This is a genomic window from Pseudomonas sp. Arb-4-2C, assembly GCF_055755015.1.
Genome location: NZ_CM146899.1, coordinates 3,454,850 through 3,510,810, shown reverse-complemented (window position 1 = coordinate 3,510,810; position 55,961 = coordinate 3,454,850). Strand labels below are relative to the sequence as shown.

54 protein-coding genes and 1 pseudogene (1 of these 55 cut by a window edge) are annotated in these 55,961 nt (G+C 61.2%); 25 read left to right on the top strand and 30 right to left on the bottom strand.

Features of this window, described 5'->3' with window-relative positions:
* Positions 1-995 precede the first annotated feature (995 nt).
* Both AC0J41_RS15655 and AC0J41_RS15650 read left to right on the top strand, forming a co-directional pair.
* On the top strand, positions 996-2,069 hold the full coding sequence (locus AC0J41_RS15655; RefSeq protein WP_473012958.1) for a diguanylate cyclase: 1,074 nt from the start codon (positions 996-998) through the stop codon (positions 2,067-2,069).
* A gap of 210 nt (positions 2,070-2,279) precedes the next feature.
* On the top strand, positions 2,280-3,515 hold the full coding sequence (locus AC0J41_RS15650; RefSeq protein ID WP_473012957.1) for a M20/M25/M40 family metallo-hydrolase: 1,236 nt from the start codon (positions 2,280-2,282) through the stop codon (positions 3,513-3,515).
* Between the two features lie 199 nt (positions 3,516-3,714).
* On the opposite strand, the gene AC0J41_RS15645 is transcribed toward AC0J41_RS15650, so the two are convergent.
* The 12 genes from AC0J41_RS15645 to AC0J41_RS15590 form a co-directional block, all read right to left on the bottom strand.
* Positions 3,715-3,891, bottom strand: coding sequence for a hypothetical protein (locus AC0J41_RS15645; protein ID WP_473012956.1), 177 nt, complete (start codon positions 3,889-3,891; stop codon positions 3,715-3,717).
* Complete coding sequence (locus tag AC0J41_RS15640) at positions 3,888-4,568, bottom strand: transposase (protein WP_473012955.1); 681 nt, start codon at positions 4,566-4,568, stop codon at positions 3,888-3,890. The genes AC0J41_RS15645 and AC0J41_RS15640 overlap by 4 nt, the downstream gene beginning before the upstream one ends.
* Positions 4,565-5,338, bottom strand: a complete 774-nt coding sequence (locus AC0J41_RS15635) for a hypothetical protein (RefSeq protein ID WP_473012954.1) — start codon at positions 5,336-5,338, stop codon at positions 4,565-4,567. The genes AC0J41_RS15640 and AC0J41_RS15635 overlap by 4 nt, the downstream gene beginning before the upstream one ends.
* 149 nt (positions 5,339-5,487) lie before the next feature.
* Positions 5,488-5,667: a hypothetical protein gene (locus tag AC0J41_RS15630; RefSeq protein ID WP_025111252.1), complete on the bottom strand. Its 180-nt coding sequence runs from the start codon at positions 5,665-5,667 to the stop codon at positions 5,488-5,490.
* 282 nt (positions 5,668-5,949) lie between these two features.
* Positions 5,950-6,819, bottom strand: a complete 870-nt coding sequence (locus AC0J41_RS15625) for an isocitrate lyase/PEP mutase family protein (protein ID WP_025111253.1) — start codon at positions 6,817-6,819, stop codon at positions 5,950-5,952.
* 121 nt (positions 6,820-6,940) lie between these two features.
* On the bottom strand, positions 6,941-7,975 hold the full coding sequence (gene astA, locus AC0J41_RS15620) for an arginine N-succinyltransferase (RefSeq protein ID WP_025111254.1): 1,035 nt from the start codon (positions 7,973-7,975) through the stop codon (positions 6,941-6,943).
* Between the two features lie 61 nt (positions 7,976-8,036).
* Positions 8,037-9,053 carry an arginine N-succinyltransferase gene (locus AC0J41_RS15615; protein WP_473012953.1) on the bottom strand — a complete coding sequence of 339 codons (1,017 nt, stop codon included), beginning with the start codon at positions 9,051-9,053 and terminating at the stop codon, positions 8,037-8,039.
* Between the two features lie 119 nt (positions 9,054-9,172).
* Positions 9,173-10,522 carry an APC family permease gene (locus AC0J41_RS15610; RefSeq protein ID WP_025111256.1) on the bottom strand — a complete coding sequence of 450 codons (1,350 nt, stop codon included), beginning with the start codon at positions 10,520-10,522 and terminating at the stop codon, positions 9,173-9,175.
* Positions 10,523-10,610: 88 nt separating this feature from the next.
* Entirely contained in the window at positions 10,611-11,363 is a 753-nt protein-coding gene (locus AC0J41_RS15605) for an N-formylglutamate amidohydrolase (RefSeq protein ID WP_473012952.1), read from the bottom strand.
* Positions 11,347-12,678 carry a type I glutamate--ammonia ligase gene (locus tag AC0J41_RS15600; protein ID WP_473012951.1) on the bottom strand — a complete coding sequence of 444 codons (1,332 nt, stop codon included), beginning with the start codon at positions 12,676-12,678 and terminating at the stop codon, positions 11,347-11,349. Before AC0J41_RS15600 ends, AC0J41_RS15605 begins: the two co-directional genes overlap by 17 nt.
* A complete protein-coding gene (locus AC0J41_RS15595) occupies positions 12,675-13,319 on the bottom strand; it encodes a cysteine hydrolase family protein (protein WP_025111259.1) in 645 nt (214 codons plus the stop codon). The genes AC0J41_RS15600 and AC0J41_RS15595 overlap by 4 nt, the downstream gene beginning before the upstream one ends.
* A 2-nt stretch (positions 13,320-13,321) precedes the next feature.
* Complete coding sequence (locus AC0J41_RS15590; RefSeq protein WP_473012950.1) at positions 13,322-14,176, bottom strand: MurR/RpiR family transcriptional regulator; 855 nt, start codon at positions 14,174-14,176, stop codon at positions 13,322-13,324.
* A gap of 310 nt (positions 14,177-14,486) precedes the next feature.
* Between AC0J41_RS15590 and AC0J41_RS15585 the strand changes: the two genes are divergently transcribed.
* Positions 14,487-15,077, top strand: coding sequence for a histidine phosphatase family protein (locus AC0J41_RS15585; RefSeq protein ID WP_473016011.1), 591 nt, complete (start codon positions 14,487-14,489; stop codon positions 15,075-15,077).
* Positions 15,077-15,832: a precorrin-6A synthase (deacetylating) gene (gene cobF / locus AC0J41_RS15580; protein ID WP_473012949.1), complete on the top strand. Its 756-nt coding sequence runs from the start codon at positions 15,077-15,079 to the stop codon at positions 15,830-15,832. Before AC0J41_RS15585 ends, cobF begins: the two co-directional genes overlap by 1 nt.
* A gap of 106 nt (positions 15,833-15,938) precedes the next feature.
* Here cobF and ftrA read toward each other — a convergent pair whose 3' ends face one another.
* Positions 15,939-16,913 carry a transcriptional regulator FtrA gene (gene ftrA, locus AC0J41_RS15575; RefSeq protein WP_473012948.1) on the bottom strand — a complete coding sequence of 325 codons (975 nt, stop codon included), beginning with the start codon at positions 16,911-16,913 and terminating at the stop codon, positions 15,939-15,941.
* Between the two features lie 101 nt (positions 16,914-17,014).
* On the opposite strand from ftrA, the gene AC0J41_RS15570 reads away from it, so the two are divergent.
* The 4 genes and pseudogenes from AC0J41_RS15570 to AC0J41_RS15555 all read left to right on the top strand — a co-directional run bounded on the left by AC0J41_RS15570 (position 17,015) and on the right by AC0J41_RS15555 (position 20,656).
* Positions 17,015-17,443 (top strand): rhodanese-like domain-containing protein, encoded by a 429-nt coding sequence (locus AC0J41_RS15570; RefSeq protein ID WP_473012947.1) that lies wholly within the window; start codon positions 17,015-17,017, stop codon positions 17,441-17,443.
* Positions 17,444-17,688: 245 nt separating this feature from the next.
* A complete protein-coding gene (locus tag AC0J41_RS15565; RefSeq protein WP_025111265.1) occupies positions 17,689-18,468 on the top strand; it encodes an ABC transporter substrate-binding protein in 780 nt (259 codons plus the stop codon).
* Positions 18,469-18,665: 197 nt separating this feature from the next.
* Complete coding sequence (locus AC0J41_RS15560; RefSeq protein WP_473012946.1) at positions 18,666-19,778, top strand: succinylglutamate desuccinylase/aspartoacylase family protein; 1,113 nt, start codon at positions 18,666-18,668, stop codon at positions 19,776-19,778.
* Between the two features lie 160 nt (positions 19,779-19,938).
* Positions 19,939-20,656 (top strand): annotated as a pseudogene (locus AC0J41_RS15555) (alpha/beta hydrolase).
* Between the two features lie 3 nt (positions 20,657-20,659).
* On the opposite strand, the gene AC0J41_RS15550 reads toward AC0J41_RS15555, so the two are convergent.
* The gene (locus tag AC0J41_RS15550) at positions 20,660-21,226 is read right to left on the bottom strand and encodes a DcrB/PsbP domain-containing protein (protein WP_025111268.1); all 567 of its coding nucleotides are present in this window, start codon (positions 21,224-21,226) and stop codon (positions 20,660-20,662) included.
* Between the two features lie 75 nt (positions 21,227-21,301).
* Positions 21,302-22,096 carry a hypothetical protein gene (locus tag AC0J41_RS15545; RefSeq protein WP_473012945.1) on the bottom strand — a complete coding sequence of 265 codons (795 nt, stop codon included), beginning with the start codon at positions 22,094-22,096 and terminating at the stop codon, positions 21,302-21,304.
* 147 nt (positions 22,097-22,243) lie between these two features.
* Here AC0J41_RS15545 and AC0J41_RS15540 point away from each other — a divergent pair, with 147 nt between their 5' ends.
* Together AC0J41_RS15540 and AC0J41_RS15535 are read left to right on the top strand one after the other, a co-directional pair.
* Positions 22,244-22,777: a chalcone isomerase family protein gene (locus tag AC0J41_RS15540; protein WP_473012944.1), complete on the top strand. Its 534-nt coding sequence runs from the start codon at positions 22,244-22,246 to the stop codon at positions 22,775-22,777.
* Between the two features lie 79 nt (positions 22,778-22,856).
* On the top strand, positions 22,857-24,176 hold the full coding sequence (locus AC0J41_RS15535; protein WP_473012943.1) for an Nramp family divalent metal transporter: 1,320 nt from the start codon (positions 22,857-22,859) through the stop codon (positions 24,174-24,176).
* A 225-nt stretch (positions 24,177-24,401) separates the two neighbouring features.
* Here AC0J41_RS15535 and AC0J41_RS15530 read toward each other — a convergent pair whose 3' ends face one another.
* Genes AC0J41_RS15530 through AC0J41_RS15520 form a run of 3 tightly spaced genes read right to left on the bottom strand, consistent with a single transcriptional unit; the run spans position 24,402 to position 26,983 of the window.
* On the bottom strand, positions 24,402-25,583 hold the full coding sequence (locus tag AC0J41_RS15530; protein WP_473012942.1) for an acetyl-CoA C-acetyltransferase: 1,182 nt from the start codon (positions 25,581-25,583) through the stop codon (positions 24,402-24,404).
* Between the two features lie 11 nt (positions 25,584-25,594).
* Positions 25,595-26,260 (bottom strand): CoA transferase subunit B, encoded by a 666-nt coding sequence (locus AC0J41_RS15525; RefSeq protein ID WP_025111273.1) that lies wholly within the window; start codon positions 26,258-26,260, stop codon positions 25,595-25,597.
* 24 nt (positions 26,261-26,284) lie between these two features.
* The gene (locus AC0J41_RS15520; protein ID WP_016983257.1) at positions 26,285-26,983 is read right to left on the bottom strand and encodes a CoA transferase subunit A; all 699 of its coding nucleotides are present in this window, start codon (positions 26,981-26,983) and stop codon (positions 26,285-26,287) included.
* 150 nt (positions 26,984-27,133) lie between these two features.
* Here AC0J41_RS15520 and AC0J41_RS15515 point away from each other — a divergent pair, with 150 nt between their 5' ends.
* Positions 27,134-28,009, top strand: a complete 876-nt coding sequence (locus AC0J41_RS15515) for a LysR substrate-binding domain-containing protein (protein WP_473012941.1) — start codon at positions 27,134-27,136, stop codon at positions 28,007-28,009.
* 49 nt (positions 28,010-28,058) lie between these two features.
* Here AC0J41_RS15515 and AC0J41_RS15510 read toward each other — a convergent pair whose 3' ends face one another.
* A complete protein-coding gene (locus AC0J41_RS15510; protein ID WP_473012940.1) occupies positions 28,059-28,892 on the bottom strand; it encodes an NAD-dependent protein deacetylase in 834 nt (277 codons plus the stop codon).
* A 152-nt stretch (positions 28,893-29,044) separates the two neighbouring features.
* Here AC0J41_RS15510 and AC0J41_RS15505 point away from each other — a divergent pair, with 152 nt between their 5' ends.
* On the top strand, positions 29,045-30,535 hold the full coding sequence (locus AC0J41_RS15505; protein WP_473012939.1) for a phospholipase effector Tle1 domain-containing protein: 1,491 nt from the start codon (positions 29,045-29,047) through the stop codon (positions 30,533-30,535).
* A 51-nt stretch (positions 30,536-30,586) separates the two neighbouring features.
* Here AC0J41_RS15505 and AC0J41_RS15500 read toward each other — a convergent pair whose 3' ends face one another.
* Both AC0J41_RS15500 and AC0J41_RS15495 read right to left on the bottom strand, forming a co-directional pair.
* Positions 30,587-31,633: a class I SAM-dependent methyltransferase gene (locus AC0J41_RS15500; RefSeq protein ID WP_473016010.1), complete on the bottom strand. Its 1,047-nt coding sequence runs from the start codon at positions 31,631-31,633 to the stop codon at positions 30,587-30,589.
* A 339-nt stretch (positions 31,634-31,972) separates the two neighbouring features.
* A complete protein-coding gene (locus AC0J41_RS15495; RefSeq protein ID WP_473012938.1) occupies positions 31,973-32,434 on the bottom strand; it encodes a GNAT family N-acetyltransferase in 462 nt (153 codons plus the stop codon).
* A 228-nt stretch (positions 32,435-32,662) separates the two neighbouring features.
* On the opposite strand from AC0J41_RS15495, the gene AC0J41_RS15490 reads away from it, so the two are divergent.
* Both AC0J41_RS15490 and AC0J41_RS15485 read left to right on the top strand, forming a co-directional pair.
* Positions 32,663-32,935: a DUF4242 domain-containing protein gene (locus AC0J41_RS15490; protein WP_025111280.1), complete on the top strand. Its 273-nt coding sequence runs from the start codon at positions 32,663-32,665 to the stop codon at positions 32,933-32,935.
* A gap of 30 nt (positions 32,936-32,965) precedes the next feature.
* Positions 32,966-33,778 (top strand): class I SAM-dependent methyltransferase, encoded by an 813-nt coding sequence (locus tag AC0J41_RS15485; RefSeq protein ID WP_473012937.1) that lies wholly within the window; start codon positions 32,966-32,968, stop codon positions 33,776-33,778.
* A 139-nt stretch (positions 33,779-33,917) separates the two neighbouring features.
* Here the strand turns inward: AC0J41_RS15485 and pcsA are convergent, their stop codons facing one another.
* Positions 33,918-34,640, bottom strand: a complete 723-nt coding sequence (gene pcsA, locus AC0J41_RS15480; protein WP_473012936.1) for a phosphatidylcholine synthase — start codon at positions 34,638-34,640, stop codon at positions 33,918-33,920.
* 260 nt (positions 34,641-34,900) lie between these two features.
* Here pcsA and AC0J41_RS15475 point away from each other — a divergent pair, with 260 nt between their 5' ends.
* A complete protein-coding gene (locus AC0J41_RS15475; RefSeq protein ID WP_473012935.1) occupies positions 34,901-35,668 on the top strand; it encodes a tellurite resistance TerB family protein in 768 nt (255 codons plus the stop codon).
* A 127-nt stretch (positions 35,669-35,795) separates the two neighbouring features.
* Positions 35,796-38,396 carry a DNA ligase D gene (gene ligD, locus AC0J41_RS15470; protein WP_473012934.1) on the top strand — a complete coding sequence of 867 codons (2,601 nt, stop codon included), beginning with the start codon at positions 35,796-35,798 and terminating at the stop codon, positions 38,394-38,396.
* Here ligD and AC0J41_RS15465 read toward each other — a convergent pair whose 3' ends face one another.
* The gene (locus tag AC0J41_RS15465; RefSeq protein ID WP_473012933.1) at positions 38,397-38,819 is read right to left on the bottom strand and encodes a hypothetical protein; all 423 of its coding nucleotides are present in this window, start codon (positions 38,817-38,819) and stop codon (positions 38,397-38,399) included.
* A 68-nt stretch (positions 38,820-38,887) separates the two neighbouring features.
* A complete protein-coding gene (locus tag AC0J41_RS15460) occupies positions 38,888-39,202 on the bottom strand; it encodes a DUF2388 domain-containing protein (protein WP_025111286.1) in 315 nt (104 codons plus the stop codon).
* A 189-nt stretch (positions 39,203-39,391) separates the two neighbouring features.
* Between AC0J41_RS15460 and AC0J41_RS15455 the strand changes: the two genes are divergently transcribed.
* Positions 39,392-41,005 carry a methyl-accepting chemotaxis protein gene (locus AC0J41_RS15455; RefSeq protein WP_473012932.1) on the top strand — a complete coding sequence of 538 codons (1,614 nt, stop codon included), beginning with the start codon at positions 39,392-39,394 and terminating at the stop codon, positions 41,003-41,005.
* 482 nt (positions 41,006-41,487) lie between these two features.
* Complete coding sequence (gene mqo / locus AC0J41_RS15450) at positions 41,488-43,134, top strand: malate dehydrogenase (quinone) (RefSeq protein WP_025111288.1); 1,647 nt, start codon at positions 41,488-41,490, stop codon at positions 43,132-43,134.
* Between the two features lie 68 nt (positions 43,135-43,202).
* Here mqo and AC0J41_RS15445 read toward each other — a convergent pair whose 3' ends face one another.
* Entirely contained in the window at positions 43,203-43,634 is a 432-nt protein-coding gene (locus tag AC0J41_RS15445) for a nuclear transport factor 2 family protein (protein WP_473012931.1), read from the bottom strand.
* Between the two features lie 352 nt (positions 43,635-43,986).
* Positions 43,987-44,463: a hypothetical protein gene (locus tag AC0J41_RS15440; RefSeq protein ID WP_473012930.1), complete on the bottom strand. Its 477-nt coding sequence runs from the start codon at positions 44,461-44,463 to the stop codon at positions 43,987-43,989.
* Between the two features lie 346 nt (positions 44,464-44,809).
* Here AC0J41_RS15440 and AC0J41_RS15435 point away from each other — a divergent pair, with 346 nt between their 5' ends.
* Positions 44,810-46,021 (top strand): helix-turn-helix domain-containing protein, encoded by a 1,212-nt coding sequence (locus AC0J41_RS15435; protein ID WP_473012929.1) that lies wholly within the window; start codon positions 44,810-44,812, stop codon positions 46,019-46,021.
* Between the two features lie 41 nt (positions 46,022-46,062).
* The gene (locus tag AC0J41_RS15430; protein ID WP_473012928.1) at positions 46,063-46,695 is read left to right on the top strand and encodes a Vgb family protein; all 633 of its coding nucleotides are present in this window, start codon (positions 46,063-46,065) and stop codon (positions 46,693-46,695) included.
* Positions 46,696-46,825: 130 nt separating this feature from the next.
* Here AC0J41_RS15430 and AC0J41_RS15425 read toward each other — a convergent pair whose 3' ends face one another.
* Positions 46,826-47,692, bottom strand: coding sequence for a CAP domain-containing protein (locus tag AC0J41_RS15425; RefSeq protein WP_473012927.1), 867 nt, complete (start codon positions 47,690-47,692; stop codon positions 46,826-46,828).
* A 274-nt stretch (positions 47,693-47,966) separates the two neighbouring features.
* The gene (locus AC0J41_RS15420; RefSeq protein ID WP_473012926.1) at positions 47,967-48,740 is read right to left on the bottom strand and encodes an alpha/beta hydrolase; all 774 of its coding nucleotides are present in this window, start codon (positions 48,738-48,740) and stop codon (positions 47,967-47,969) included.
* Between the two features lie 112 nt (positions 48,741-48,852).
* On the opposite strand from AC0J41_RS15420, the gene AC0J41_RS15415 reads away from it, so the two are divergent.
* Entirely contained in the window at positions 48,853-49,797 is a 945-nt protein-coding gene (locus tag AC0J41_RS15415) for an aldo/keto reductase (protein WP_025111296.1), read from the top strand.
* 4 nt (positions 49,798-49,801) lie between these two features.
* Here AC0J41_RS15415 and AC0J41_RS15410 read toward each other — a convergent pair whose 3' ends face one another.
* The gene (locus AC0J41_RS15410; RefSeq protein WP_473012925.1) at positions 49,802-50,695 is read right to left on the bottom strand and encodes a LysR family transcriptional regulator; all 894 of its coding nucleotides are present in this window, start codon (positions 50,693-50,695) and stop codon (positions 49,802-49,804) included.
* 97 nt (positions 50,696-50,792) lie between these two features.
* Here AC0J41_RS15410 and AC0J41_RS15405 point away from each other — a divergent pair, with 97 nt between their 5' ends.
* From AC0J41_RS15405 to AC0J41_RS15390, 4 genes are all read left to right on the top strand, one after another.
* A complete protein-coding gene (locus tag AC0J41_RS15405; protein WP_473012924.1) occupies positions 50,793-51,269 on the top strand; it encodes a (R)-mandelonitrile lyase in 477 nt (158 codons plus the stop codon).
* Between the two features lie 119 nt (positions 51,270-51,388).
* The gene (locus AC0J41_RS15400; RefSeq protein ID WP_473012923.1) at positions 51,389-51,922 is read left to right on the top strand and encodes a sigma-70 family RNA polymerase sigma factor; all 534 of its coding nucleotides are present in this window, start codon (positions 51,389-51,391) and stop codon (positions 51,920-51,922) included.
* On the top strand, positions 51,919-52,884 hold the full coding sequence (locus AC0J41_RS15395) for a FecR domain-containing protein (protein WP_473012922.1): 966 nt from the start codon (positions 51,919-51,921) through the stop codon (positions 52,882-52,884). The genes AC0J41_RS15400 and AC0J41_RS15395 overlap by 4 nt, the downstream gene beginning before the upstream one ends.
* Positions 52,885-53,019: 135 nt before the next feature.
* Positions 53,020-55,434, top strand: a complete 2,415-nt coding sequence (locus AC0J41_RS15390) for a TonB-dependent siderophore receptor (RefSeq protein ID WP_473012921.1) — start codon at positions 53,020-53,022, stop codon at positions 55,432-55,434.
* 49 nt (positions 55,435-55,483) lie between these two features.
* Here the strand turns inward: AC0J41_RS15390 and paoC are convergent, their stop codons facing one another.
* Positions 55,484-55,961, bottom strand: partial view of an aldehyde oxidoreductase molybdenum-binding subunit PaoC gene (gene paoC / locus AC0J41_RS15385; RefSeq protein WP_473012920.1) — the 3' end only. 1,721 nt of this gene lie beyond the right edge of the window; 478 of the gene's 2,199 nt are visible here — the last part of the coding sequence; its start codon lies off the right edge, out of view — the gene reads right to left on this strand; its stop codon occupies positions 55,484-55,486.

Sequence of the window (55,961 nt, the reverse complement as noted above, 5' to 3'; positions counted from 1 at the left end):
GAGCAAGCCCCCTCCCACAGGAGTCTGTATTCCAGGCAGTTGCTGCACTTTGCTCCGAGGCACCAAGGCATACAGACGACCCCTGACACACCACAATCCCCATGTGGGAGTGGGCTTGCTCACGAAAGCGGCGGGCCATTCAACAATGATGCTGGCTGCCCCACCGCCTTCGGGAGCAAGCCCCCTCCCACAGGAGTCTGTATTCCAGGCAGTTGCTGCACTTTGCTCCGAGGCACCAAGACATACAGACGACCCCTGACACACCACAATCCCCATGTGGGAGTGGGCTTGCTCACGAAAGCGGCGGGCCATTCAACAATGATGCTGGCTGACCCACCGCCTTCGGGAGCAAGCCCCCTCCCACAGGGAACTGTATTCCAGGCAGTTGCTGCACTTTGCTCCGAGGCAGCGAAACACAGTCGCCCCTGACACACCACAATCCCCATGTGGGAGTGGGCTTGCTCACGAAAGCGGCGGGCCATTCACCGATGATGTTGGCTGCCCCACCGCCTTCGGGAGCAAGCCCCCTCCCACAGGAATCTGTATTCCAGGCAGTTGCTGCGCTTTGCTCCGAGGCAACGAAACACAGTCGCCCCTGACACACCACAAATCCCCTGTGGGAGTGGGCTTGCTCACGAAAGCGGCGGGCCATTCACCGATGATGTTGTCTGACCCACCGCCTTCGGGAGCAAGCCCCCTCCCACAGGAATCTGTATTCCAGGCAGTTGCTGCGCTTTGCTCCGAGGCAGCGAAACACAGTCGCCCCCTGACACACCACAATCCCCATGTGGGAGTGGGCTTGCTCACGAAAGCGGCGGGCCATTCACCGATGATGTTGTCTGACCCACCGCCTTCGGGAGCAAGCCCCCTCCCACAGTGCGATTTATCGGGGTTGCGGTGGCTGGCCGGTGATGGCTATTTAACGGCTGCCTGTTAGACTTCCAGCACACGCGTCTGACGGTGTGCGCAGGTTCCGTTGAGTGGTCGAGGCCCTTATGCGAAACAAGGGGGGAAAGGGACTTTCATTGGCCAGGAGGCTTTATACATCGCGAACCCTCGGGCTGGTGCTGGGGCTTTTGTGCGTGAGCGCGGCGATGTACCCGCTCGACCCGCCGCAGTGGGTTTGGGCACTGATGCTGTTCAATGGCCTGATCTGGCCGCACCTGGCGTTCCAATGGGCGCGTCGCTCCAGCGTTCCCTACCACGCCGAACACCGCAATCTGTTGGTCGACGCGTTTATGGGCGGCTTCTGGGTCGCCGCCATGCATTTCAATCCGCTGCCCAGTGCCACCACCATTTCGATGATGGCGATGAACAACGTCGCCATCGGCGGACTGCGTTTTCTCGCCGCAGGCCTGGCGGCGCAGATCCTCGGCATCGGCGTCGGCCTGGTGGTTTTCGCCCCGGCGTTCATCCCGCAAACCTCACCCTTGCAACTGTATGCGTGCCTGCCATTGCTGATGCTGTACCCGTTGGCGCTGGGCTGGATCTGCTTTCGCCAGGCCTACACGCTGGGGCTGCACAAGCGTGAATTGCTGGCCCTGAGCCGCACCGACAGCCTCACCGGGTTGCTCAATCATGGCGCCTGGAAAGATCAACTGGAAATCGAATTTCAACGCTGCCGCCGGCAGCATCAGGGCGCGGCGATTGCGTTGATCGACATCGATCATTTCAAGTCGATCAACGACACCTACGGTCACGTGGCAGGCGACATTGTGCTGCGACAGCTGAGCAAGATCCTCAAGCAGAACCTGCGCGCCGCCGACGTGGCCGGACGTTACGGCGGTGACGAATTCTGCGTGATCCTGCCGGACTTGCCGCTGTTCAATGCCGCGCAGGCCATGGAGGCCTTGCGCGAGCGTTTCGCCACGCTGGGTTACGAGCAGAATCCGGCACTCAAGGTCAGCCTGAGCATTGGTCTGGCGGCCTATGATCCGCTCCATGGCGATGCGACCCGGTGGCTCAACGATGCTGATCAGGCGTTGTACGAGGCCAAGGCCACCGGACGCAATCGGGTGATCTGCAACAGTGATAATCGGCCGAAGCGTGAATTGCTCGATTCGGTCTGACTGCCCACCACAATTCCCTTTGTAGGCGTGAGCCTGCTCGCGATTGCAATCTATCAGTAACCCGGGTGTTGACCGATATAACGCTATCGCGAGCAGGCTCACTCCTACAGGTGTTCGGTGTCCGCCGCAGAGATGTCGCATCCGGTATAGAGCCTTGCGTCGATGTCAGGTACGGTTTAATCCCCCCCGACGCGAAACAAGGATCGATTCATGACGTTCTCATTTTCCCGCTCCCTGCTGGCCGCCAGCCTCGGCCTGTCCCTCGCCTTCAGCGCTGCCAGCGCCCTCGCCGAACCGCACAAGCAAGTACTGGCCGACGCCGAACAGTATCAGCCCGAAGCCCTGAAGCTGCTGGAACGCTTGGTCAATATCGACTCCGGTTCCGGTTACGAACCCGGCCTGAAACAAGTCAGTGAGATCGCCATCGACGAGTTGAAAAAACTCGGCGCGACCATCGAGTTGGTGCCCAATACCCCGGAAAAATCCAACCACGTATTGGCCACCTTCAAGGGCACCGGCAAGGCGAAAATCCTCCTGATGGCGCACATGGACACGGTGTTCAAGGAAGGCTCCGCCGCCGAGCGCCCGTTCCGCATCAAGGACGGCCGCGCCTACGGGCCAGGGGTGATGGACGACAAGGGCGGCATCGTCGCCGGGATCTACGCGCTGAAGATTCTGAAAAACCTCGACTTCAAGGACTACGCGCAAATCACTTTCCTGCTCGACGCCAGCGAAGAAACCGGCTCGGACGTCGCCACCGACCTGATCAAGAAAACCGCCAAGGATCACGACGTGACCCTCAACCTTGAACCGGGTCGTCCGGCCGATGGCCTGGTGGTGTGGCGCAAGGGCAGCGCGACGGCGCTGGTCGAGGTCAAAGGTAAAGCGGCACATGCCGGAGTCGCGCCGGAACTGGGGCGTAACGCGGCGATGGAAGCTGCACACCAGATTCTGCAACTGGGCAAACTCGGCGATGAGGCGAAGAAAACCACGATCAATTTCACCGTGTTCCAGGCCGGTGATCGCACCAACGTGATTCCCGACCACGCCACGGCCAAGGCTGACGTGCGTGCGGCAGTGCCGGAAGAGTTCGACCGGATCGAGAAAGACCTCGCCCGCGTCTCGCAGGACAAGCTGATCGCGGAAACCGAAGTGACCACCAGCCTCAAACGCGGTTTGCCGCCGATGCCGCAGACGGCAGAGTCGGATCGCTTGATGGCAATGGCGCAGGGGATTTATGGCGAGATCGGCCGTAAGTTGACCGAGGAGGGCAGCGGTGGCGCGGCGGATGCCAGCCTGTCAGCCGGAGTCGGCACGCCGACGCTGGATGGGTTCGGAATTGTCGGCGGCAATATTCACACGCCGGAGGAATACGCCGAAGTGGCGAGCGTGGCGCCGCGGATTTATCTGTTGTCGAGAATGATCATGGAGCTGGCCAAGCGCTGACAGGCAGTGGAAACCCGTCCGGTCTGGCGATGTTGCGACTGCCGCCTTCGCGAGCAAGCCCGCTCCCACAGTGGATCTTCAGTGAACACAACAAACGTGTTCGACACAGTTCCAATGTAGGAGTGAGCCTGCTCGCGATGGCGTCAGTCCGGCCGACGCATCACTGTTTGACACTCATGGTGCGCCAGGCCGGCAACAATCAGGCGGGTTGCGCGTTGTTCCAGAATTGTTTGATTTCGTGAATGTTGCCCACGTTGTAACGCGGCATGAAGCTGGCGCACGGAGACGCAGCCGTGGTCTTCACGGGAGTGGTGATGACGTTGGTGCCAGCATGCAGCAGTGGGGTTTGGTTCCAGTTATCGAGTGGCTTGTTCATACAGATTTCCTTTCTGATTGAGTGGGCAGAGAAGTCTGCTCACGTTGTAGCCGGGACAGCAGGCTTTCAAACAGCGCTGTCTCCTGCCGGGCGATACCGGGATAAGTCGGTATCAGGTTGTCGTCGAAGCACCAGGCTTCTTCGGTTTTGTTCTCCTGCCGAGGATGAATAAGCAAGCTCAGCGAGGCGGACATCGTTTCAGGTGGAAGCTGCTTGTGTACTTCGCTTAGTGGAAGCATGTGCAGCACCTCACCCGGAATAAGTTTAAGGACTCGTTCTTCGCCAAACTTCGGTTTTACGCCTGCCTGAAGTGGCGTTTGCTGGAGAATCTCTCGCGAAACGGTGGTGTAACCGTCACCGCTGTATCCCACGCAATAGAGCTCGAAGTCATGACTGTGGTTGAGGTCGTAGATGAAGGTTTCCCGCTCATCCCGTGACGTGGCAGGCGACCAGAAACCCAGGCGCACGGTGAACAGATCGTTGGAGTGCAGAACAAATGCATAAGCGCCGTAGAGTCTGTTTTTGGTACTGAAACCGTCCTGCTGGATCGTCGTATAAAGGTAGTCACTCAACAACGTACGGTTGCTGGCCAGTTGACGCAGGTCGTCAATGATCTTCGCGCTGTCCAGCTGCAGATCGTAGGTCGCCATACGCTCGACAAAAGTATTCAGTTTCATGCGTCTTCACACTGGTCGAGTAAATGGTTCAGGCGGCTGTTTTGCAGGTTTCTCAACAGCGGTGCGCAATTCAACGCAGCCTGCGGATCGGTTCTGCTGATCACCTGAAAAGCCTTCCAGGCGACAGCGGGGTGGTAGTGATAAATCAATTCTTCAGCCACTTTGCAGGCGCCGGGGTCCTGGGCGGCTTCAAGCAGCTCAAGACTCGCCAGAAAGCGTGCAGCGCTGTCGTCATGCGGGAACCAGGCGATTTTGCGCAATGACGCGGGGTCAAACACACCGATGTCGGCAGTTTTTTCAGGCAGATTGATACTGCCAATGAAAGCCGGGTGCCCGTCGCCATTGGGGTTGCTGTCGAACAGGACCTTCGCGCCGTCCACGAACAGCGGATTATTGCCATCCACGATGACCCGCTCTGCAAGCGTCAGGCACTCACCTTCGAGCTGGTAAAGTTGAATGGGAAATGACTCCCCGTTGATTGCAAACAAAATGCTTTTGCCGGGGACGGAATAAAGTTGTTCCGGGGGCGTCGCCTTATCTGGAGTTTTCAGGCTGATGTTTCCATCGTTGTTGCAATATAAAGTCAGTGTTCCGGTGTGGATATTTGTCGCTTTCAGGATCGCAGCGCGATGAAGCGAGTCTTGAGTGTCGGCTGTTGGGTTGATTAACTGTTTTGCCAGATTATGTATTTCGGCCCCCATGTTTGTTGTCTTGATGCGGGCGATCAATTGTGCAGGCGCCAAGTCTGGGTTGAGCAGGTTTTTTATCATGGGGGATCACTTTTATAGGCTGTCAAATAAACTGCAGAGAGTTACTTGAGCAGGCGCAAACATCTGGCTTTTTGGTTATGGGTAAATAGACGTCAATGGCTGAGTATTCTGCTCATTGACGTCTACGGCGACGCTATACGCCAAGCGGGTTAGCCTTGGACAGGCAGCTCGCGGATTTTCTTGATTTCGTGAATGTTGCCCACATTGAAACGCAGTCCGTCCCAGCCCGGGCAGTTGGCTGCGTGGGTGGATTTGGTCGGAGTATTGATAACTTTTGCTTCTGCGCGTAACAGGGGTGCATTTTCCCAGTTTTGAGTAACGGCGTTCATAAATATCCTTATTTGTTGGTTGTGCTTGATATAGGTTGGTTCTTTAATTTTGCTTTTTGGGTGTTAAACATTTTGCCTGTTTAACGGTTTGCGATTATAGGGAGGCGATATTTAATATCAACGCAGGAGTTGTTATTAAATATTGGTAGTTATTCTAAGGTGTGTATTGCCTGGCGGGCGCCGACGGCGATTGACCGAAGTATTCTGGTAGCCTGGCCGGTGACATTGCGTCTACCGGCCCTTTTGGAAGTTACCAGAGGGAGAGAGAACTCCGTACAGGAGTTACTCTTTCACACTCATATATTCCTTCGCCCAGAGAATGTACTCCTCAGGCTGGGTATAGGTATGCGTCAGCTCGGTGGCGCTCAGGTCCGAGGCCTGAGTGAAGATCTGCCGCTGTTCGCGCAGGCTGTCGTAGGTGGCCTTGATCGCGGCGAAATACGCGCCATGGCCGTCGATGGTCACGCGTACGCCGAGTTCTGCCAGACGCTTGTCGTCACGCAGGGCCGGGTTACCGTAGGTGACCAGCATCAGCGGGACGGTCAGGTGCTCGGCAATCTGTTCCAGCTGATCGAAGTCCTGTACTCCGACCATGCAGATGCCGTCGGCGCCAGCGGCCTGGTACTGCCGGGTACGGCTGATGATTTCCTGGTTCGGCAGGATGCCGGCGTTGGTGCGGGCAATGATCGCCATTTCCGAATCGACACGAGCTTCCAGCGCTGCACGGATCTTGCCGACGCCTTCGGCAACCGAGATCAGGTCGGTGGACTTGCGCCCGAATTGTGCCGGCAGCAGGGTGTCTTCGATGGTCAGGGCGGCGACGCCGGCGCGTTCCAGTTCAACGATGGTGCGCATCACGTTGAGGGCGTTGCCGTAGCCGTGGTCGGCGTCGGCGATCACCGGCAATTGGGCGACGCGGCCGATACGGGTGGCCTGTTCGGCGAACTCGCTGAGGGTGATCAGGGCGAAGTCGGGGGCGCCCAGCACCTGCAGCGAGGCCACGGAGCCGCCGAGGATCCCCACTTCAAAACCGAGGTCTGCGGCAATGCGCGCGGACATCGGGTCGAACACCGAGGCGGTGTGATAGCAGGTGTCGGAGGCCAGCAATTGACGGAAGTTACGGCGCAAATCTTGATGGGAAAGCCTGGTCATACGAGTTCCACCAATACAAAGGAATGGAACGGCTTGAGCAAAGGTGTCAACGCCGAAGAATGAAAAGGCTATCACGCGGATGGGTCAAGGTTCATGACGAATTTGCGAGGGAGGAGGGGATTCAGGCCGCGACCGCCTGTTGCTGTTGTCGGGGCAGCAGCACCGCGCGCACCGAATTGCCCGGTTGCAGCTGCAGACGCTTGGCGGTGAGGCGGTCGACCACCAGGGTATTGCCGACCTGACGGCCCGGAGCCACGGTGATGCGGCAGTTTTCCAGGCGTCGGTTGTGGATCAGCCACAGCGGCGCCTGATCGTCGGGTGTGCCGAGGGTCAACGTCAGTGCGAGGCTGTCGCGCACAGTACGGATGTTCGGAATCTCGGCTTCGATCACCGGGCCGCCGTCGAAGATGTCGATGTAGCCCTTATGCACAAAACCTTCTTCGCGCAGGATCTTCAGCGCCGGTTCGGTGTTGGGGTGCGGTTGGCCGATGACCGCTTGCGCCTGTTCGGTGAGCAGGCAGGTGTACAGCGGCTGGCGCGGCATCAGTTCGGCGATGAACGATTTGTTGCCCAGGCCCGACAAGTGGTCGGCGTGGCTGAAGTCCATCTTGAAAAAGTGCCGGCCCAGGCTGTCCCAGAACGGTGAACAGCCGAGTTCATCGGCATTGCCGCGCAATTCGGCGATCATTTTCTCGCCAAACAGCTGCGGGAACTCAGCCACGAACAACAGGCGTCCGAGCGACAGCAACCGGCCATTACTGCCATGACGGTGCTCCGGATGCAGGAACAGCGAACACAGCTCCGATTGGCCAGTCAGTTCGTTATTGAGGAACAGTGTGGGAATCTGCCGCGAAATGCCGAGATCCGGCGCCGAACTCACGGTCAACCCGACGCGGTAGTTGTACCACGGCTCACGCAGGCCCACCGCCCCGGTCAGGGCGCTGACGCCAACCACGCGCAAGTCGTCGTCTTCGAGCACGAACAGATAATCGGCGTCGGCCCGTTCCACCTGCGCGGCGAACGCCCGCTGGGCCCAGCGCACCCGGTGGGCGAGGCGGTCTTCATTGGCCGGCAGGGTGGTGAACCCGGGGCCGGCCTGTCGAACCAGGGTCATCAGCGCTGGCAGGTCGCTGACTTTGACCGGACGGACGATCATGCGGTAACTCCTTGTACGCGCCTGTTCGGGCACTGTCGTTGGGTGTGCAGCCGGGCGTGGTTCACAGGGCGATCAGCCTGATCGTGCGGCCATCGGTGACATTCAGCGCCGCACACAGATCCGGCGTCAGGGACAGCGGTTGATCGGGCTGGCAATCCAGTTCGGCGACGATGGCCCGGAAGTCGTGCAGTGCGTCGTTACTCAAGAGGTAGCGGCCGCGGGCGTCGATTCGCGGCTGCTGGCGCACGCTGGCGGTCTGACTGTGGGCAATCGAACGGATGTTCGCGGTGCGCGCATACAGGGTCGGGCCGGCGTCGAACAGATCGATGTAGCTGTTGGTTTCAAAGCCTTCACGCTCAAGGATGTCGAAGGCTTCCTGGCCGTCCGGGTGAATCCGGCCGATGCACGCCTGGGCAGCCGGGGGCAGCATCGGCACGTAAATCGGGTATTGCGGCATCAGTTCGGCGAGAAACGAGCGGCTTTGCAGGCCACACAGGCGCTCGGCCTCGACATAGGGCAGATCAAAGAAATGCTTGCCCAGGGCGTCCCAGAACGGCGAGTGGCCGTTTTCGTCGCTGTAGCCGACGATTTCGGTGATCACCGCATCGGAGAAACGTTGGGCATGGGCGGCGATGAACAGCAGGCGCGCCCGCGACAGCAATTCGGAAAAGGCGCTGCGCACCAGCGCGTTATCGATGTGAAAGCCGCGAAGCAGAGTGTGGTCGTTGAGGTCGTGACACAGCGACAGCGCCGGCACGCCGTGCTCGATGTTCAACTCCCGCGAGGCACTGGTGAAGTGCCGGTTGCGCAGGCTGTAGAACGGCTCGTTGAAACCGGCAGTGGCGAGGATCTCCGAGCAGCCGACCAGCCGCCGAGTGTCGAGGTCTTCCAGCACGAAGAAGTAGTTCTCCGGGCCTTGCGCCTGAACGTCGCTGTCGAACGAGGCGCAGGAACCGGCGATTTTTTCGCGCAGGCGCTCGCTGTCGTCCGGCAGCGACGTGACGCCGACCAGACTGTCGCGGGCCAGTTGCTGCAATTGCGGCAGGTCGGTTGGCTCGACTGGGCGTAAGACCAGCATGGATGCACTCCTGTATCAAAGGGTTCGGTGATCCCCACCGAACCTGACTATCACTGTCGGTTGCCACGCTTTAAAGCGGCGGTCGCCTGATTTGTTGTCAGACGCCGCCCTTTTTCTTGTCAGCCATTGCTCGGGTCAGGCAGCGCGGTGCTGGCGCCGAGCTTGTTCAGGAAGAAAAGGTACACCAGGCCCAAAGCGATCCAGATCAGCCCGAGCTTCTGCGCATCGACGCCCATGTTGTACATGATGGCGGCGACGATGATGAAACCGATCACCGGGCAGATCAGATGGCGTACGACCTGACCCGACTTCTGCCGACGCCAGTAGTAGTTGATTACCGTCAGGTGCAGCAGCATGAAACCGCTAAGGGCACCGAAGTTGACCAGCGAGGTCAGGGTGTCGACCGAATTGATGAACAGGTAGCAGATCACCAGCGACAGCACCGCCACCAGATAAATGCTCAGGTACGGGGTGTTGTGTTTCGGGTGCACCTTGGCCAGCACTTTCGGCAACTTGCCGTCGCGGGCCATGCCGAACAGCAGGCGCGACACGGCGGCTTGCGAGGTGATCGCCACCGCGACGCCCCAGGCCAGTGCGGTCGCCACGCCGGTCAGCGTCGCCAGCCAGCTGCCGGCAGCGATTTCGGCAATTTCATAGAACGCGGTGTCGGCGGACTTGAAACCCATGCCGGCAGCCAGATCGGTGGCGATCCAGGTCTGTACGACGAAAATCGCGCCCATCACCACCAAGGTGATCAGCGCCGCTTTGCCGACGCTTTTGCCCGGGTCGCCTTTGATTTCTTCGGCGAGGGTCGAGATCGCATCGAAGCCGAGGAACGACAGCACTGCAATCGACACCGCTTGCATCAGCAGGGCGAAGTTGAAGGTTTCCGCGTGATACAACGGCGCCAGGGTCAGCTCGCCGTTGCCACCACCGTTGTGCAGGGCGTTCCAGGCGTAGAACAGGAAAATCCCCAGCACCACCAGCTGTGCCAGCAGGAAGATGATGTTCATCCGTGCGGTGAAAGTGATGCCGCGCAGGTTGACGAAGGTGGCGCTGACCAGGAACGCCAGGATGAAGCCGACTTTCGGAATGTCCGGGTACAGATGGTTCAGGGCCATCGCCGCATAGACGTACAGCAGCGGTGGAATCAGCAGATAGTCGAGCAGCATCAGCCAGCCGGCGATGAAGCCGACGTGTTGATTGAGGCCGCGTTGCGCGTAGGAATATACCGAACCTGCAATCGGAAACGCCCGCGCCATGCTGCCGTAGCTCAGCGCGGTGAACAGCATTGCCACCATGCCGATGATGTAGGCCAGCGGCACCATCCCGGGCGCCTCGGCATTGACGTAGCCATACACGCCGAAGGGGGCGATGGGGATCATGAAGATCATCCCGTACACCACCAGGTCGGTCAGTGTCAGGCTACGTTTCAACTCCTGTTTGTAGCCGAACTCTTCTATTTCCATGAAGCGCAACTCCTTGTCAGCCTATCCAGCGTTTTTAGTTGTTATATCGGTCCATCGTTTACAGCATCAGCGGTTTTTACAGCATTCGTTACAGCCACGGCGCCAGGCGCTCGGCCCACAGTGACACGGCTTCGGGGCCGCGCAGCAGGTCGTTGCGCACCTCGATCAGCACCGACTCCAGCCCTCGTGCATCGCCGTGCACCGGTACCGTCATGTCGCCCAACGGATCAATCCGGTACGGCTGGTTGCCCGCAACTTTCAGCGGGTGCTGGCCGAGGCCGTCGATCAGCCGTTGCGCATAGGCGCTGGCCTGACCGAACAGCACACCGACTTCCAGCGGGCGCGGTTGGCCGTAATACACCGGGGTGAAACTGTGAATTCCTACCACCCGCACCGGCTGGCCCTGCGCGACGCGCTCGTCGATCAGGGTCTGCAGACGGGCGTGAAACGGTTTGAACAGCTGCTGGCGCCGGTATTCGCGAGTGGCTTCATCCAGATCGCGGTTGCCGGGCACCTGATAGATCTCGCTCTGCGCCGGAATGCTGTCAGGGGCATGCCGGGGCCGATTGAGGTCGATCAGCAGCCGTGAATAGTTGGCGCTCAACAACGTCGCGCCGAGTTTTTCCGACAGCGCTTCTGCCAGTTGCAGTGCACCGATGTCCCAGGCGATGTGCTCGCAGGCGGCTGCATCGTCCAGGCCCAGATTGCTCAGGGCTTCGGGGATGTAGCGGCTGGCGTGCTCACACACCAGGATCAACGGATGCGAAGAATCTTCGCGGCTCAGGTTGTAGACCGGGCGGGTGTACAACCCCAGCTCGGCGGATTCAGTACAGGCGTGCATAGTGCTCACACAGGTCAGCGGGCGAGAGCTGTTCCGTCAGCGCCAGTTCCTCGGTTTTAAGGGCGTGGTAGGTGTCGAGCAACGGCTTGGGCAGCCATTGGTTGAAGGCTGCACTGTCACGCAGGCAATCCAGCGCCTGGGCCAGTGAGGCGGGCAGGGCAACGATGCCCCGGGCCTTGCGTTGCTCGTCGTTGAGTGAATCGGGAATCTCATCAGTGATCGCGTTCAGTGCCAGACGCTGTTCGATGCCCAGCCGTCCGGCAATCAGCAGCGCGGCCATCGCCAGGTGCGGCGAGGCGGTGGCGTCCATGGCGCGAAATTCCAGGTTGTACTGCGCCGCCACGGATTTGCCGCTCAGGCTCACGGTCGGGCAGATGCGCAACGCCGCCTCACGGTTCTGCTGCCCCAGGCACGCGTAGGACGCGCTCCAGTGATGCGGTTGCAAACGCTCGTACGACACCGGCGTCGGCGCGGTGAACGCACACAGCGCTGGCAGGTAATGCAGGATCCCGGCAGCCCAATGCTGGCCGAGGGTCGACAAACCGTTGCTGGTGCCGGCGTCGTACAGCATCGGCAGACCTTGCAGATCGAGCAGGCTGACGTGCAGGTGCACGCCGTTGCACACCGCGTCGGCCTTGGTTTTCGGTGCGAAACTGACGTCGACGCCCATTTGCCGGGCGATTTCGCGGGTGATCTCGCGCACATTCACCGCGCGGTCCGCCGCTGCCACACCGCGAGTCGGGCGGCAGGTGATTTCGTATTGATGTTTGCCGTATTCGGGCAGGAACATTTCCGGTTCAACGCCGCCGGCGCGCAGGGCACTGAGCAGCCAGCCGCCGAATTCGGCGCCCTGACGCTGGGCTTCGAGGGAGAACGCCTGGTGTTCAGCGAAACCGGCATGCAGGTTGAATTCGTGTTCGAACGCCGCGTTGACCTGCAAGCCGAGTTCGTCGCGATAGCGCTCGATTTCATCGCGCAACAATGTGCGTGGGCAGGCGCTCCATGGGCGTCCATCGGTCTCGCGGATGTCGCCATGGATGAAGTCCAGCGCCGGCGCCGCGGCGTCTGGCCCATTGCCGACGGTGACGCGACTGGCCAGGTCCGGAATCAGCCGCAAGTCGCCATAAGCGCCCCACGGGTTGGCCTGGGCGATGATGTCCTGCGGCGTCAGTGCGCTGTTGGCCGGCACCCAGCCGCAACCGGCGGCTTGATAGTGCTCCAGCTCGTCAGTGGGGAACGAACGGCCACGGGTAATGCCGATCAGGTCGGTGGTGACGATGGTGGTCATCGGCAACGGCGTCAGGCGCTCGCTCATGGTCGCAGCTCCTGCAACCGGCCGAGCACGGTTTGCGTGTCGGTGATCCAGCAGTAACCCTTGATCGCATTCAGGCAGGCGTCATGCCGCGCCGGGGTGTAGGTGGCGCAGGCGTCTTCGACCAGCGTCACCAGATAACCACGGTCGGCGGCGTCGCGCACCGCCATGTCGACGCACTGGTCGGTAACGATGCCGGCGATGATCAGGTGACGGGTCTCGAGGTTGCGCAGCACGTAATCGATGTTGGTCGAGTTGAACACCCCGGACGAGGTTTTCGGCAACACGATCTCGTTTTCCACCGGGGTCAGGTCGTCGATGATTCGCGCCTGCTCACTGCCCTTGGGCAGGTGCATGTCCGACAGCTTGTGGTCCAGCGAGCGGTCGCGGCCGTCGGCGGTCAGGCTTTCGATAATGGTGTGCAGCACGTTCTGCCGCGCTTCGCGAAAGGCACTGAGCAACCGGCGCTGGTTGGGCACCACCTGCATGTGGGTGCGGGTCAGGAAATATTCGGCGTCCGGCCCGTTCAGGTGCGGGTCGTACTGCGGTTCGAGCCAGGCACGCTGCATGTCCACCAGCAACAATGCGGTGTGATCGGTGACAAACGGCAAGTCCCGCGGCGAGCGGTGGGGAAGGCTGAACATCCTTATTTATCCTCCAGCAGGTGGGTGTTGAACTCGTTGCGCATCGCGTCGATGCCTTCCAGGCGATCGGCCAGATCGGGGCTACGCAGGGTCAGGCTGGCAATCAGCGCCTCGACCTGGGCCAGCGCCGGCACCATGGTGTCGAACGGCGAGGCCGATTCGACCGGGGCGCTGATGATCAGGTCGGCGAGTTCGCGCAGCGGTGATGCATAGATGTCGGTGAACAACACCACCCGGGCATTGCGGCTTTTTGCGGCGCTGGCCACGCGCAGAGCCTGGGTCTGGTAGCGGCGATAGTCGAACAACAGCACCACGTCCTGGCGTTGCAGGTCGAACAAGCGGTCAGGCAGTTGCGCGTTGTCTTCCAGGGCAAAGCAGCCGGAGCGCAGCAGACGCAAGTGATTGAGCAGGTAGTTGGCCATCAGGCTGCTGAAACGCCCGCCGAAGCAGTAAATCTGGTGCCGCGTATCGAGCAGCCAGTCGAGCAGAATGCGCACGTCTTCAGGCTGGGTCAGGGCCTGGGTTTCCACCAGCAACCGCTGGCTGTCGGCCAGATAATGGCCCCAGGCATCGTCCTTGTTCAGGTGCGAGCGCGGTTGCAACAGGGTGCTTGGCGAACGCAGGCGGTGGTCCATGTCGCTGAGCAAGGCGTCCTGAAATTCGGCATAACCGCCGAATCCGAGCTTCTTCACCAGTCGCACAATGGTCGGATCGCTGACGCCGGCGTGTTCGGCCAGACGCGCCATCGGACCGAGGCCGTTGCGTGGATACTGGTCGAGCAGGGCGCGAATCACTTTGCGCTCCGACGGCGTCAGCTCCAGGCCGGGATCGGTGATCAAGTCTCTAAGAGGGGGCATCCGGGCTCCTGCTGGATGAAGGGGTGTTGAATTCGTTTCACAATCCGTTAAAACAGTATTTATGTAACTCAGGTTACATGTCTAGTGAATTTTTAGCGGTAGCGATTCAGCGTTTAAATAACGTGAGAGGCCTGTGTCACAAGGGCTACACCGATGTCGTCGACACTTGTAGTCCATTGCCCATTGATGTGTAAGACATTGCCGTTTTTGCACGCGTATCAGGTTGAACGCCAAGGTTGCGAGATCCCCCGAGCCGCCCGGTTTGCGGCACAATTGCCGCAAGACCGGCGGTTTGCCGCCCATTCAACTGATGTTCAGCGAGTGCAACCCTGTGCAATCCACCCGTTTAACTTTGATTTGCCACGCTCGAACCGTCGCACAGAAATTGTCGCGTTTTCCTACGAACGAGCCTGTTGAAAATCAGCCATTGGCGCTCGGTGCGCTGGCAAAACAGTTCGGTAGCACCACGCGTTTGCTGTGCGGGCCGGAATTGCGCACGCGGCAGACCGCCGAGGGGTTCGGTGCAACGCCGCAAGTGGACGATGCGCTGCGTGATTGCGACTGGGGGCGCTGGCACGGGCAAGCGATCAAGGATCTGCAACTGAGTGAGGCCGAAGCCTTGCAAGCGTGGATCAGCGATCCGCAGGCAGCACCCCACGGTGGTGAGTCGGTGATGCAATTGGGCGAACGCGTGGCGGCGTGGCTGATCAGCCTGCAAGGTGCGCCGGGGCATGTCGTCGCCATCACTCATCCGTTCGTGGTGCGCGCCGCATTAATGCAGGTGGTGCAAGGCGCAGCGTTTAACGCGATTGATGTTGAACCGCTGTCAGTGGTCCAACTGCGATTCAACGGGATCTGGCGGCTACGCTTACCCGGTATCGAACTTGCGGGAGCACAGTGATGAAACGACTGCTGGTCATCGGCATCGGCGCCGGCAACCCCGACTACATCACCCTGCAGGCGGTGAAGGCGCTCAACCGGGTGGACGTGTTCTTTTTGATGGATAAAGGCCAGAGCAAAAACAAACTGATCGAGCTGCGCCGGGACATTTGTGAACGCTACATCACCGATCCGGCTTATCGATTCGTCGAAGCGCAAAGCCCGGAACGTGAACGCGGCGACGTGGACTACACCCGTGCGGTCGATGATCTGAACCGCGCCAAACAGCAAACCTTCGAGCGGTTGATCAATGAAGAATTGGCTGACGAGCAGTGCGGCGGTTTCCTCGTGTGGGGTGACCCGGCGCTGTACGACAGCACGATTCGCATTCTGCAGGCGATTCTGGCGTCAGGCCGCTGTGTTTTCGAGTTTGAAGTGATCCCAGGCATTAGCAGCGTTCAGGCTCTGGCCGCGCAACACAAGGTGCCGCTGAACACCATTGGCCGGCCGATCGAAATCACCACCGGCCGGCGCCTGGCGGCGGGGCAAGTGAGTGACACCGACAGTCTGGTGGTGATGCTCGATGCCGAGGACGCTTACCACAGCGTGGCGGATCAGCAGACCGAGATTTACTGGGGCGCTTACCTCGGCACGCCGGATGAGATTCTGATCAGCGGTAAGCTCAAGGATGTGGCGGATCTGATCGAGCGTATGCGCCAGGCGGCGCGGGCTAAGCATGGGTGGATCATGGATACCTATCTGTTGCGCAAGCCTTAGATTGTTGTTGTCTGGGCTGGCCCCTTCGCGAGCAGGCTCGCTCCCACAGGGGGCGCGTTTCAAATGTGGGAGCGAGCCTGCTCGCGAAAGCGGTCTATCAGTCACCTCAGGAAACCGCTTTGACCCCACGCCCAAACCGCTCCCGATACACCGATGGCGGCACCCCGACCACACTGCGAAATGCCACGCGAAAACTTTCCACCGAGCGGTAACCACAGCGCTGGGCGATCTGCTCGGTGTTGTGCGCGGTGCTCTCCAGCAGCTCCCGCGCCCGCGCCAGGCGTTCGTGCTGCAACCAGGCCTTGGGCGATTGCCCGCTGGCTTCGCTGAACCGCCGCAGAAACGTGCGCTCGCTCATCGCCGCTTCGCTGGCCAGATCGCGCACTTCCAGTGGTTGGTGCAGGCGCTCGCGGGCCCACTGCATCACCCGCGACAGGTCATTGCGCGGTGTCGGGCTGACGGGCGTGGGGATGAACTGCGCCTGGCCGCCGGTGCGTTGCGGCGACATCACCAGCCGCCGCGCGACCGAATTGGCGACCTGAGTGCCGAAGTCCCGCGCCACCAGATGCAGGCACGCATCGATCCCGGCGGCGCTGCCCGCCGAGGTGATCAACTGGCCGGCGTCGACGTAGAGCACCTCCGGATCGACCGTAATCGCCGGAAAGCGCCGCGCCAGCTCATCGCTGTAGCGCCAGTGGGTGGTTGCGCTGTGGCCGTCGAGCAAGCCGCTGGCAGCCAGCACAAACACCCCGGAGCAGATCGATAGCAGCCGCGCACCCTGGGCGTGGGCCTGGCGCAAGGCTTCAAGCAGAGCCGATGGCACCGGGGCCTCGCGGTCACGCCAACCGGGAATGATGATGGTGCGCGCCTGCGCCAGCAGGTCCAGGCCACCATCGGCCAGTACGTGGATCCCGCCCATGGCGCGCATCGGCCCTTGGTCGACGGCAACGATGCGGTGCTCGTACCACGGGAAGTCGAACTCCGGCCGAGTCAGGCCGAAGATCTCCACGGCAATCCCGAACTCGAAGGTACAGAGGCCGTCGTAGGCCAGAATTGCGACCAATCCAGGTGATTCAGGCATTTGGCGGAAAATTCCCGGTGAGTGTCTTGCGCGCCACTGTAGCGTCAAGTGCCGGCCCGATAAAGTCTGTTCACCCCCAACAGATATAGGAGCCACACAGCATGAGCAGCCTGGTTCGCGAAATTCCTGCCGCGCCGTCGGCGATCGCCTTGATGCACTTCAGTAACCGTCTGACCTTTGAAACCGATTGTTCCGACGTCTTCAGCAGCCAGGAGGCGGGGGAGGTCGATTTTGTGCTGGTCGATGTGCGCGGTCCGCAGGCGTACGAGCGCGGTCATGTGCCGGGCGCCATCAATATTCCGACCCGCTCGCTGACAGCCGAAGGCCTGGCGGACTACGCGACAAGCACACTGTTCGTGGTCTATTGCGCCGGCCCGCATTGCAACGGCGCCAACAAGGCCGCGGTGAAACTGGCAGCGTTGGGTTACCCGGTCAAGGAGATGATCGGCGGTGTGACCGGATGGCTGGACGAGGGCTTCAGCCTGAGTGTCGAACAGATCGCCAGAGCGCCGATTGGGTGCGAATGCTGACGCAATTTTCAGTCATTTCCTGAGCGAAATCAGAGTTTGTCCTACAGCCTTTGCACCATGTCGGCGCACCGTTGATCCCGGTCAACGCCTGCGCCGATTTTCTGTAAGTATTTGTCGCTTAAAAACAATTTGCCCTGTGCGCGCCGCCATAGACTGCCGGCCACTTCGGTTTTTGCCGCTAAATGGCCATGACCGAACGCCAATCGAAAGCTGCCAATAAAAGCCTCCGCACACAGGAGTAATAAATGAAGAAGCTAGTGATGTTCGGTGCCCTGGCACTGTCGATGTTGTCCCTGACTGCTGTGGCCGAAGACGCCAAGCCGATCCGCCTCGGGATTGAAGCCGCTTACCCGCCATTCTCGATGAAAACCGCTGACGGCAAACTTGGCGGGTTCGACGTCGACATCGGTGATGCGCTGTGCAAGCAGATGGACGTCAAATGCGTGTGGGTCGAGCAGGAATTCGATGGCCTGATCCCGGCACTGAAAGTGAAGAAGATCGACGCGATCCTGTCCTCGATGACCATCACTGACGACCGCAAGAAGAACGTCGATTTCACCATCAAGTACTATCACACCCCGGCGCGCTTCGTAATGAAGGAAGGCTCCGGTGTCAAAGACCCGTTGACCGAGCTCAAGGGCAAGAAAGTCGGCGTGCTGCGCGCCAGCACCCACGACCGCTACGCCACCGATATGGCCAAGGACGCCGGGTTTGAAGTGGTGCGTTATGGCTCGCAACAGGAAGCCAACCTGGACATGAAATCCGGTCGTCTGGACGCGATGCTGGCCGACTCGGTCAACCTGAGCGACGGCTTCCTGAAAACCGACGCAGGCAAAGGCTTCGAATTCGTCGGCCCGACCTACGAAGACGCCAAGTATTTCGGCGGCGGCGCCGGCATTGCAGTGCGCAAGGGCGATACCGCGCTGGCCGAGAAATTCAACAAGGCCATCACCGAAATCCGCGCCAATGGCGAGTACAAGAAAGTCCAGGACAAGTACTTCGACTTTGATGTGTACGGTCATTAATACGCCGTAGAAAAAAGTGGCCCCGTGCAAGCGGTGGCCACTTTTTTTGTGCCCTGATTCAAATGAGAGCCTTGTAGGAGTGAGCCTGCTCGCGATAGCGGTTTAACATTCAGCCGCTTAGTGCCTGACGCACCGCTATCGCGAGCAGGCTCACTCCTACAAGGGTCTGCGTGATCCAGCCATTCAGGAGTTTTCTCATGCAACGCATCGACCATGTTCTGCCCTGGAGCCACCTGGGCAGCGAACGCTCCCTCAGCGTATTTCGTTACGGCGCGGGCAGCCGCAAGGTGTACATCCAGGCCAGCCTGCACGCCGACGAGCTGCCGGGCATGCGCACTGCGTGGGAACTCAAACAACGCCTTGCCGAACTGGAACAGCAAGGCCGCCTGCTAGGGGTGATCGAGCTGGTGCCGGTGGCCAACCCGATCGGCCTCGATCAGCACCTGCAAGGCAGCCACATGGGCCGCTTCGAACTGGCCAGCGGCAAGAATTTCAACCGCGCATTCGTCGAACTCAGCGCACCGGTCGCAGCGCGGATCGGCACGCGGCTGGGCAGCGATGCCGAGGCCAACATTGCGCTGGTCCGCCAGACCATGGGCCAGGTGCTCGATGAGCTGCCAGCGCCGGCTTCGCAACTTGAAGCGCTGCACCGATTGCTGCTGCGCCACGCCTGTGATGCCGATATCACCCTCGATCTGCATTGCGATTTCGATGCGGCGATCCACCTCTACGCGCTGCCGCAACACTGGCCGCGTTGGCAATCGCTGGCGGCTCGACTGAAGGCCGGGGTGGCGCTGCTGTGCGAAGACTCTGGCGGCAGCTCGTTCGACGAGTCGTGCTCGTCGCCGTGGTTGCGACTGGCGCAAGCGTTCCCGCACGCAGCGATTCCCCCGGCCAACCTTGCCACCACTCTGGAACTGGGCAGCATGGGCGACACCCGGGTCGATCAGGCCCAGGCCAACTGCGCAGCGATTCTCGGCTTTCTCGCCGAACAGGGATTCATCAGCGGCGAATGGCCGGCGGCGCCGCAAGAGTGTTGTGAAGGCATGCCATTCGAAGGCACCCAATACCTGTTCGCCCCACACCATGGCGTGGTCAGCTTCCTGCGCAATGCCGGTGAATGGGTCGAGAAGGGTGATGCGCTGTTCGAAGTGGTGGACCCACTGAATGACCGCCTCAGCACCGTGTGCGCCGGCACCAGCGGGGTGTTGTTTGCGATTGATCGCGGACGGTATACCCAGCCGGGGATCTGGCAGGCCAAAGTGGCGGGGCGCGAGCCGATTCGGATGGGCAAGCTGATCAACGACTGATAGATCTGCAGCGAGCCCCTTCGCTCGCACTTTGAAATGCGTTCTCCTGTGGGAGCGAGCCTGCTCGCGAAGGGGCCATCGGCAACACCTTCAACATTTGGATCCTGACTGCAGAATGTTAGGCTGCCCCCGAACCCGACACCTCGTGAAGGAAGGCTTTATGTTGAAGGCGTTTGCCCTGTTAACCCCTGCTGGCGTCCAGCGCCGCCCATGCGCAAACCACGCTGCAGAGCGACCTGCCACTGAAGTACATCGAACAGGTTCACCCCGACGCGGACACCCGGCCGCTGGTGATTTTCCTGCACGGTTACGGCAGTAACGAAGCCGATCTGATCGGCATGAAGTTTCAGCTCCCGGCGTAGTACAACTACCTGTCGGTGCAGGCGCCGCTGGCATTGGGCGAAGGGCGTTTCCAGTGGTTTCGCAAGAAAGGCGAAGGCGCCTACAACGGTGAGACCGATGATTTGCAGGCCAGCGGCCAGAAGCTGCGGGAATTTGTCGCGCAGGCGGCGAAGAAGTATCACGCCAGCCCGGACAAGGTGTACCTGATCGGCTTCAGCCAGGGCGCGATGATGACGTACGAGGTGGGCTTGCGTCCGCCCGTGGCGGTCGGCGGCATCGCGGCGTTGAGCGGACGGTTGTTGCCGGTGTTGAAAACCGAGCTTGCGGCCGAGCAGCAACCGTTGCCGCTGCACATCTTCATCGGCCACGGCACCGCCGATGATCGGGTGCCGTACCGTGACGGCACCGAGGCCAATGCGCTGCTGCAAAAACTCGCCTACACCCCCGAGTTTCACGCCTATCCCGGCGTCGGCCACAGCATCAGTGCGGCCGAACTGCGGGACTTGAACGCCTGGCTGCAGCGGCTCAATCCTTGAGGATCACTTGTCCTTGAGGATGGCCTTCACCAACGCATCGTGACCGCTCTTGTCGCTGGCGCGGGAAATCACCTGGACCAGCGCCATGCGCTTGCCGGATGCGGCGAGCAGGGTGGTGTTGAGGGTCTGACCGCCACCCTGAGTGGCGGTGCTGTCGACCTGCCGCACACCGAGACCGCTGCTTTTCTGGGTCAGACTCTTTTCGCTGAGCTTGTTGAAGTCCGGCAAAGCCTTGCGCTGGTCATCGATGAAACTCGCCAGGCTGCCGTCGAGAAATTCATTGTCGTTGTCCTTGACGCTGGCGCCACCGGCGATCTGGTTTTGCGCCGCGATGACCACGGTCTTGGTCGCCTGATTGGTGTACATCGTGCCACTGGCACCGGTCGGGCCGGCGGGCAGCGGGTCGGCGGTGAAGCCTTTGGGCAGGACGAAAGTGAACTTGCCGTCGAGCATCGACACGCTGTTGGTCGGGGCTTTTTCCTTGGCCTTGGCCGCTTGGGCATTGATGGCGCCGAGGCCGGCGACCGCCGCCAGCAACAGGACGACGGCTTTCTTGCTGAGCAATGACATGTGAATCTCCGAGGGATGGTCGCGCCAGGTCGGCGATGATCCCACGGAGCATGCATGGCATTCCAGCGCGGTTTGTCAGGCGTTTGCGTCAGCCTCGGGGTTGCGCTTCTTCTCCGGGGCCGGTCGGGCCAGCAGTTTGCGGGTGACGCCGAGCATCGCCACCGACACCGCGACACCGGCGATGAAGCCGCCGAGGCCGAGGGTTGGCAGGGTCAGCGCTGACACCAGGCAAAACGCCGAAAACGAGTACATGCCGATCGCCGTCGCCCGCAGCAATGCAGCGGTAAACGCCGGGCCACGGGTCTGTTGCGAGAATACCGCCATCACGCTGCCGAGCACCGGGAACACCGCGAGCAAGCCGCTCCAGCGTTCGCCCACGGTGCTGGCGAGGATCGTTACCAGCAGCGTCAGCGCCGCCCCGGCGAGCATCCGCCAGATCAGTTTGTCCGACTTCGGTGCCGGGCCGTTCAGCACCGGTTGCACGTGGGGGAACAGGTACGGCGCCGCCAGCAGGGCCGTCGCCGCTGCCGCAACCGAAAACGTCAGCGACGGTGGAATCAGCGACAACACCAACGCCAGCAGCGTCCACACCGACAGGGAAACCGTCAGCGCCCACGGCCAGTTCGCTCGCTGCGCGACCTGCGCATAGGTGATGCAGAACGCGATCATGGCAAACATCGCCGACAGCGCTGCCACCGCCGATTGCGCGGCAAACTGCGGCCCCTGTTCAATGGCGAGGAAAAACAGAATCGGCCCGACCACCACCGGCAACCCCGACAACCACCCGGCCACGCTCGGTCCCCAACGCTTGCCGGCGAGGGAAATCAGCAGCAGAAAACCGGGGATCAGCAGCAGTTTGAGAATCAGCACGCGGGAGGCTCCGTCGGGTGAGAGAGGGCCACGTTAGCATTGCCACTCGCCGATTGCTGCATTGCTCTACAAAAATTGTATACAACATGCCGGGGTCGATCGCCGGCTATGCTCTGAGTATCAGGATTTACCGGAGTCGATGCCGCAATGAACAGAACGAAGGTGTTGCGTGGTTGCTGTGGCATCGGTTTGTGGGCCTTGTTGCTGACCCCGACCTGGGCCAATTGGCAGGACGCCGTGCCGGGCGCGCAGGTCATTGGCAGCGGAGATTTCAGTGTGTTCGGTTTCGACGTGTACAACGCCCGGATGTGGAGCGCTGCGCGGCCGTTGTCGACCGAGCAGCCGTTTGCCCTTGAGCTGATCTATCGGCGGCATGTCTCGCGCGATGATCTGGTGCAAGCCAGCGTCGATGAAATCAAACGCCTGGGCGGTGCAAATGTCAGCCCGGCGCAACTGGTCGTGTGGCAAGCGCAGATGCAACAGTCGTTTGTCGACGTGCAGGCCGGTACCCGGATTACTGGCGTCTACCTGCCGGGGCAGGGCGCACGGTTTTTTGTCGGGCAGCAGTTGCAGCATGAAATCGATGATCCGCAGTTTGCCCGGGCGTTTTTCAACATCTGGCTCGATCCGCGCACGCGCAATCCCGAGTTGCGCGAGCAACTGTTGGGCATGAATCGATAACGTTCAGCGGATTGCAGCCTTCAAGGCGTCGGCTGAAACGTCTAAGCTGCACCTTTCGAACTTGTTTCTGGATGTGTGCGTGAAATTCAGCTTGCCCAAAATCGCCACCGCGCCGTTCTGCCCGCCCGAAGTCGCCGGCAGTGTGGAAGTCGATCCCCGCGCTTCGTTTTTCAAACGCGCATTGCGCTTTGCCGGTCCCGGACTGCTGGTGTCGATCGGCTACATGGACCCGGGCAACTGGGCGACCGCCATTGAAGCCGGTTCGCGCTTTGGTTACAGCCTGCTGTTTGTGGTGTTGCTGGCGAGCCTGGCGGGCATGGTCGTGCAGTGCCTGTGCTCGCGTCTGGGTATCGCCACCGGACGCGATCTGGCGCAGCTGTCCCGCGAGCGCTACAGCACGCCAACCGCGCGCCTGCAATGGGTGCTGGCGGAAATCTCGATCATCGCCACCGACCTGGCCGAAGTGCTCGGTTGCGCACTGGCGTTTCACTTGTTGCTCGGCTGCTCACTGACCTTCGGCATTGCCCTGACCGCCTTCGACACGTTGCTGGTACTGGCCTTGCAAAACCGTGGCTTCCGCCGACTGGAAGCGATCATGCTGGTGCTGGTGGCGACCATCGGCGTGTGTTTCTTCGTCGAACTGGTACTGATCAAACCCTACTGGCCGGACGTATTCGCCGGGTTCAAGCCGTCGCTCTCGGCGCTCAGCGATGCCGCACCGTTGTACCTGGCGATTGGCATTCTCGGGGCGACGGTGATGCCGCATAACCTCTACCTGCATACCTCGATCGTGCAGACCCGGATGATCGGCACGGACCTGGCGAGCAAGCAGGACGCGGTGAACCTGGCGCGCATCGACACCATCGGTTCGCTGGCACTGGCGCTGCTGGTCAACGCGGCGATTCTGATTCTGGCGGCTGCGGCGTTCCATCAGTCCGGGCATACCGACGTGGTCGACATTCAGGACGCCTATCACCTGCTCGACCCGCTGGTGGGCGGTGCGCTGGCGAGTGTGCTGTTCGGGGTGGCGTTATTGGCCTCGGGGCAGAGCTCGACCTTCACCGGGACCATCGCCGGGCAGGTGATCATGGAAGGCTATCTGAACCTGCGGATTCCCTGCTGGCAGCGGCGCTTGATCACTCGCGGGCTGGCGCTGATTCCGGCGTTCATCGGCGTGTGGCTGATGGGTGACAACGCGGTGGGCAAGCTGCTGGTGTTGAGCCAGGTGGTGTTGAGTCTGCAATTGCCGTTTGCGCTGTACCCGTTGATCCGCATGACCAGTGACCAACAGCTGATGGGGCCGTTTGTGAACCGGCTGCCGACCCGGGTGCTGGCGTGGGGCTTGTTCGCGGTGATCAGTGGGGCGAATGCCTGGTTGATTCTGCAGATGGCGGTGTGACTGAGTGTTTTGTGGCGTATGAACCGGCCCCTTCGCGAGCAAGCCCGCTCCCACTTTGGAATGTATTCCCCTGTAGGAGTGAGCCTGCTCGCGATGGCATCAGAACATTCACTGCAGATTTCAATGGACAAAAAAAGACCCGGTGCAACGCAAGTCGCACCGGGTTTTTTGTTGCCAGCGAGCAGCGGATGTCGTGGATCCACCGCCCGCCGTTGAACTCGATGTTTAAGCGCGTTCCAGCGCCAGCGCTACACCTTGACCGCCGCCGATGCACAAGGTCGCCAGACCTTTTTTTGCATCACGTTTGATCATCTCGTGCAGCAGGGTCACCAGCACCCGGCAACCCGACGCACCGATCGGGTGACCGAGGGCGATGGCGCCGCCGTTGACGTTGACCTTGTCCAGATCCCATTGCAGATCCTTGGCTACCGCCAGCGATTGCGCGGCGAAAGCTTCGTTGGCTTCGATCAGGTCCAGTTGGCCGATGCTCCAGCCGGCCTTGTCCAGGCAACGGCGGGTGGCCGACACCGGGCCGATGCCCATGATCGCCGGGTCCACGCCCGCGTTCGCGTAGGCAGCGATTTTCGCCAGCACCGGCAAGCCCAATGCTTTGGCTTTTTCCGCGCTCATCAGGATCACCGCAGCGGCGCCGTCGTTCAGCGACGAAGCGTTGCCGGCGGTGACGCTGCCGTCCTTTTTGAACGCTGGACGCAGTTTCGCCAGCGATTGGGCGGTGGTGTCGCCACGCGGCTGTTCGTCGACCTTGAAGGCCACTGGATCGCCTTTGCGCTGCGGGATCAGGATCGGAGTGATCTCATCAACGAAGCGCCCGGCTTCGATCGCGGCGGCAGCTTTTTGCTGCGACGCGGCAGCGAAGGCGTCCTGCTGCTCGCGGCTGATGTCGTACTTGTCGACCAGATTTTCCGCGGTGATACCCATGTGGTAGTCGTTGAACGCATCCCACAGGCCATCGCTGATCATGGTGTCGACGATTTGCGCATGGCCCATGCGCAGACCGGTGCGAGCGCCGGGCATGACATAGTTGGACAGGCTCATGTTCTCCTGACCACCGGCGATGATCACCTCGGCGTCGCCGCAGCGGATCGCTTGCGCGCCCAGATGCAGGGCCTTGAGGCCCGAACCGCAGACCTTGTTCAGGGTCATCGCCGGGACGGCGTGGGGCAGGCCAGCCTTGATCGCGGCTTGACGTGCCGGGTTCTGGCCGGCGCCGGCAGTCAGCACCTGGCCCATGATCACTTCATCGACCTGCGCACCGTCCAGACCGGTCTGCTCAAGCAGTTGGCGGATCACCGCGGCGCCCAGGTCAACGGCGGAAACGCTGGCCAGCGAACCCTGGAAACTGCCAATCGCGGTACGCGTGGCGGCAACAATTACGACGTCTTGCATTTTCGAATTCCTCACTGGGCAGCGAACTGCATTTCCGGTACGTGATCCGGGACGATCAGTTTACCAGCGGTTTTGGCGACGATTTCCTCGACGCTGACGCCAGGTGCGCGTTCCTTGAGGACAAAAGCGCCATTTTCGATTTCCAGATAGGCGAGGTCGGTCAGCACGCGCTTGATGCACCCGGCGCCGGTCAGCGGCAGGCTGCACTTGGACAGCAGTTTGGACTCACCGTCCTTGGAGGCGTGAGTCATGATCACGATGATGTTGTCGGCGCCAGCCACCAAGTCCATGGCGCCGCCCATGCCCTTGACCAGTTTGCCGGGAATCATCCACGAGGCGATGTTGCCTTCGACGTCCACTTCGAATGCACCCAGTACGGTCAGGTCGACATGGCCACCACGGATCATCGCGAAGGATTCGGCGGAGTTAAAGATCGACGCGCCGATCCGCGCGGTCACGGTCTGTTTGCCGGCGTTGATCATGTCGGCATCAATGGTTTCTTCGGTTGGAAACGGGCCCATGCCGAGCAGACCGTTTTCCGATTGCAGCATGACTTCCATGCCTTCGGGGATGTAGTTGGCGACCAGGGTCGGAATGCCGATGCCGAGGTTCACGTAGTAGCCGTCCTGCATTTCGCGTGCGACGCGCTGAGCCATTTGTTCGCGGGAAAGTGCCATGTTTTTATTCTCCGTCAGCCTGAATTATTTGCGGATGGTGCGCTGTTCGATGCGTTTTTCGAACGTGCCGCAAATGACCCGGTCGACGTAGATGCCCGGGGTGTGGATCTGCGACGGATCCAGCTCGCCGGGTTCGACGATTTCTTCGACTTCGACCACAGTGATCTTGCCTGCGGTGGCAGCCAGCGGGTTGAAGTTCTGCGCGGTGTGGCGGTAGATGACGTTACCGAAATGGTCGGCTTTCCAGCCTTTGACGATGGCGAAATCGCCGGTGATGGATTCTTCCATCAGGTATTTGCGCCCTTTGAACTCACGCACTTCCTTGCCTTCGGCAACCGGGGTGCCGACGCCGGTGGCGGTGAAGAAAGCCGGAATGCCGGCGCCGCCTGCGCGCATTTTCTCGGCGAGGGTGCCTTGCGGGGTCAGGATGACTTCGATGTCGCCCTTGAGCAGTTGTTCTTCGAACAGTTTGTTTTCGCCGACGTAGGAGGCGATGACCTTGCTGATCTGGCGGTCGGTCAGCAGCACGCCGAGGCCGAAACCGTCGACGCCGCAGTTGTTGGAGACGACGGTGAGGTCGCGGGTGCCTTTGCGCTTGATTTCGGCGATCAGGTTTTCCGGGATGCCGCACAGGCCAAAGCCGCCGGCGATCACGGTCATGCCGTCTTCAAGGCCCGCCAGGGCTTCCTCATAGGAACTCACGCGCTTGTCGAAACCTGCCATATGCACCTCTTTTATTGTTTGTCGGGCGGCTGGCTAGCCGAATGACTGGAGTGTCTCGCTGGAGGATATATTTGTTAAGTTGATTTTTAAGGTCGATTGATTGATAAAGCTCAATAATTGATTGAATCCTGATACGGAAGCATAGCGTTCATGACCGTCAAACAGATCCGCGCCTTTCTCGCCGTAGCCCAGAGCCTGAGTTTCGCCGTGGCCTGCGAGCGCCTGCACCTGTCGCAATCGGCCTTGAGCCTGACCATCAAGGCGCTGGAGGAGGGCCTGGGCGGGCGACTGTTCAGTCGCAATACGCGGAACGTGGCGCTGACCGCCGAAGGCGAATCGCTGCTGCCGCTGGCCCGACGTCTGATCGCCGACTGGGACAACGCCGAAGATGAAATGCGCCAGCGCTTCAGCCTGCAACGCGGGCGGGTAACGCTGGCGGCGATGCCGTCGTTCGCCGGCAACCTGCTGCCGCCGATCCTCAAGACGTTTCGCGCGCGGTATCCGAACGTCAACGTCACGGTCAACGACGTGATCAACGAGCAAGTGCTGGAAATGGTCCGCGACCGACAAGTGGAACTGGGCGTGGCGTTCGAGCCGATGCAGAGCACTTCGCTGACGTTCACCCCGCTGTACATGGACCGTTTTGTCGCGGTGGTGCCGCAGGATTCAGCGCTGGCCGGGCTTAGCGATATCGACTGGCAGACCTTGCTGCAGGAACCGTTCATTACCCTGCAACGGCCGTCGACGGTGCGGGTGATGCTTGAAGAACACTTGCAGGCCCGGGGCATGAAACTGCCGGTGGAGTTTGAAAGCCATCAACTGGCAACAGTCGGGCGTATGGTCGCCAGCGGGCTGGGGGTCAGCGCGGTGCCGGCCTTGTGCGCCGAGCAGATGCTGGAATTGGGCGCCTGTTGCCTGACCTTGAATGACTCGGTGGAGCGGGCGATTGGTGTGTTGACCGAACCGGGCAATGACCTGTCGGCAGCGGCGCAGGCACTGTTCGACATTCTCAAGGCTGAACACTGAACTTGAAACCTCTACCCCTGTAGGCGCTGCCCGCAGAGGATTGGTGCGTTCAGGTGGTCAAGTGTTGCGCCAGCAACGGCAGCAGTTGCTCGCATGACGCCTCGATCTTCAAATCGAGCAAATCATCCGCGCGGGTCTTGCCCAGATTGATCGCCAGCAACGGCTTGCCGCGATCGGCGATTACCCGGCACAGACGGAACGCCGAATACGCCATCAGCGACGAGCCCACCACCAGCAAGCCCTCGGCATTTTCCGCTGCGGCCATGGCCCGTGCCGCCGTCGGCTGTGCCACGTTCTCGCCGAAGAACACCACGTCCGGCTTCATCCGTTCGCCTTCGCAATAGGGGCACTGCGGGGTCTGAAAGCGTGCCTCGAACGCCGGGTCGAGCAGCGTATCGCCATCCGGCGCCTGTACCGCATCGACGCCGGCCAGATACGGATTCTGCTCGACCATGCGTTGCTGAATGTCATCACGCGCGCTGCGCTGACCACAGTCCAGGCACAGCACCCGGTGCAGACTGCCGTGCAGTTCGATCACATCCTGACTGCCGGCCTGATCGTGCAGGGTGTCGACGTTCTGCGTGATCAAGGCGCTGATCCGCCCCTGACGCTGCAACTCGGCCAGCGCCGTATGCGCCGCGTTGGGTTGCGCCTGACGCACCCGTGGCCAGCCAAGCATGGCCCGCGCCCAGTAACGGCGACGGGACTCGGGCGCAGCGAGAAACTCCTGGTACATCATCGGCTGCCGGCCACGCCGTACACCTTCGCTGTCGCGGTAATCCGGGATGCCCGAGGGCGTGCTGATGCCGGCGCCGGTCAGCACTACAAAGCCGCCATCAGCCATGGCCTGGTACAGGGTGTCGAGATACGAGTAGTCGTTCATGCCATCTCCGATCCTGTGTCCTGTGTGTAGAGCGCCCGCCAGCTTCTAAACTTTGTCAGTCTAACGCCGATATGCAAAGCGCAAGAATACAGCGTGATTGGCCTGTTGATCGCGCGCGTGCACCATTTCATTTATCGATCATGGACGGTTCAGTGCCTTATAAATATATTTCATCGATAGCACGCTTTTTTAGTGTCTGGTGCATGTTGTGCTGCTTGAGCGGTTGTAGCGGATTTTTTTCCGGAAACCGTGAAGTTCCCATCAGTCAGCTATCAATGAATGAGTTAACTCACTTTTTTGTCACGAGTGACTTCGGCTTTTCGATTCCATTTCTGAATGATCGAAAGCCCGGAACCATCGTATTTGTGATGAATTTCGACGGTACCAATAATGATCGGGAGCAGGTTCCTCCTGGTGAGACGAAGACTGTTGTAGCTCAGTTGTTCGACAGGATAGAAGGCAACCAGGTTGACAAACCGCCCAGATATCCTGGATCGATGGTTCGAAAGGCGTACCTTCGTGGGCCAGGCTGTGCCGACAGCTATTGGTGCCTGCTCGATCAGGCGTTTGGACGTAGTTCTAGTGCCACAGCCGATGACGCTTTCGCGCAATTGAAACGATTTATCGCAGAAAACCCACAGGCAACAGAGGTCAAGGTGCTGGTGATCGGTTTCAGTCGAGGAGCCGCTACAGCCCGACACTTTTTGAACAAGGTTTACCAGGCGTCCACTCAGAGCACATTGGGTACCTCAGCCCCTGTGTGGTCGTCGGCGATCCTTATCGAAACTGTAGCCACCGGGCAACATGGCATTCTGGAGCTGACGTTGCCTCCGAATGTGGAGTTTGCCTTGAACCTAGTGGCAAAAAATGAAACCCGTGCCCTTTTTCCTCCCGTCATTGATGCTGACCCTGACTACGAAAGGTATACCAACGGCCTTAAGGTCTATGGGATCAAAAAGCGAATTTTCACAGTTCGCCTGCCAGGTGCACATTCTGATCTTGGAGACTCCTACGATTCCGGTGCCGGGCCTCATGTGTCAAAGGTCGCAATCAACATTATCGAGAAGATGGGGCTCAAGACACCGTGTTCAGGCTTCTGTCCCGATGACCTCGTTGATATCAGTGTTTTGAAGCCATTTGACGGTTGTTCAGGAGCCGGTGGACAACTTAACAAGCGGATGGTCAGTGACGGGTTGCATGATTCCCGCGGCAAGCTGGATTTGTTGATGGGCGCACCATCGCCTTATTCCAAAGGATTTCATCGCGAAGATGATGCTGTGCAAGCTGCGCCAATGACAGACGAATTGGCGGACCGTCTTTTTTGGCACATTAATGACCAAGTCAACGCAAGGTCTTCTGATGTGGCGACGATTATCGAGTTTACCCAGCGAAATAATTTTGTATTTACACGTAGTTCAGGCTCGACGGACTGGAAGCAGATCGAGAGTGATGGGCAGAGCAAAGGGCGGTTGGGTTATTCGCTTGGCGTTCCAGCGTTGCTTTTTAAAGCTGGTAAATTGCCGCTTCCAGAGGCCGTTCTTGAAACGCTGAAAACTGAGAAGGGAGACGTCATCCTCGAAGCCGCATTGTTCAAATGCAAGTTCCATTGGTTCATCAACGGCTACATCCCCGGCGACCAATAGCCCGGGTTCGTTGTTCCCGGGCAAACAACTTGCCCGGGATTGACTCAGCTCTTACTTGCGCGCCTCCAAGATCAGATTGAACGGCGTTTGCGTCGCCCGGCGGAACTGTTTGAATCCGGCCTCGTTGAACACTTTGCGCAAACGCATTTCACCGGCCTGTGCACCGAGACCGAGGCCGACTTCCTGCGACAGCGAGTTCGGCGTGCAGATAAAGGTCGAGGCTGCGTAAAACAGTCGTCCGACCGGGTTGATGTTGTCGTCCAGCGTATCGTTGGCAAACGGCTCGACCAACAGCACCGTGCCGTCGTCCTTCAACGACTCGTAGGCATGCCGGGCGGCGCCGACCGGGTCGCCCATGTCGTGCAGGCAGTCGAAATAGCAGATCAGGTCATAGTCGCCGCCGGGGTAGCTTTTGGCGGTGTTCTGGAAGAATTTCGCCCGGCTGCTGACCCCGCCTTCTTCGGCGCGCTGAGTGGCGACGGTGATCGACGGCGCGTGGTAATCGAAGCCGACGAAGCGCGAGTTGGGAAACGCCTGGGCCATGATCACCGTCGAGGCGCCGTGGCCGCAGCCGATGTCGGCGACTTTGGCGCCGTCTTCGAGTTTGGCTACCACGCCGTCCAGCGCCGGCAGCCATTCAGCGATCAAGTGACCTTTGTAACCGGGACGAAAGAAGCGTTCGGTACCGGTGAACATGCAGGGGTGATGATCGCCCCAGGGCAGGGCGCCGTTGCCGCGCATGGCCTTGACCAGTTTGTCCTTGTCGTGGAAAAACGACGCCACCACGCCGAGCCCGCCGGCCACGTACACCGGCGAGTCCTCGACGGCCAGCGCCAACGCCTGTTCCTCCGGCAGGCGAAACTGGCCATCGTGATGTTCCATGTAGCCGGACGCGGCATGCGCGCTGAGCCATTCGTGCACCAGTCGTGGGTTGCAGGTGGTTTTTTCGGCAAGGGCCTGCGGGGTGATTAGCTGACTGTCGGCCATCGCCCGGTACAGCCCGAGTTCTTCGCCAACGATGACGTTTGCCAGCATCGCGGCACCGCCCATGTCGTTGACCAGTTTGCCCATGAATGCGTTGAGCCTTGATTCGTCCATCATGAGTGCTCCTGATACAGGATCACCGTCCGGTGGCAAAACGTTGTCGAGGCATGGGCCGCAGGGCAGTGGTCACAGAAGTGGGCAGGGCACAGCTGACGTCGTCCTGCATTCCCCCTCGACTGGGTAATAAGTCAGTCTAGTCGGGCTGGGGCGAGATGCAGGCTTTGTGAACACCGCAAACCCAATGTGGGAGCGGGCTTGCTCGCGAAAGCGGTGTGTCAGCCCCCGATGGATTGACTGATCCACCGCCTTCGCGAGCAAGCCCGCTCCCACAGGGGATATGTGGTGCTCCGTCCCGCTGTGCATCGGCAGGCGCTGGCCGCACACATCAATGGCTCACAGGTCGCGGACCATGAGCCATTGGTCGTTGTCCCAAGCGCGGAAGCGCTCCAGCAACGTCCACCCACGCTTGGCGTAGTAATCCTGTTTGTTCTGCGTGTGCAGATAGAACCGCGCGAAGCCACGCTGCTTCGCAGCCTGACTGATACCTTCGATCAAACGTTCCGCCAGGCCCTGGCCCCGCGCCTGCGGGCTGACAAACACGCACGCCAGCCACGGGCCGAGATCCGGGCGCAGGGCCAGATCCGCCCGGGCCAGTGCCGCGCCGCCGAGCAGTCGGTCGCCATCCAGCGCAATCAGGCACGGCCAGTCGCCGTTGCTCTGGCCTGCGGCGAACTCGCGTTGCCATTCGGTCAAGGGTTGCTGAGCATATTCGTAGGCGAACTGGCAGTGGATCCACTCGGCGTAGGTGTCGCTGTGCTGCAGGTGATCGACGAGCCATTCGAGGCGCAAGGACATGTCGGGAATCCATTCTCGGAAGACGGGAAGGCATAAGAGCCGATTGCCCCGTGCAATGGCAATCCCGAGAGTGTTTCGAGGGCTTTACAAAATCCCGCCATTCATCGGCCCGGCCCTTGTTTTACCGGCTCTTCGGACGATTGGAGGGGACGCCGACGACCCTCGGCGCGATAGTGGGAAACAGGGCCACTGCCGGCCCTGTCACCGATAAAAAGACGCGAGGTTGCCATGCCGAAATTCGTGATTGAACGCGAGATTCCAGGGGCCGGGACGCTGTCGGAGCAAGAACTCAAAGCCGTGTCGCAAACCTCCTGCCAGGTGTTGCGCGAACTCGGGCCGCAAGTGCAGTGGTTGCACAGCTATGTCACCGCCGACAAGATCTATTGCGTGTACATCGCGCCTGATGAGGAGCAAGTGCGCGAGCACGCCAGGCTTGGCGGTTTCCCGGCCAACAGTGTGGCGCGGGTTATGACGGTCATCGACCCGACCACGGCTGAATGAGGTCAACCCGACTGTAGCGGAGCGTGATTGATGAGCACCCCCATTGATCTGACGGGCCTCAAGGAGCGCCAGAAAGTTGCCTGGGCCAGCGGCGACTACGCGGTGATCGGCACCACCCTGCAAATCGTCGGCGAACACCTTGCCGAAGCTTGCGACCTGCGCTGCGACGAAGAGGTGCTGGATGTCGCGGCCGGCAATGGCAACGCCACCTTGGCGGCGGCGCGGCGTGGTTGTCTGGTGACGTCCACCGACTATGTGGCGGCGCTGCTGGAACGTGGCCAGGACCGGGCACGGGCCGAGCACCTGGACGTGACCTTTCAGGTTGCCGATGCCGAAGCGTTGCCGTTTGCCGATGAGAGTTACGACGCGGTGCTCTCGACTTTCGGCGTGATGTTTGCCCCGGATCAGGCCGCCGCAGCGGCGGAACTGGCGCGGGTCTGTCGGCGGGGCGGGCGGATTGGCCTGGCGAACTGGACGCCGGAGGGTTTCGTCGGGCAGATGTTCAAGGTGCTCGGTCGCCACGTGCCGCCGCCCGCCGTGGCTTTGCCGCCATCTAACTGGGGCACCGAAGCCTGGTTGCACAGCCACTTTGGCGACCGTGAGTTCCTGCTGCAGATCACGCGCCGTACCTTCAACTTTCGCTATCGCTCGGCGGCGCACTTCATCGACATTTTCCGCCACTGGTACGGGCCAGTGCACAAGGCGTTCGCGGCGTTGCCACCGGAAAGCGGGCAAGCGCTGGAGAATGATCTGGCGGATCTGCTCAACCGCTCGAACCGGGCGGGGGAAGGCTCGCTGGTGGTGCCGAGCGAGTATCTGGAGGTGGTCATCACCAGACGCTGAATGTTCAGAACAATGACAAACCCCTGTGGGAGCGGGCTTGCTCGCGAAAGCGTCTGTTCAGTCAGTAGTTCTTTCCAATGACCCAGCGCATTCGCGAGCAAGCCCGCTCCTGCAGGGGATGGTGTCTGGCTGGACTGGCCTATTTCACCTGCGGCCGATCAAACCATTCCAGCGCCGTGCGCCAGATACAGATGCCCAGAAAGTACGCCGACATCAGCAGCCACAGGCCCATTACCAGCGAATTGATCACCGGGTGGTTGAGCACCAGTGACAGGCTGCACAGCAGCCAGATCGCCGTCACGGCGATGTTGATCGGCATGAACCGGCGTACCCGGAACGGGTGGAGGAATTTCATTCGGGTGACGGTCAGCAGCGCCAGACCGATCACCGTCAACAAGGTGATCCAAGGCCCCGGGCCGATGATGTAAAGGCACAGGGCAACCACGTTCCACGCGGCGGGGAAGCCGACGAAGTAGTTGTCCTTGCTCTTCATGTTGACGTTGCAGAAACAGAACAGCGACGACACCAGAATCAGCGACACGGTCAGCAGCAAGGTGTAGTCGGGCAGGGGAATATAACGGTAGATGAACAGCGCCGGGATGAACACGTAGGTCAGGTAGTCGATCACCAGATCGAGGATCGATCCGTCGAAACTCGGCAGCACCGATTGCACATTGACCTTGCGTGCCAGCGCCCCGTCGAGACCGTCGACGATCAACGCCACGCCCAGCCACATCAGGCAGTGGGTCGGCTGGTTTTCCAGCAGCGCGAGGGTTGCCAGAAATGCAGTGACCACGCCGGTCGCGGTAAAACCATGGGCGCCCCATGCTTTGAGCCTGGCGATGTGTACGGTCGATATCACGGGGGCGTTCTCCAGATAAATGAAGCAAGCCGGTTATCACCCTCGGGCAAAGGGTGCCGGCAAACCGGGTCGGGGTTGCAGCTATCGACCGGTTTGGCCGGGATAAGGTTCACCTCCTTTGAATCTTAGCTGGCCGCACAAAAAATACCTCGGCGAAATCCGCCGTCTGCGACTGGCGTCAGTCAAATGGTGTTGGCGCGATGGCTGTAGCGGTCTATCGTTGCCTGACGCAGTTAACGCCAATGCCTGAGGACGAGATCATGAACACCAGCGATTTGCTCGAACAACTGCTGCGGGGCCAGGCCTCGGCAGGACAATCCAGTGGAGCCTCCGCTGGCGGTGGTCTCGATGGGCTGGGCGGTTTGCTCGGCGGTCTGTTGGGCGGCGGTGCGGGCAGCGGCGCCAACGCAGCGCCATCCGGTGGGCTGGGCGGCCTGGGCGGTTTGCTCGGTGGCCTGCTCGGCGGCGGTAGCGGGGGTGGATTGGGCGGTGCGCTCGGCGGCGCGTTGGGCGGCGGGAGTACGCAAAGCCGTTCCGGCGGCACCAATTATGCGGCGCTGGCGTCGCTGGGAATGATGGCGTTCCAGGCGTATCAGGCCTGGCAACGCAGTCAGGCCTCGGCCGCGCCACAACATATCCCGCAAACGGCGGATCTGCTGGCCGGGCCAGAGGTCGAGGAACACAGCCATGCGGTGCTGCGCGCGCTGATTGCGGCGGCCAAGGCTGACGGGCAGATCGATGACCGCGAACAGCAGATGATCAGTGGTGAAATCAGCAAACACACTGACGATCCGCAATTGCAGCAATGGTTTGATGCCGAAGTGTCGAAACCACTGGATGCGAGCGAAGTCGCGCAGGCTGCCAAAGGTGACCCGGCCATGGCTGCCGAGATGTATCTGGTCAGTGTGATCCTGGTGGATGACCAGCAGGACGCCGAGCGCAGCTATCTGGATGAACTGGCGGCTGCCTTGGGGATCGATCCGGATTTGCAGGTGCATCTTGAACAACAGGCCAAAGGTCCGGCCTGACCTCGAAAAACTTTGAAAGTACGAGCCTCGGGCGTTCCATCCGTCCGGGGCTTTTTTACGTCGATTGAATTTTTCCGGCGGCGCGTCGCTCTTCTGCATAACAGAGCCACACTGCGACCGGTGCGCCATGAACAGGAACCTCGACGACTACAACCGCATGCGCGATTTCTCGGCGACGTCAGAGCCCGCCGCCGTCAAGCGCCGTGGCCGCAACAAGACCACTGAGCATGCCCTGCAGTTCTGCATCCAGAAGCACGACGCTTCGCACCTGCATTACGACTTCCGCTTGGAGCTCGATGGCGCGCTCAAGAGCTGGGCGGTGCCCAAGGGGCCGTCGCTCGACCCCAAGGTCAAGCGCCTGGCAGTGCATGTCGAGGACCATCCGCTGGATTACGCGACGTTCGAGGGCAGTATTCCCGAGGGGCATTACGGCGCTGGCGATGTGATCGTCTGGGATCGCGGCGTGTGGATTCCGCTGGAAGATCCGGCCAAGGCCTACGCCAAGGGCAAACTCAAGTTCGAGCTGCAGGGCGAGAAGTTGTCCGGTATCTGGAATCTGGTGCGCACGCATATGCCGGGCAAGAAGGAAAACTGGTTCCTGATCAAGCATCAGGACAGCGCCGCCCGCCCGCAAGACGACTACGACGTGCTCAGCGCAGAGCCGGACAGCGTGCTCAGCGAGCGGACCCTGATCAGCAAACCGAGGCTCGCCGCCGAGCAAGCCAAACCGCTGAAAAAAGCCCCGGCCAAACCGCGCAAGGCAGCGTCCGGAACGCTCACCGGTGCGCGCAAGGCCAAGCTTGCGGCACAACTCAAGCCGCAACTGGCGACCTTGGTCGACAGCGCACCCGAAGGGCAGTGGAGTTACGAGATCAAGTTCGACGGTTACCGGATCATGGCCCGCATCGATCACGGCGAGGTGCAGCTGTTCACCCGCAACGGCCACGACTGGACCCACAAACTGCCGCAACAGGCGCAGGCGCTAGCCGCGCTGGGGCTGGAGTCGGCGTGGCTGGACGGCGAAATGGTGGTGGCCGACGAGCAAGGCGTGCCGGACTTTCAGGCGCTGCAAAACGCCTTCGAAGCCGGGCGCAGCGGCCACATTGTCTATTACCTGTTCGACTTGCCGTATCTCAACGGCGTCGACCTGCGCGAAGTGCCGGTCGAGGAGCGTCGCGCGGCGCTGTCCACGGTGTTGGGTGCGCACGAGCAGCCCCTGCTGCGCTTTTCCGAAGCCTTCGACGAAGCCCCGGACGCGCTGCTCAACAGCGCCTGCCAGATGCAGATGGAAGGGTTGATCGGCAAACGCCTCGGCTCGCCTTATGTGTCGCGGCGCAGCAGCGACTGGATCAAGCTCAAGTGCAAACATCGGCAGGAATTCGTGATCGTCGGCTACACCGATCCGAAAGGCGCGCGCAGTGCCTTCGGGGCGCTGTTGTTGGGTTTGCATGATCGCGACAGCGGTGAGTTGCGCTACGCCGGCAAGGTCGGCACCGGGTTTAACGACGCCACGCTGAAAAGCATCCTCGCCCAACTCAAGCCGTTGCAGGTGAAGAAGGCGCCAGTGGTCAATCCGCCAAGTGGCTTCGAGGCCAAAGGCGTGCACTGGCTCAAGCCGAACCTGCTGGCGGAAGTGGCGTTCGCCGAAATGACCAAGGAAGGCTCGGTGCGTCACGCCGTGTTCCATGGTCTGCGCAATGACAAACCGGCCAAAGCGATAACCGAGGAGCGCGCGAAAACCGTGAAGACGCCAGCCAAAGCCAGCTCATCAAAAAAAGCCGCTGCATCAACGAAAGCCGCAGCGTCGAAGATATCCGACGCTGCGCCGTCGCAGCTTGGCCTCGCCAGCGGCAAGGTGCGCATCACCCACCCCGACCGGGTGATCGATGCGGTCAGCGGCACCACCAAGATGCAACTGGCCGAGTATTACGCCAGCGTCGCCGAGTGGATCCTGCCGCAACTCAAGGACCGTCCGGTGGCATTGGTGCGGGCGCCGGACGGCATCGCCGGCGAACTGTTCTTCCAGAAAAACGCCGAGCGCCTGGCGATTCCCGGCATCACTACGCTGGACAAGGACGTCACCGGCCAGCCGGTAATGCTGATCAATAACGCCGAAGCGTTGATCGGCGCGGTGCAGATGAGTACGGTCGAGTTGCACACCTGGAATGCCACGACAGTCGATCTGGACAAGCCAGATCGCTTTGTCCTCGATCTTGACCCGGACCCTGCGCTGCCGTGGAAAAGCATGGTCGAAGCCACCGCACTGACCCTGACCGTGCTCGATGAACTGGGGCTCAAGGCGTTTCTCAAGACCAGCGGCGGCAAGGGCATTCACCTGGTGGTGCCGTTGACCCGCAAGCATGGCTGGGATGAGGTCAAAGACTTCAGCCATGCGATCGTCAGTCACATGGCGAAGCTTTTGCCAGAGCGGTTTTCCGCAGTGTCCGGGCCGAAAAATCGCGTAGGGCGGATCTTCATCGATTACCTGCGCAACGGCTTGGGCGCCACTACCATTTGTGCCTACGCGGCGCGCACCCGCGACGGGTTGCCGGTATCGGTGCCGTTGTTTCGCGAAGAGGTGGCCGAGATCAAGGGCGGCAATCAGTGGAACATCAGCAACGTCCATGAGCGCCTGAACGAGGTCGGCGATGCGCCGTGGGCTGACCTGAAGAAAACCCGCCAGAGCATCACCGCCGAGATGCGCAAGCGGGTCGGTATGAAAAAGTGATCAGGTGTCGCGCAGCAAGTCGTGTGCGTTGAGCAGTTCGAAGGCGATTTCGGGGTGGTTGGTCAGGCCCCGGCGAATGGCTGCCGGAATCGACTTGCGTGTCTTGCGGCACAGTCCCGGCAGCGCCTCGATCTGTATGTCGATACCGAGCATCGTGCGCACTTCATGAAAGCCCGGTGAGACTTCCACCCGTACGCCCAATTGCTCGTACATGCGGTTTTGCAGATGCCGCAGGTCGGCAAGATCCTTGAGTTGTTCCAGGCGAGCGAGGAGGATTTTTTCCTGCTCGCGGGTCAGCCGCAGGATGCGCAGATCCGTGCCGGGCGTCTCCAGCAATGATTCGCGCCCGCAATCGCAGGCGCCGGGCGGGCAAGGTGAGCGCAAAGGCACAACGGGCGCAAGAGTCGTCATGGCCTCCATCATAGAGGCCGTCGGACAGTTTTGCCTATGTGCCTTCAGCTGCCATCCATCGGCCGCGTTATCCCTGGCAGCTACTGATTCAGACCTTCGTAATGCACCAGAATCGCATTGGCGAGGTCTTCATCGCTGGCGTTCAGACCAGGGTTGTCGTGGCGTACCTGTTGCAACACCGACTCAAGATAAACCCCACGGATGGCCCCGCCGCTGGCGACAAACGCTGACAGGTCGTCGCGTGCCGGAATCACCATTTTGTGATCCTTGAAGGTCGAGTACAGCGAGGCGGAAACACCCGCCGAGGTGGCGACGTCTCCGGCATCGACACGAGCCAGAGCCGAGCCGACAGGGAGGCACAGCAGGAGAGAAGAAACAAGCACTAACTTGCGCATGACGGTGTTCCTCCACAAGCGCGAAGCAAAAAGGAAGGACTACATAATCTCAGAGGTGAACCGCTTGCCGGAGTTCCATTCGCACGCACGGATACTTGCTGAAACGCTCTGGGGCGGCGCATTCGCGCAAATAGGCTTAACTGAAATCCTGACAGGCGCATTCCAGCGAGCCTCAGGGAGGAACCCACGGTGTCGATCAAATTGCGTTTGCGGTTGCTGATTGCAACCAGCCTGCTGACGGCGCTGATCGTGAGTCTGGTCAGCTATGTGGGGAATATGCGCATGTCCGGCGCGGTGGACGACAATGCGGTGAGCATGACCGCGCTGCGCAATCACATGGAAGCCGACATGATGCACGACGCGCTGCGCGCCGACGTGTATTCGGCGATGCTGGTGGGCCTGGGCAAAAGCACCGGCACGGCGGCCGAGGTGCGGGATTCGATCAACGAGCACGCGACGCACTTTCGCGAGGTGCTGGAGGCAAACCTCAAACTGCCGGTCAACCCGACGATCAAGGCTGCGCTGGAACACATCAAGCCCAGCCTGGACACCTACATCGAGGCGGCCGAGCGCATCGTCGGCCTCGCACTGGACAACCCGGACAGTGCCCAGCGGGAACTAGGCACTTTCAATGCCGCGTTCAGTCAACTCGAAGCGCAGATGGCCGGGCTCAGCGAACTGATCGAAAGCAATACCCACGACACCCGTCACGCCACTGAAAGCGCCATTCGCAACGCCAACATCGCCCTCGGTGCGGTGTTGCTCGCCAGCCTGTTGCTGTTGTTGGCGCAAGGGCGCTGGGTGACCCGCAGCATCATGGGGCCGCTGAAGTCCGCCAACCACATCGCTCAAAGCATTGCCCACGGCAACCTCAGCGAAGCGATCAGCGAACCCGCCGGCAAGGACGAGGCCAGCACGCTGATCCGCAGCCTGGCGACCATGCAGCGCGATCTGCGCGACATGATCGACGCGGTGCGACGCAACGCCCATGGCGTCAGCGGCATGAGCGAGCAGTTGAGCCACGGCTGCCATCAGGTGGCCGACAGCAGTCAGCAGCAAAGCGCTGCCGCCGGCACCATGGCCGCTGCCGCCAGCCAGATGACTGCCAGCATCGAGGACATCACCCGCCACGCCGAGCGTGCGCTGGGCATGGCCAATCAGGCCGAGTCGCTGGCCAAGAGTGGCGGACAGGTGATCCATCAGGTGGTCAGCGACATGGACGACATCGCCCGCTCGGCGCAGCAGTCGGCGCAGGTCATCCGCACGCTGGATCAGGAATCCGAAGGCATTTTCAACATCATTCAGGTGATCAAGAGCATTGCCGATCAGACCAACCTGCTGGCGCTCAACGCGGCCATCGAAGCGGCGCGGGCCGGTGAGCAGGGCAGGGGCTTTGCGGTGGTGGCCGATGAGGTACGCAGCCTGGCTGCGCGCACCAGCGCTTCAACCCAGGAAATCGCCGCCATGGTCGCGCGCATCCAGCACAGCACCCGCGAGGCGGTCAGCAGCATGGAGGCGGGTGTGGCGCAGGTCGACAAGGGCATGGCGGTCACGGCCGAAGTCGAACGGGCGATTCGCGAAATCCTCGACGCTACTCTCAGCACCACGCAACTGGTCAACGACATCACCCGCACCATCGGCGAGCAGAGCCAGGCCAGCAACGAAATAGCCCATCAGGTGGGAATGATCGCCGGGATGTCGGAGGGCAACAGCAAGGTGATCGGGCAGACGGCCAATACGACGGATGAGTTGTCGAGTCTGGCGGGGGCATTGGCGTTGTCGGTGGATCGGTTTCGGTTGTAGTGGGGAGTGTTTGAACTATCGCCATCGCGCGCAGGCGAAGGCGTGCAGGGGTTGGCAGTGTTATGCAGGCGTGAACCTGCTCGCGATGGGGCCAGCCCGGGCACCACAGCTTTCGGGGTCATGTTCAGTCCGGATTGGCCGATAACGCCCAGAGCGGAAAAAGACTCTCAAGTCGGGAACAGACGCGCGGGTTTGCCCTGACGTGATATTCTTCGCGCCAACTTGGTTTGACCTTATTCAGTTTGCTTGCCGTTTGGCAGGCTGACGGAATCCCTGTCGCTCAAGTAGCTGAAGCCAATAATGATAAAAAGTCAGTTCAGAAGGGACATTAACTGAGGTCGATGCGGTACGTCGGCCTTGTGTGCCCACCCGTCAAAATTGCAGTGTGAAGGTGCCCGCGACCCTGGCCTGAGTGTCGCGACAAAAGGCCCTCATACCCACAACAGCGGCGGGCGGAAGGCGTTTTATCATAGGTGCAACGGATGTTTAAGAAAGTGAACACAGCCTTGCTAGGGCTGGCTTTGGCGATGGGGATGTCGTCTGCCAATGCTGAAGAAGCGAAGAAAGTCGACGTTCTGCTGATCGGCGGCGGCATCATGAGCACCACCCTGGGTGTGTGGATCAATGAGCTGGAGCCGAGCTGGTCGATGGAAATGGTCGAGCGCCTCGATGGCGTCGCCCTGGAAAGCTCCAACGGCTGGAACAACGCCGGTACCGGTCACTCGGCGCTGGCCGAGCTGAACTACACCCCGGAAGACGACAAAGGCAACGTGACGATCCCGAAAGCTGTCGAGATCAACGAAGCGTTCCAGGTGTCCCGTCAGTTCTGGGCTTGGCAGGTTCAGCAAGGTGTTCTGAAGAACCCTCGCTCGTTCATCAACACCACGCCGCACATGAGCTTCGTGTGGGGTGATGACAACATCAAGTTCCTGAAAAAGCGCTACGAAGCCCTGCAGGCGAGCCCGCTGTTCGCCGGCATGCAGTACTCCGAAGACCCGGCTGTGATCAAGAAGTGGGTCCCGCTGATGATGGAAGGGCGTGACCCGAACCAGAAAATCGCGGCCACCTGGAGTCCGCTGGGTACCGACATGAACTTCGGCGAAATCACCCGCCAGTTCGCCGGTTACCTGCAGACCAAGCCTAACTTCGACCTGAAGCTGTCGAGCGAAGTCGAAGACATCACCAAGAACGCCGACGGCACCTGGCGCGTCAGCTACAAAAACCTGAAAGACGGCACCAAGACCGAAACCGACGCCAAGTTCGTGTTCATCGGCGCCGGTGGCGGCGCTCTGCACCTGCTGCAGAAGTCGGGCATTCCTGAAGCCAAGGAATACGCAGGCTTCCCGGTAGGCGGCTCGTTCCTGGTGACCGATAACCCGGCCATCGCCGAGCAGCACCTGGCCAAGGCTTACGGTAAAGCTTCGGTTGGCGCACCGCCGATGTCGGTTCCGCACCTGGACACCCGTGTCCTGGACGGCAAGCGCGTTATCCTGTTTGGCCCATTCGCGACCTTCAGCACCAAGTTCCTCAAAGAAGGCTCGTACCTGGACCTGCTGACCAGCACCACCACCCACAACATCTGGCCTATGACCAAGGTCGGCATCAAGGAATACCCGCTGGTCGAGTACCTGGCCGGTCAACTGATGCTGTCGGATGAAGACCGTCTTAACGCGCTGAAGGAATACTTCCCGAACGCCAAAGCCGAAGACTGGCGCCTGTGGCAAGCCGGCCAACGCGTGCAAATCATCAAGCGTGATGAAGCCGCTGGCGGCGTGCTGAAACTGGGCACCGAAATCGTTGCTGCACAAGACGGCTCCATCGCCGGCCTGCTGGGCGCATCGCCAGGCGCGTCGACCGCTGCACCGATCATGCTGAGCGTGTTGCAGAAAGTCTTCAAAGACAAAGTCGCAACCCCTGAGTGGCAAGCCAAGCTGCACCAGATCGTTCCAAGCTACGGCACTCAGCTGAACAACGATCCGGCCAAAGTGGCACAAGAGTGGGCGTACACCGCCAAGATCCTCGAACTGCCAACGCCTCCGGTAATTGGTCAGGCGGCTGCTCCGGCGGCACCTGCAGCTGAAAAAGCTGAAGCACCGAAGGAAAATGCTGCACGTGACATGGCTCTGTAATTAGACGCCATTCGCACAAAAGCCCACTGAACCGGTAACGGTCAGTGGGCTTTTTTTGTGCCTCGGGTTTACCTGGGTTTTGCGCTCGCCAGATACGCCCCAAGCTTGCGCCCCATCTCGTCCCCCAACGCCTGCAACCCGCTCAGCGGCCGCACCATCACTTCGAATTCGACAATCTTCCCGCGCTCGTTAAAGCGAATCATGTCGATCCCCTTCAGCTCTTTCGCCCCCACTTTGGCGCTGAACTCCAAAACCACACTCAAACCGTCGGCAGTTGCCAGTTCACGGTGGTATTTGAAGTCCTCAAACACGTCGAACACGGTGTTGAGGATCATCGTCACTACCTGCGCGCCGGGGTAAGGCGTGTGGGCCATGGGCGAGCGGAACACCGCGTTGGGGTCGAGCAGCTCGGGCAGGGGCTTGAGATTGCCGGTGCGGATCATCTCGTGCCAGCGCTTCAATGACTCGGCGGCGTTGGGGTGCAGGTTCAGGTCGGACATGGTTTCACTCCTTTTTGTTGTTGTTTGCGCGACGCCAATGACTCTAGATCAAAGCGGTTGTGGACGAACCGTTGTGTGGCGATCTGAATACCGTGCTATGGCGGGAGCGGATCAGTTTGGCATCTGATCCGTATTTTTATGCTGGATCTGCCTCTGTTACCGGTTCAGTCAGGCGCTCAAAATACCCCTGCAGTACGGTCACTTGCGGCAGTCCTTCATCCTGAAGCGCCCGGTGCACCGCACGCTCAGCATTAAGGAGAGCAGCATGAACAAGATGGCGATTTTCCTGGGTGGGTTTCTGGCGTTGACCATTCTGATCGGAATGCTCGCGACAATTTCTCCGGTCTGACGATCAGCAGTTGAGTACCGGCATGTAACGATCCTCACGTTTTTTGAAATGGATCGGTGCTGTCGGGATTTTCTCACCATTCAGAAAGAGCTCCGGCAGCGTCAGGATGAAATCGTCCATCTCGCCGCTGCCCAAGGGTGTCCCGGCCGAATACAGGTCCAGCCATTGCTCACGCGGGTCGAAGCCGGTTTTCAAGCGTTCGATGCTGACCTGATAGGATTTGCCATTGGCCAGTTGCACGGTGGCCATGGGCGAGGCCGCGCTGACCCAGAGTGCCGGTGGGGGAGTGCTGTAGGCAGCATCCCATTTTTCCTTGGTGTCCAGGTTACGCATATAGGGTGGTGTATACAGGTACGCGTACATCCGTAATTCGGTATCGGTGTTGTGATGCAAGTCCGGCCTGGTCGGGGTCCCCGGCAGCGCTGCGTAAACCAGCAGGTGCACCCAATCGAGTTCCTCGGACGTGGTCTTGTAGCTCATGGCCTGGTGTGGGCCGGGGCATGTTCTGATCAGCAATGCGTTCTGACCGACAGCCGATTGCGGATTCAAGTAAGGACCCGTGCTACAGGCTGCAAACAGAGGAACCAGCAGATAGAAGGCAAGACGTTTCAATTAATCGACTCCGTGATTGACTGTTTTCCTTTTCCAGCTGCCGCAGATTACCTGAATTGCCAACGGTGTACCGCTCAGCCACCACGGGGCCTCAAATGCGGTGCAATCCTCGATCAAGGGCCAGAAAGAACACCGCCATCTAATTAAAAGCGCATTCGGTATTAGACTCCCCACAGGATCTGATAGCGGAAAGCGCTGCCATGTCGAACTCACCATGGACTCATTGATCAACGCCGCCGGCCGCGCGCTTGCGGCGGGGGATCCGCTGTCCGCACTTAAGCTCGTCGCCCTGCGCGAAGACCCGCCCGCGTTGGCGCTGCGCGGCATTGCCATGGCCCAGCTTGGTGATTTGCCCCGGGCCAAGGCGTTGCTGCAGCGGGCGGTCAAGGCGTTCGGCGCCAATGAGCCGTTGTCCCGGGCGCGCTGTGTGGTCGCCGAGGCTGAGGTGGCGTTGGCGACGCGGGATTTGGGCTGGCCGGTGCAGGCGCTGGAGGCGGCGCGACGGGTGTTGCACGATCACGCCGATCACCTGAACGCATCGCACGCCCGGTATTTGCAGATCCGCCGCTTGTTGTTGATCGGTCAACTCGATGAGGCGCAGGCGTTGCTCGCTGAACTGGACCCCGCGCCGTTGGCGCCGGCGCTGCGGGCTGTCCACGAATTGCTGACGGCGGGCATTGCCTTGCGTCAGGTGCAGGCGCACACGGCGCGGGCTGCGCTGGTTCGGGCCGCGCTGGCGGCGCAGCAGGCCGGGATTCCGGCGCTCACTGCCGAGATTGAACACGCCGGGCAGATCCTTGAAGCCCCGGCCGCGCGACTGAGCAGGGGCGATCAAGCGCAACCAGTGAAGCTTGAGCAGGTACAGGCGTTGTTCGCTTCCAGCACCCTGGTGGTCGATGCCTGTCGCTACAGCGTGCGCGGCGCCGGGATGACGCTGGCGTTGGCGACACGTCCGGTGCTGTTCAGTCTGCTGCAAATGCTGGCCCAGGCGTGGCCCGAAGATGTCTCGCGAGAGGCGCTGATCGCCAAGGCGTTTCGCTTGAAGCTGAGCGACGAATCCCATCGCGCACGCCTGCGGGTGGAGATCGGGCGATTGCGTTCGGCGTTGCAGCCGCTGGCGCGGATCGTCGCGACTGCGCGTGGTTTTACATTGGTGGCCGCCGACGTCGCGTTGCTCACCCTGCCGGTCGAGGACAAACACGCTGCGTTGCTGGCGTTGCTCGCCGATGGCGAAGCCTGGGCGAGTTCGGCGCTGGCCCTGGCGTTGGGCAGCAGCCAGCGCCAAGTGCAACGGGCGTTGGAAAGCCTGGCAACGACGGACCGGGTGCAATCTTTCGGCGTTGGCCGGGCGCGTCGCTGGACCACGCCGCCGGTGCCAGGTTTCGCGACGATCTTGTTACTCCCGATGTCGCTGGGCAATGGCTAGGCTGGACTCACCCAGACTCATCCATCAGCGAGGAAGGCATCATGAAACAGGCAAACGCAGAAATCCTTCGTGAGTACGGCCCGTTCGAAGGCGTCGAACGTGTCCACGGCGTCACTTTCGACGGCCGGCAAGTGTGGTTCGCCAGCGACGGCCAGCTCAATGCGCTGGACCCGGCCAGCGGAGAAACGGTGCGCACGATCAAGGTCGGCGCCGACGCCGGCACCGCGTTCGACGGCAAGCATCTGTTCCAGATCGCCGACAGCCGCATCCAGAAAATCGACCCCGCGACCGGGTACATCCTCAATACGATTCCCGCACCGGGTGCTGGCAACGATTCGGGAATGGCCTGGGCCGAGGGTTCGCTGTGGATTGGCCAATACCGTGATCGCAAGATTTATCAGGTTGATCCGGACACTGGCGAGATCCTGCGCACGCTGGAATCGAACCGTTTTGTCACCGGGGTGACCTGGGTTGACGGCGCGTTGTGGCACGGCACCTGGGAGGGCGATGAAAGTGAATTGCGTCGGGTTGATCCAGAGGATGGCGAGGTACTGGAAAGTCTGAAGATGCCCGCAGGGATCGGCGTTTCCGGGCTGGAAGCGGACGGTGGTGAGCGGTTTTATTGCGGTGGCGGGGGCAGTGGGCGGGTGCGGGCGGTGCGGCGGCCCAAGTGATTGATGTGTCTGTGCTGGCCCCTTCGCGAGCAGGCTCGCTCCCACATTGGTTCAGCGTTAACCGGACAAATGTGGGAGCGAGCCTGCTCGCGAAGCGGCCAGTAGCTTCCCTGAAAATCTCCCCAGCGAATCAAGGCGCGCCAAACACCATCGTCCAGTAAACCCCCTCATCACTGCGCACCTCACTCGCAAACCCGGCACCGACCTGGGTGAAGATCGGGTTCATCAGGTTGGCACAATGTCCGGGACTGGCCAGCCATCCGGTCATCGCCTTGCCCGGCGAACTCTGGCCGGCGGCGATGTTTTCGCCGATCTGTCGCCCGCGATAACCCGCCGCCCGGGCGCGATCCGCCGGCATGTCGCCGTCCGGATCACGGTGGGCGAAGTAGTTGCCGTAGGCCATGGCCTTGCTGTGCCCTTGAGCCGCGGCCCCCAGCGCCGGGTTCCAGCTCAAGGGCCGGGCGGCGGCGAAACGCTGGCGCCCGCACATCCGTGGGCGTGCCCGGGCGGCGTTGACCTCGGCGAGCAAGGCTTTACCGACACTGCGGTTGTCGCCGACACGGTTGTCGAGCACCGGTTGCGCCAGCACCACTTGCCATTCACCACGGGAGCGGCTGACGCCGATGTCGGCGTACTGGACGTCGAGCAGTGCGGTGCAGTGGCTGTCTTGCAGCTGTTCAAAGGCTTGCTCGGCATCCCCGGCACCGACAATGCGGATGCTGCGCACCGCCACCGCCGAATAACCCGCAGACTTCAACGTCTCGCGCAAGCCACCACCGTAGCCATAGCCGATCGGCAGCGCCAGATTTGATTTCATCGCCAGTGGCGCCAGGCGTTGGGCCGGACGGCGGTCGCAGCGTTGCGGGTGAGCACGGTAGTCGTTGATGGCCGCCACCAGTTGCCGCTCTTCGCTGGCGTGGGCGGTCTCGGTGAACAGCGGGGCAAGGATCAGCAGGCACAGCGAAACAAAACGTGATGAGCGAACGGCATGGCGCATGGGACGGCAAGCTCTGGGAAAAGGACAGTGCTGAAGTGCGGATCCGCGGAATGCGGCGCCACTAGGACTGGGCTTTTTGGACTTGGTTCATGGTGGCCATAAGGCTTTTTTGGGTGGGATGATGAAGGGCAGGGCGAGCCTGGATTTGTGTTGTCCGCACTGGCGCCTTCGCGAGCAAGCCCGCTCCCACGGTGGAACGCATTGCCAAGGTGGGAGCGGGCTTGCTCGCGAAAGGGCCAGTTGCACCACCGCAAAATCGGTTGATCAAACCCGATCAGCGATCAAGCGCTTCCCCCATCCACTGCAGATACTGCACCCGCTCGGAAATCGAGTTGTGCCCTGCGTCCGGCACCACTCGCAACGTCGCCACGCCTTTGGGAAAATGCGCCAGCAGCCGCTGCGTGCTGTCCCGTGGAATCACCTCGTCATCGCTGGCCGCCAGCAGCAAGGTCGGCACCTGAATGTGCGCGGCATAGCGGCCTGACTCGAAACGATCCTTGAGCAACCACTGCACCGGTAGCCACGGGTATTGGCGCACGGCGATTTCTTCGAGGCTGTTGTATGGCGTCACCAAAATCAACCGGGTCGCCGGACGCTGACTCGCCAGCCGCACCGCCACCCCGGAACCCAGGCTGCGGCCGACCACGGCAATCTGCGGATGGCTGGCGTACACCCGGTCAAACAGTGCCAGCGCATCTTCGGCAATCGCTTCCTCCGAGGGCGCGCCGCCACTGCCGCCAAACCCCCGGTAGTTCATGAGAAACACGGCGTACTCGGGAAAGGCCTGGCTGAACGAAGGCAGATTGCGTGACACGTCCTCGGCGTTGCCGCCAAAGTAGATCAGCGCCTTGGGGCCGGTGTGCTCGCGAACGCTTACCCACACATCGGCATCCGGCATCGCCAGTTTCAGCCGCGAATCCGGGGTGGTGATGGCGCTGTCAGGCCGGGGGAAATAGATCAGCGAGCGCTGAAACACGAACGCCGCCGCGCACAGCGCCAGGTACAGGGCGACGATCAATGCGACGAGTGACAGGACGGTTCGGGACATTCGGCTAACTTTAACGGGACGCGCAGGTGCGTCGTGGCAGTGTAGTCCAGCGTTGTCTGCTGATTGCCATGCCACATACCCTGCAACAGATCCACGTAGCAGGAGCACCGGCATGCGCCACACTGAGGGTTACTCGCGGCGTCGTCTGCTCACGCTGGCTGCCGGGGTTTCGGCGGTTTTCACCTTGCACCGGGCGTTGGCCACCGCCACCTCGTCGAGCGCCTCAGGAGACCAGACCATGCAGACCCGCGCCATCCCCTCAAGCTCCGAGCTGCTGCCCCTGGTGGGCTTGGGCACCTATCGCGGCTTCGACGTTGCGCCCGGTGAAACTGCTTACAAACAACTGCCTGCCGTGCTCGACGAGCTATTCCGAAAGGGTGGCACGCTGATCGACAGCTCACCGATGTACGGCCGCGCCGAGCAAACCACCGGCGAGTTGCTGTCGATCCACCAACCGCACTCGCCGGCATTTCTGGCGACCAAGGTATGGACGCGCGGGCGTGAGGAGGGCATCGCGCAGATGGAACAATCCTTCCGCCTGCTGCGTACCGAACGCATCGACCTGATGCAGATTCATAACCTGCTGGACTGGCAGACCCATCTGCCAACCCTGCGTGAATGGAAAGAACAGGGGCGCATCCGCTACATCGGCATCACCCATTACACGCCGTCGGCCTATGACGAAGTCGAAGCGCTGCTCAAGGCCGAACCGCTCGACTTCCTGCAAATCAACTACGCCCTCGATGACCGTGGCGTCGAGAAGCGCATTCTTCCGATGTGCCGCGAGCGCGGGGTGGCGGTGATCTGCAACCGGCCGTTCGGCGGTGGCGGGTTGCTCGCGCGGCTCAAGGGCAAGCCGCTGCCAGCCTGGGTCTCGGATGTGCAGGTCAACAGTTGGCCGCAACTGGCGCTGAAGTTTCTGCTGTCGCACCCGGCGGTGACCTGCGTGATTCCCGGCACCGGTAATCCGCGCTACATGGCCGACAACGCCGGCGCCGGGTTCGGGCCGATGCTGACGGATGCGCAGCGTCATCAGTTGATTGCGCTGCTGGGGTAGGCGCTCAACCGCGATAACGCAACGCCTCCAGCAACAGCGAAAACGCCGGCGCTGCCTGCCGTCGGCTCGGGTAGTACAGGTGATAACCGGCAAACGTCGGGCACCAGTCCGCCAGCACTTGCACCAGACGCCCGTCGGCCAGGTGCGGTGCGACGATGTTTTGCGGGATGTAACTCAGGCCGAAGCCGTCGAGTGCAGCGTCGAGTAGCGGGTACACGCCATTCAGGGTGATTTGCCCGGACACGCGCACCTTGAGGCTTTCGTCGTTCTTTTCGAACTCCCAGGTGTACAACCCGCCGTTGGTGGGCAGACGCAGGTTGTTGCAGGCATGGTCGGTCAGCTCTCTCGGTGTTTCCGGTCGCGTGCGGTTGGCGAAATAGGCGGGCGAGCCGACCACCGCCATGCGCATGTCCGGGCCGATGCGGGTGGCAATCATGCCTTGGGCGACGTCCTCGCCCAGGCGTATGCCGGCGTCAAAGCCTTGCCCGGCGATGTCGACGAAACCGTAGTCGCAACACACCTCCACGGCAATGTCCGGGTATTTGGGCAGGAACGCCTGAAGCACCGGCCGTAGCAGCCAGTTCAGCGAATGGTCGGTGGCGCTGATACGGATGCGGCCTGCCGGGGTTTCGCGCAGATTGCTCAGGGCCGCCAGTTCCAGTTCGATCTCGTCGAAACGCGGGCCGATCGTTTGCAGCAGATGTTCGCCGGCCTCGGTGGGCGAGACGCTGCGGGTGGTGCGGGTCAGCAGGCGCAGGCCCAGGCGCGCTTCCAGCGCACGGATGGTGTGGCTGAGCGCCGATTGCGAGACGCCGAGTTTGGCCGCTGCTTTGGTGAAACTGCGCTCGCGGGCCACGGCGAGGAAGGCGAGCAGGTCACTGGCGTTTTCTCGAAGCATTGATGAGTGTCCTGCATAAGTTTTTTCGAATTCTAGTCGATTATCTGAACAGTTCAGCTCGGTAAAGTGCCGTTATTGCTCACCGGAGACCACCGCCATGAACCCGATTGCCACTTGCGCATTGACCTTGTCCTTACTCGCGAGCGAGACCCAGGCCAACGAACCCCTGCGCGTCATTGTCACCCCCAACGGCTCGCAACCCTCGGCCAAGGGCCCGGCGGACTGGTTCACCGGCACCGTGCGCGTCGACGCGCCGTTCAAGGGCAGCGATGCGGCGCGCGTCAGCGGCGCTACGGTGACGTTCGAGCCGGGCGCACGCACCGCATGGCACACCCATCCGTTGGGGCAGACGTTGATCGTCACCGCCGGGGCCGGTCTTGTGCAGGAGTGGGGCCAGCCCGTTCGCGATATCCGCCCCGGCGACACCGTGTGGATCGCTCCCGGCGCCAAGCATTGGCACGGTGCTGCACCGAACACGGCGATGACCCACATTGCCATTGCCGAAGTGCTGGATGGCAAGGTGGTGGACTGGATGGAGCAGGTCAGCGACGCGCAATATCCGAAGGCTGAATGAGGCACCAGCCCGCTGGAACCTCATGCGAGTGCGCTAGCGTTTTTTTGCGCTGGGTGACACTTGTTAGCAAATGAAATATATTCGCATTCGTGTAGGTTGCCCCCTCCCAGGATGCCGTTGTGCCCGCTCATTTGCCTTCCGCCCAATCCCCGCGCAATCAGCTGCTGACGTTGCTTTACAGCGACCATCACGGCTGGTTGCAGAACTGGTTGCGTAAAAAACTCGGCTGTTCGCAGCGGGCGGCGGATCTGGCGCAGGACACCTTCATCCGCGTGCTGACCCTCGCTGAACCCGAGCGCTTGCAGGAGCCGCGGGCGTTTCTCACGACCACGGCGATTCGCCTGCTGATCGATGGCGAGCGCCGGCGCAAGCTGGAGCGGGCATACCTGGCGGTGCTGGCGCATGAAAGTGCAGACGCCGCGGCGATCAGCCCGCAGGACTTCCATCAGATCGTCGAACTGCTCGAATCCATCGCCCGGCTGCTCGACGGCCTTGCGGAGAAACCACGACGGGCGTTTCTGCTCAATCGCCTGGACGGCTGGAGCCATGCCGAGATCGCCGAACACCTCGGTGTGTCGAAAAGCATGATCAAGCAGTACATCGCTCAGGTCATGGTGCATTGCTATGTCGCGCTGTATGGCGGTGCCGCGTGAACAACGGGCCTGAGCCAAGCCATGAAACGGTGGTCGCGGCGGCGCAATGGCTGGCGCTTCTGCACTCCGGTGAGGCCAGTGATCATCAGCATCAGGCGTTCGCCCAATGGCGCGATGCCGACCCCAGCCATGCTTTGGCGGCTTCGCGTCTGGCGCTGCTGTGGGGACGTTTCGACGGCTTGCCGAAGAGCCGCGCGCGCAAGACCCTCGACCGTGTCCTCACGCCAAAACGCGGCAGCACCCTGCGGCGCACCGGCACTTGTCTGGCCTTGCTGATCGCCGCGAGCGTGGCGTGGCAAGGTGTGCGCCAGGCGCCGGTGTGGCTGGCGGATCAACGCACGGCAGTGGGCGAGCGGCGCGATCTGGTGCTGGCCGATCACAGCCACTTGCAGCTCAACAGCGACACGGCGGTGGATCTGCATTTCGACGGCCAGCAACGGCTGATCGATCTCAAGCGCGGCGAGCTGTGGGTCGAGGTGGCGAAGGACCCGCAACGGCCTTTCGTGGTGCGCACCGAGCACGGCACCGTGACGGCACTCGGCACGCAGTTCCTGGTGCGCCGCGAGGACGGCCAGACCCGTGTCACCGTGCTGGAATCGGCGATTGCCGCGCGCCCGGTCGAGCACCCGGAGGGTCCCGTGCGGGTGGCGGCCGGGCAGCAGGCGACGGTGTTTGCCGATCATGTCGACAGCCCGATGGGCTTGGCCAACGCCGACCCGGCGAGCTGGACCCGAGGCGTGCTCAAGGTCGACGACCGGCCACTGGTGGAGGTGCTCGATGAGCTGGCGCGCTACCGCTCCGGCGTCCTGCACTTCGATCGGCAGGCGCTGGCCGGGTTGCGGGTCTCGGGCTCGTTCCCGCTCGGTGACAGCAACGCAGCGCTGGCGGCATTGCAGACCAACCTGCCGATTCGCGTGCAGCGCTTTACCGATTGGCTGGTGCTGATCAAACCCAAATCCTGAGTTCACCACGAAACTTTGCAGGCCTTCGCCTGCCGGGGGCGGTGATCTGAAAAATAATTCAGCGCTTCACTGTCCCTTTCCCGAACTCGCCCGTCATGGCCTGAGAAACCCAAACAACTCCCAGGAATCCACCCCATGACCCGCCCCGTTGTCCGGCTGCACCCTCTTGCCGCCGCGCTGTTTCCGATCTTTCTCGCCGGTGCTGTGCTGCCGGCGGCGGCTGACGATGCCAGTGTCGCCCAGAGCCGCGTGCAGACCTTCGCGGTGCCGGCCGGTGACCTCAGCGTAGCCTTGAGCACCTTGGCCGAGCAGGCCGGCGTGGCCCAGGCGTTCGATCCGGCGCTGACCCGTGGCAAACAGACGCCGGGCCTGAGCGGGCGCTACACCCTGGAAATGGCGCTGGCAAGGCTGCTCAGCGGCAGTGGCCTGGAAGCGGTACAGGTTGGCTCGACTTATCGTTTGCAGGCGTTGCCTTCCGGCACCGGCCAGGTACAGCTCGACAGCCTGTCGATCAGTGCGCCGGAGACGGTCGATGGGCCGTTCGGGCCGGTGGACGGTTACGTTGCGCAGAACAGCATCAGCGCGACCAAGACCGGCACGCCGATCCACGAAACCCCGCAATCGATTTCGGTCATCACCCGTGAGCGCATGGATGCGCAAGGCGTGCAGTCGGTCAACGAAGCGTTGCGCTACACCCCCGGCGTGTCGAGCTATGGCGCCAACAATCGCTCGGACTGGTACACGGTGATTCGCGGTTTCTCCCCGACCACATACCTCGATAGCCTGCAACTGCCGACCACGATCAATCTGGCGAGCTGGATGGTCGATCCGTACATGCTCGAGCGCGTCGAAGTACTGCGCGGTCCGGCCGGTGTGTTGTACGGGCAGGGCGATCCCGGTGGTGTGATCAATCAGGTATCGAAGCGCCCGAGTGCAGTGGCGGCCAACGAAGTCGGCGTGCAATACGGCACCGATGCGCGCCGCCAGGTCAACTTCGACAGCACCGGCCCGCTGGACGAGCAGGGCGTGTGGTCGTACCGCATGGTCGGCGTGCTGCGCGACCAGAACATCAAGGACACCCCGTGGCAGGACAAGCGCCAATCACTGGCGCCCTCGCTTACCTTTGCGCCGGATGACGACACGCGCTTCACGTTGCTCGCGAGTTACCTGTACGACGACAGCAATTCCGGCGATGGTTTTTATCCGTCGGCGGGCACCATCGACTACAACCCCAACGGCCACATCAAGCGCAACATCTTCGAGGCCGACCGAGACTTTCAGAAGTACGAAAAGCGCCAGTATTCGTTCGGCTATGAGTTCTCCAAACGCCTGAGTGACACCTGGCAAGTGCGGCAGAACCTGCGCTACTCGCACCTCGACCTGAACGACAACATGATCTACGGCGGCGGCTTCCAGGCAGGCTCGTTGACGACCATCGACCGCTGGGCCGGCATCGCCGATTTCACCTACAAACGCTGGACCGTGGACAACCAGGCGCAAGCCGACTTCAGTGCCGGCGGGGTCGATCACACGGTGCTCGTGGGCCTGGATTATCAGCATCAGGACGCCACCGACCAAGAGGTCTATGCCCTCGCGGCGCCGGTCAACGCGTACCACCCGGTGTTCGTGCCGTTCGACCGCTCGATCTTCAACGATCCGGACAAGAGCTACCCGAGCAACATCGATTCGACCCTGAATCAGACCGGCCTGTATCTGCAGGATCAGCTGAAGTTCGACGAGCACTGGCGCCTGACCCTGAGCGGTCGCTACGACTGGGCCAGCAGCGAAACCCAGGATCACCTGGCGCACACCACCACCCACCAGAAAGACGAGGCCTTCAGCGGTCGAGCCGGTCTGGTGTACCTGGCGGACAACGGCCTGGCGCCCTACGTCAGCTACTCCACCGCATTCACCCCCAACGCCGGGCTGGATGCCAACGGTAAACCGTTCGACCCGACCGAGGCCAGGCAGTACGAGGCCGGGATCAAATTCGCGCCCAAGGACAGCAACGCGTCGGTGACTGCGGCGGTCTTTCAGATCACCCAGACTAACGTGTTGACGCCAGGCCCGATCAATCCCAATTACTCGGTGCAGACCGGCGAAATCCGCTCCCGTGGTTTCGAGCTGGAAGGCACGGCAAGCCTGAGCCGTGAGCTGGACGTGATCGCCAGTTACACCTATCAGGACGTGAAGATCACCAAGGCCAACGACGTCAGCGAGGGCAAGACCCCGACGTTCATCCCGACGCCGCGCAACATGGCGTCGCTGTGGGCTGACTACACCTTCCACGATGGCTGGCTGAAGAACTTCGGCATGGGCGCGGGCGTGCGCTACGTCGGCAGTAACCCGGGGGCGGCGGATAACTCGCTGGAGATCCCCTCGTACACTGTGTTCGATGCTTCGGCGCATTACGTGACCGGGCCATGGAAACTGGCACTGAACGTCACCAACCTGACCGACGATGACTACATTTCCGGATGCTACGACGCGACCCGTTGCCTGTACGGCAATCCGCGCACCGCCGTGGCTTCGGCGACGTATCGCTGGTAACGGTGAACGCCCCTCTCTGCGCAGGGAGGGGCGATTCTGCGGGGTTGCTTCAGATCATCGGCGGCAACGACGAAAGAATCTTGTCCAGCGTGATCGGATATTCGCGCACCCGCGCCCCGGTGGCGTTGTAGATCGCATTCGCCACTGCGGCACTCACGCCGCAAATCCCCAGCTCCCCCACACCCTTGGCTTTCATTGGCGATGAAACCGGATCGGTCTCGTCGAGGAAAATCACCTCCTGATGCGGGATGTCGGCATGCACCGGCACTTCGTACCCGGCCAGGTCGTGATTGACGAAAAAGCCCAGCCGTTTGTCCACCGCCAGCTCCTCCATCAATGCAGCACCGACGCCCATGGTCATCGCGCCTATCACCTGGCTGCGCGCGGCTTTGGGGTTGAGAATCCGCCCCGCTGCGCACACCGCAAGCATGCGTCGCACACGGACTTCTCCGGTCGCCGCGTCCACCGCCACTTCGACGAAGTGCGCGCCGAAAGTCGACTGCTGATACTGCTTGGCGAGGTCGGCG

Excerpts from the sequence above, each read along its gene's own strand:
- AC0J41_RS15570 (WP_473012947.1), top strand. The coding sequence starts at position 17,015 with ATGAGCAGCCTGGTTCGCGAAATTCCTGCCGCGCCGTCGGCGATCGCC.
- AC0J41_RS15590 (WP_473012950.1), bottom strand. The coding sequence starts at position 14,176 with ATGCCCCCTCTTAGAGACTTGATCACCGATCCCGGCCTGGAGCTGACG.
- AC0J41_RS15530 (WP_473012942.1), bottom strand. The coding sequence starts at position 25,583 with ATGCAAGACGTCGTAATTGTTGCCGCCACGCGTACCGCGATTGGCAGT.
- AC0J41_RS15625 (WP_025111253.1), bottom strand. The coding sequence starts at position 6,819 with ATGACCAGGCTTTCCCATCAAGATTTGCGCCGTAACTTCCGTCAATTG.
- AC0J41_RS15425 (WP_473012927.1), bottom strand. The coding sequence starts at position 47,692 with ATGCGCCATGCCGTTCGCTCATCACGTTTTGTTTCGCTGTGCCTGCTG.
- AC0J41_RS15430 (WP_473012928.1), top strand. The coding sequence starts at position 46,063 with ATGAAACAGGCAAACGCAGAAATCCTTCGTGAGTACGGCCCGTTCGAA.
- AC0J41_RS15415 (WP_025111296.1), top strand. The coding sequence starts at position 48,853 with ATGCGCCACACTGAGGGTTACTCGCGGCGTCGTCTGCTCACGCTGGCT.
- AC0J41_RS15640 (WP_473012955.1), bottom strand. The coding sequence starts at position 4,568 with ATGAAACTGAATACTTTTGTCGAGCGTATGGCGACCTACGATCTGCAG.
- AC0J41_RS15550 (WP_025111268.1), bottom strand. The coding sequence starts at position 21,226 with ATGTCATTGCTCAGCAAGAAAGCCGTCGTCCTGTTGCTGGCGGCGGTC.
- AC0J41_RS15565 (WP_025111265.1), top strand. The coding sequence starts at position 17,689 with ATGAAGAAGCTAGTGATGTTCGGTGCCCTGGCACTGTCGATGTTGTCC.
- AC0J41_RS15615 (WP_473012953.1), bottom strand. The coding sequence starts at position 9,053 with ATGCTGGTCTTACGCCCAGTCGAGCCAACCGACCTGCCGCAATTGCAG.
- AC0J41_RS15515 (WP_473012941.1), top strand. The coding sequence starts at position 27,134 with ATGACCGTCAAACAGATCCGCGCCTTTCTCGCCGTAGCCCAGAGCCTG.
- AC0J41_RS15540 (WP_473012944.1), top strand. The coding sequence starts at position 22,244 with ATGAACAGAACGAAGGTGTTGCGTGGTTGCTGTGGCATCGGTTTGTGG.
- AC0J41_RS15390 (WP_473012921.1), top strand. The coding sequence starts at position 53,020 with ATGACCCGCCCCGTTGTCCGGCTGCACCCTCTTGCCGCCGCGCTGTTT.
- AC0J41_RS15445 (WP_473012931.1), bottom strand. The coding sequence starts at position 43,634 with ATGTCCGACCTGAACCTGCACCCCAACGCCGCCGAGTCATTGAAGCGC.
- AC0J41_RS15485 (WP_473012937.1), top strand. The coding sequence starts at position 32,966 with ATGAGCACCCCCATTGATCTGACGGGCCTCAAGGAGCGCCAGAAAGTT.
- AC0J41_RS15410 (WP_473012925.1), bottom strand. The coding sequence starts at position 50,695 with ATGCTTCGAGAAAACGCCAGTGACCTGCTCGCCTTCCTCGCCGTGGCC.
- cobF (WP_473012949.1), top strand. The coding sequence starts at position 15,077 with ATGAAACGACTGCTGGTCATCGGCATCGGCGCCGGCAACCCCGACTAC.
- AC0J41_RS15490 (WP_025111280.1), top strand. The coding sequence starts at position 32,663 with ATGCCGAAATTCGTGATTGAACGCGAGATTCCAGGGGCCGGGACGCTG.
- AC0J41_RS15650 (WP_473012957.1), top strand. The coding sequence starts at position 2,280 with ATGACGTTCTCATTTTCCCGCTCCCTGCTGGCCGCCAGCCTCGGCCTG.
- AC0J41_RS15420 (WP_473012926.1), bottom strand. The coding sequence starts at position 48,740 with ATGTCCCGAACCGTCCTGTCACTCGTCGCATTGATCGTCGCCCTGTAC.
- AC0J41_RS15460 (WP_025111286.1), bottom strand. The coding sequence starts at position 39,202 with ATGCGCAAGTTAGTGCTTGTTTCTTCTCTCCTGCTGTGCCTCCCTGTC.
- AC0J41_RS15600 (WP_473012951.1), bottom strand. The coding sequence starts at position 12,678 with ATGAGCGAGCGCCTGACGCCGTTGCCGATGACCACCATCGTCACCACC.
- ftrA (WP_473012948.1), bottom strand. The coding sequence starts at position 16,913 with ATGCCTGAATCACCTGGATTGGTCGCAATTCTGGCCTACGACGGCCTC.
- AC0J41_RS15645 (WP_473012956.1), bottom strand. The coding sequence starts at position 3,891 with ATGAACAAGCCACTCGATAACTGGAACCAAACCCCACTGCTGCATGCT.
- AC0J41_RS15520 (WP_016983257.1), bottom strand. The coding sequence starts at position 26,983 with ATGGCAGGTTTCGACAAGCGCGTGAGTTCCTATGAGGAAGCCCTGGCG.
- AC0J41_RS15440 (WP_473012930.1), bottom strand. The coding sequence starts at position 44,463 with ATGAGCTACAAGACCACGTCCGAGGAACTCGATTGGGTGCACCTGCTG.
- AC0J41_RS15405 (WP_473012924.1), top strand. The coding sequence starts at position 50,793 with ATGAACCCGATTGCCACTTGCGCATTGACCTTGTCCTTACTCGCGAGC.
- AC0J41_RS15560 (WP_473012946.1), top strand. The coding sequence starts at position 18,666 with ATGCAACGCATCGACCATGTTCTGCCCTGGAGCCACCTGGGCAGCGAA.
- AC0J41_RS15500 (WP_473016010.1), bottom strand. The coding sequence starts at position 31,633 with ATGGACGAATCAAGGCTCAACGCATTCATGGGCAAACTGGTCAACGAC.
- ligD (WP_473012934.1), top strand. The coding sequence starts at position 35,796 with ATGAACAGGAACCTCGACGACTACAACCGCATGCGCGATTTCTCGGCG.
- AC0J41_RS15635 (WP_473012954.1), bottom strand. The coding sequence starts at position 5,338 with ATGATAAAAAACCTGCTCAACCCAGACTTGGCGCCTGCACAATTGATC.
- AC0J41_RS15475 (WP_473012935.1), top strand. The coding sequence starts at position 34,901 with ATGAACACCAGCGATTTGCTCGAACAACTGCTGCGGGGCCAGGCCTCG.
- AC0J41_RS15525 (WP_025111273.1), bottom strand. The coding sequence starts at position 26,260 with ATGGCACTTTCCCGCGAACAAATGGCTCAGCGCGTCGCACGCGAAATG.
- AC0J41_RS15630 (WP_025111252.1), bottom strand. The coding sequence starts at position 5,667 with ATGAACGCCGTTACTCAAAACTGGGAAAATGCACCCCTGTTACGCGCA.
- AC0J41_RS15595 (WP_025111259.1), bottom strand. The coding sequence starts at position 13,319 with ATGTTCAGCCTTCCCCACCGCTCGCCGCGGGACTTGCCGTTTGTCACC.
- AC0J41_RS15510 (WP_473012940.1), bottom strand. The coding sequence starts at position 28,892 with ATGAACGACTACTCGTATCTCGACACCCTGTACCAGGCCATGGCTGAT.
- AC0J41_RS15655 (WP_473012958.1), top strand. The coding sequence starts at position 996 with ATGCGAAACAAGGGGGGAAAGGGACTTTCATTGGCCAGGAGGCTTTAT.
- AC0J41_RS15435 (WP_473012929.1), top strand. The coding sequence starts at position 44,810 with ATGGACTCATTGATCAACGCCGCCGGCCGCGCGCTTGCGGCGGGGGAT.
- AC0J41_RS15495 (WP_473012938.1), bottom strand. The coding sequence starts at position 32,434 with ATGTCCTTGCGCCTCGAATGGCTCGTCGATCACCTGCAGCACAGCGAC.
- AC0J41_RS15605 (WP_473012952.1), bottom strand. The coding sequence starts at position 11,363 with ATGCACGCCTGTACTGAATCCGCCGAGCTGGGGTTGTACACCCGCCCG.
- AC0J41_RS15465 (WP_473012933.1), bottom strand. The coding sequence starts at position 38,819 with ATGATGGAGGCCATGACGACTCTTGCGCCCGTTGTGCCTTTGCGCTCA.
- mqo (WP_025111288.1), top strand. The coding sequence starts at position 41,488 with ATGTTTAAGAAAGTGAACACAGCCTTGCTAGGGCTGGCTTTGGCGATG.
- astA (WP_025111254.1), bottom strand. The coding sequence starts at position 7,975 with ATGATCGTCCGTCCGGTCAAAGTCAGCGACCTGCCAGCGCTGATGACC.
- AC0J41_RS15610 (WP_025111256.1), bottom strand. The coding sequence starts at position 10,522 with ATGGAAATAGAAGAGTTCGGCTACAAACAGGAGTTGAAACGTAGCCTG.
- AC0J41_RS15585 (WP_473016011.1), top strand. The coding sequence starts at position 14,487 with ATGTTCAGCGAGTGCAACCCTGTGCAATCCACCCGTTTAACTTTGATT.